57 protein-coding genes and 1 riboswitch (1 of these 58 running past the window's edge) are annotated in these 55172 nt (G+C 65.0%); of the genes, 19 read left to right on the top strand and 38 right to left on the bottom strand.

Annotated features, from left to right (window positions below; genetic code table 11):
- Window positions 1-120: 120 nt before the first annotated feature.
- The 3 genes from rpsI to P4826_RS16075 form a co-directional block, all read right to left on the bottom strand.
- Entirely contained in the window at window positions 121-513 is a 393-nt protein-coding gene (rpsI, locus tag P4826_RS16085; RefSeq protein ID WP_317701369.1) for a 30S ribosomal protein S9, read from the bottom strand.
- Between the two features lie 9 nt (window positions 514-522).
- Window positions 523-951: a 50S ribosomal protein L13 gene (gene rplM, locus P4826_RS16080; protein WP_317701368.1), complete on the bottom strand. Its 429-nt coding sequence runs from the start codon at window positions 949-951 to the stop codon at window positions 523-525.
- A gap of 154 nt (window positions 952-1105) precedes the next feature.
- Complete coding sequence (locus P4826_RS16075; protein WP_317701367.1) at window positions 1106-2728, bottom strand: serine/threonine protein kinase; 1623 nt, start codon at window positions 2726-2728, stop codon at window positions 1106-1108.
- A gap of 165 nt (window positions 2729-2893) precedes the next feature.
- Between P4826_RS16075 and P4826_RS16070 the strand changes: the two genes are divergently transcribed.
- Entirely contained in the window at window positions 2894-3784 is an 891-nt protein-coding gene (locus P4826_RS16070; RefSeq protein WP_317701366.1) for a 23S rRNA (adenine(2030)-N(6))-methyltransferase RlmJ, read from the top strand.
- A gap of 15 nt (window positions 3785-3799) precedes the next feature.
- Here the strand turns inward: P4826_RS16070 and P4826_RS16065 are convergent, their stop codons facing one another.
- The 4 genes from P4826_RS16065 to ahcY all read right to left on the bottom strand — a co-directional run bounded on the left by P4826_RS16065 (window position 3800) and on the right by ahcY (window position 7941).
- Entirely contained in the window at window positions 3800-4393 is a 594-nt protein-coding gene (locus tag P4826_RS16065; RefSeq protein ID WP_317701365.1) for a septal ring lytic transglycosylase RlpA family protein, read from the bottom strand.
- Window positions 4394-4497: 104 nt separating this feature from the next.
- The gene (gene metF / locus P4826_RS16060; protein WP_317701364.1) at window positions 4498-5325 is read right to left on the bottom strand and encodes a methylenetetrahydrofolate reductase [NAD(P)H]; all 828 of its coding nucleotides are present in this window, start codon (window positions 5323-5325) and stop codon (window positions 4498-4500) included.
- On the bottom strand, window positions 5322-6323 hold the full coding sequence (locus P4826_RS16055) for a TlyA family RNA methyltransferase (protein ID WP_317701363.1): 1002 nt from the start codon (window positions 6321-6323) through the stop codon (window positions 5322-5324). Before P4826_RS16055 ends, metF begins: the two co-directional genes overlap by 4 nt.
- 187 nt (window positions 6324-6510) lie before the next feature.
- Complete coding sequence (gene ahcY / locus P4826_RS16050; protein WP_317701362.1) at window positions 6511-7941, bottom strand: adenosylhomocysteinase; 1431 nt, start codon at window positions 7939-7941, stop codon at window positions 6511-6513.
- A 75-nt stretch (window positions 7942-8016) separates the two neighbouring features.
- Window positions 8017-8109: riboswitch (S-adenosyl-L-homocysteine riboswitch) on the bottom strand.
- 76 nt (window positions 8110-8185) lie between these two features.
- Here ahcY and P4826_RS16045 point away from each other — a divergent pair.
- The 10 genes from P4826_RS16045 to P4826_RS16000 all read left to right on the top strand — a co-directional run bounded on the left by P4826_RS16045 (window position 8186) and on the right by P4826_RS16000 (window position 16639).
- The gene (locus P4826_RS16045; protein ID WP_317701361.1) at window positions 8186-8458 is read left to right on the top strand and encodes a type II toxin-antitoxin system ParD family antitoxin; all 273 of its coding nucleotides are present in this window, start codon (window positions 8186-8188) and stop codon (window positions 8456-8458) included.
- The gene (locus P4826_RS16040; protein ID WP_317701360.1) at window positions 8455-8769 is read left to right on the top strand and encodes a type II toxin-antitoxin system RelE/ParE family toxin; all 315 of its coding nucleotides are present in this window, start codon (window positions 8455-8457) and stop codon (window positions 8767-8769) included. The genes P4826_RS16045 and P4826_RS16040 overlap by 4 nt, the downstream gene beginning before the upstream one ends.
- A gap of 10 nt (window positions 8770-8779) precedes the next feature.
- On the top strand, window positions 8780-10405 hold the full coding sequence (locus P4826_RS16035) for a peptide chain release factor 3 (RefSeq protein WP_317701359.1): 1626 nt from the start codon (window positions 8780-8782) through the stop codon (window positions 10403-10405).
- Complete coding sequence (locus P4826_RS16030; RefSeq protein ID WP_317701358.1) at window positions 10402-11880, top strand: DUF2142 domain-containing protein; 1479 nt, start codon at window positions 10402-10404, stop codon at window positions 11878-11880. The genes P4826_RS16035 and P4826_RS16030 overlap by 4 nt, the downstream gene beginning before the upstream one ends.
- Window positions 11881-11918: 38 nt before the next feature.
- On the top strand, window positions 11919-12266 hold the full coding sequence (locus P4826_RS16025) for an EamA family transporter (RefSeq protein ID WP_345785525.1): 348 nt from the start codon (window positions 11919-11921) through the stop codon (window positions 12264-12266).
- A 13-nt stretch (window positions 12267-12279) separates the two neighbouring features.
- The gene (locus P4826_RS16020; protein ID WP_317701356.1) at window positions 12280-13266 is read left to right on the top strand and encodes a glycosyltransferase family 2 protein; all 987 of its coding nucleotides are present in this window, start codon (window positions 12280-12282) and stop codon (window positions 13264-13266) included.
- A 40-nt stretch (window positions 13267-13306) separates the two neighbouring features.
- Complete coding sequence (locus P4826_RS16015) at window positions 13307-14134, top strand: HAD-IIB family hydrolase (protein ID WP_317701355.1); 828 nt, start codon at window positions 13307-13309, stop codon at window positions 14132-14134.
- 66 nt (window positions 14135-14200) lie between these two features.
- Window positions 14201-15244: an ornithine cyclodeaminase gene (locus P4826_RS16010; protein ID WP_317701354.1), complete on the top strand. Its 1044-nt coding sequence runs from the start codon at window positions 14201-14203 to the stop codon at window positions 15242-15244.
- 268 nt (window positions 15245-15512) lie between these two features.
- Window positions 15513-15887, top strand: coding sequence for a hypothetical protein (locus P4826_RS16005; RefSeq protein ID WP_317701353.1), 375 nt, complete (start codon window positions 15513-15515; stop codon window positions 15885-15887).
- Window positions 15797-16639 carry a porin gene (locus P4826_RS16000; RefSeq protein WP_317701352.1) on the top strand — a complete coding sequence of 281 codons (843 nt, stop codon included), beginning with the start codon at window positions 15797-15799 and terminating at the stop codon, window positions 16637-16639. The genes P4826_RS16005 and P4826_RS16000 overlap by 91 nt, the downstream gene beginning before the upstream one ends.
- 129 nt (window positions 16640-16768) lie before the next feature.
- On the opposite strand, the gene P4826_RS15995 is transcribed toward P4826_RS16000, so the two are convergent.
- From P4826_RS15995 to P4826_RS15975, 5 genes are all read right to left on the bottom strand, one after another.
- Entirely contained in the window at window positions 16769-17506 is a 738-nt protein-coding gene (locus tag P4826_RS15995; protein WP_317701351.1) for an amino acid ABC transporter ATP-binding protein, read from the bottom strand.
- 170 nt (window positions 17507-17676) lie between these two features.
- Window positions 17677-18348: an amino acid ABC transporter permease gene (locus tag P4826_RS15990; RefSeq protein WP_317701350.1), complete on the bottom strand. Its 672-nt coding sequence runs from the start codon at window positions 18346-18348 to the stop codon at window positions 17677-17679.
- A gap of 1 nt (window position 18349) precedes the next feature.
- A complete protein-coding gene (locus P4826_RS15985; RefSeq protein ID WP_317701349.1) occupies window positions 18350-19102 on the bottom strand; it encodes an amino acid ABC transporter permease in 753 nt (250 codons plus the stop codon).
- 114 nt (window positions 19103-19216) lie between these two features.
- Complete coding sequence (locus P4826_RS15980) at window positions 19217-20116, bottom strand: transporter substrate-binding domain-containing protein (RefSeq protein WP_317701348.1); 900 nt, start codon at window positions 20114-20116, stop codon at window positions 19217-19219.
- A gap of 195 nt (window positions 20117-20311) precedes the next feature.
- Window positions 20312-21250 (bottom strand): LysR family transcriptional regulator, encoded by a 939-nt coding sequence (locus P4826_RS15975; protein ID WP_317701347.1) that lies wholly within the window; start codon window positions 21248-21250, stop codon window positions 20312-20314.
- Window positions 21251-21371: 121 nt separating this feature from the next.
- Here P4826_RS15975 and P4826_RS15970 point away from each other — a divergent pair, with 121 nt between their 5' ends.
- Both P4826_RS15970 and P4826_RS15965 read left to right on the top strand, forming a co-directional pair.
- The gene (locus P4826_RS15970) at window positions 21372-21920 is read left to right on the top strand and encodes a TRAP transporter small permease (RefSeq protein WP_317701346.1); all 549 of its coding nucleotides are present in this window, start codon (window positions 21372-21374) and stop codon (window positions 21918-21920) included.
- A complete protein-coding gene (locus tag P4826_RS15965; RefSeq protein WP_317701345.1) occupies window positions 21917-23215 on the top strand; it encodes a TRAP transporter large permease in 1299 nt (432 codons plus the stop codon). The genes P4826_RS15970 and P4826_RS15965 overlap by 4 nt, the downstream gene beginning before the upstream one ends.
- Here P4826_RS15965 and P4826_RS15960 read toward each other — a convergent pair.
- From P4826_RS15960 to P4826_RS15950, 3 genes are read right to left on the bottom strand one after another with little or no spacing between them, the layout of a single operon-like run.
- A complete protein-coding gene (locus tag P4826_RS15960) occupies window positions 23209-24564 on the bottom strand; it encodes a UDP-glucose dehydrogenase family protein (protein WP_317701344.1) in 1356 nt (451 codons plus the stop codon). The genes P4826_RS15965 and P4826_RS15960 overlap by 7 nt on opposite strands.
- The gene (locus P4826_RS15955) at window positions 24561-25571 is read right to left on the bottom strand and encodes an NAD-dependent epimerase (protein WP_317701343.1); all 1011 of its coding nucleotides are present in this window, start codon (window positions 25569-25571) and stop codon (window positions 24561-24563) included. Before P4826_RS15955 ends, P4826_RS15960 begins: the two co-directional genes overlap by 4 nt.
- Window positions 25568-27127 (bottom strand): ArnT family glycosyltransferase, encoded by a 1560-nt coding sequence (locus tag P4826_RS15950; RefSeq protein ID WP_317701342.1) that lies wholly within the window; start codon window positions 27125-27127, stop codon window positions 25568-25570. Before P4826_RS15950 ends, P4826_RS15955 begins: the two co-directional genes overlap by 4 nt.
- Window positions 27128-27278: 151 nt before the next feature.
- On the opposite strand from P4826_RS15950, the gene P4826_RS15945 reads away from it, so the two are divergent.
- The 3 genes from P4826_RS15945 (at window position 27279) to P4826_RS15935 (ending at window position 30407) form a co-directional block, all read left to right on the top strand.
- Entirely contained in the window at window positions 27279-28292 is a 1014-nt protein-coding gene (locus P4826_RS15945) for a glycosyltransferase family 2 protein (protein ID WP_317701341.1), read from the top strand.
- On the top strand, window positions 28289-29227 hold the full coding sequence (locus tag P4826_RS15940) for a lysylphosphatidylglycerol synthase transmembrane domain-containing protein (protein ID WP_317701340.1): 939 nt from the start codon (window positions 28289-28291) through the stop codon (window positions 29225-29227). Before P4826_RS15945 ends, P4826_RS15940 begins: the two co-directional genes overlap by 4 nt.
- A 142-nt stretch (window positions 29228-29369) precedes the next feature.
- Entirely contained in the window at window positions 29370-30407 is a 1038-nt protein-coding gene (locus P4826_RS15935; RefSeq protein ID WP_317701339.1) for a DctP family TRAP transporter solute-binding subunit, read from the top strand.
- Between the two features lie 166 nt (window positions 30408-30573).
- Here P4826_RS15935 and P4826_RS15930 read toward each other — a convergent pair whose 3' ends face one another.
- From P4826_RS15930 to P4826_RS15920, 3 genes are all read right to left on the bottom strand, one after another.
- Window positions 30574-30912, bottom strand: a complete 339-nt coding sequence (locus P4826_RS15930; protein ID WP_317703775.1) for a nucleotide pyrophosphohydrolase — start codon at window positions 30910-30912, stop codon at window positions 30574-30576.
- A 71-nt stretch (window positions 30913-30983) separates the two neighbouring features.
- Complete coding sequence (locus P4826_RS15925) at window positions 30984-31916, bottom strand: 2-hydroxyacid dehydrogenase (protein WP_317701338.1); 933 nt, start codon at window positions 31914-31916, stop codon at window positions 30984-30986.
- A 190-nt stretch (window positions 31917-32106) separates the two neighbouring features.
- Entirely contained in the window at window positions 32107-33948 is a 1842-nt protein-coding gene (locus P4826_RS15920; protein ID WP_317701337.1) for an ABCB family ABC transporter ATP-binding protein/permease, read from the bottom strand.
- Window positions 33949-33991: 43 nt separating this feature from the next.
- On the opposite strand from P4826_RS15920, the gene P4826_RS15915 reads away from it, so the two are divergent.
- Window positions 33992-34414 carry an acyl-CoA thioesterase gene (locus P4826_RS15915; RefSeq protein ID WP_317701336.1) on the top strand — a complete coding sequence of 141 codons (423 nt, stop codon included), beginning with the start codon at window positions 33992-33994 and terminating at the stop codon, window positions 34412-34414.
- Window positions 34415-34490: 76 nt separating this feature from the next.
- Window positions 34491-34637: a hypothetical protein gene (locus tag P4826_RS15910; protein ID WP_317701335.1), complete on the top strand. Its 147-nt coding sequence runs from the start codon at window positions 34491-34493 to the stop codon at window positions 34635-34637.
- Between the two features lie 26 nt (window positions 34638-34663).
- Here P4826_RS15910 and P4826_RS15905 read toward each other — a convergent pair whose 3' ends face one another.
- The 17 genes from P4826_RS15905 to P4826_RS15825 all read right to left on the bottom strand — a co-directional run bounded on the left by P4826_RS15905 (window position 34664) and on the right by P4826_RS15825 (window position 52863).
- Window positions 34664-35248 carry a bactofilin family protein gene (locus tag P4826_RS15905; protein ID WP_317701334.1) on the bottom strand — a complete coding sequence of 195 codons (585 nt, stop codon included), beginning with the start codon at window positions 35246-35248 and terminating at the stop codon, window positions 34664-34666.
- Window positions 35249-35445: 197 nt separating this feature from the next.
- The gene (locus P4826_RS15900) at window positions 35446-36237 is read right to left on the bottom strand and encodes an enoyl-CoA hydratase (RefSeq protein WP_317701333.1); all 792 of its coding nucleotides are present in this window, start codon (window positions 36235-36237) and stop codon (window positions 35446-35448) included.
- Between the two features lie 5 nt (window positions 36238-36242).
- A complete protein-coding gene (locus tag P4826_RS15895; RefSeq protein ID WP_317701332.1) occupies window positions 36243-37070 on the bottom strand; it encodes an acyl-CoA thioesterase in 828 nt (275 codons plus the stop codon).
- 57 nt (window positions 37071-37127) lie between these two features.
- Window positions 37128-38321, bottom strand: coding sequence for an acetyl-CoA C-acyltransferase (locus P4826_RS15890; RefSeq protein WP_317701331.1), 1194 nt, complete (start codon window positions 38319-38321; stop codon window positions 37128-37130).
- A gap of 84 nt (window positions 38322-38405) precedes the next feature.
- Window positions 38406-40808 carry a 3-hydroxyacyl-CoA dehydrogenase/enoyl-CoA hydratase family protein gene (locus tag P4826_RS15885; protein WP_317701330.1) on the bottom strand — a complete coding sequence of 801 codons (2403 nt, stop codon included), beginning with the start codon at window positions 40806-40808 and terminating at the stop codon, window positions 38406-38408.
- A gap of 15 nt (window positions 40809-40823) precedes the next feature.
- A complete protein-coding gene (locus tag P4826_RS15880) occupies window positions 40824-41252 on the bottom strand; it encodes a DUF2147 domain-containing protein (RefSeq protein ID WP_317701329.1) in 429 nt (142 codons plus the stop codon).
- A gap of 154 nt (window positions 41253-41406) precedes the next feature.
- Window positions 41407-43203 carry an acyl-CoA dehydrogenase C-terminal domain-containing protein gene (locus tag P4826_RS15875; RefSeq protein WP_317701328.1) on the bottom strand — a complete coding sequence of 599 codons (1797 nt, stop codon included), beginning with the start codon at window positions 43201-43203 and terminating at the stop codon, window positions 41407-41409.
- Window positions 43204-43265: 62 nt separating this feature from the next.
- Window positions 43266-43913 (bottom strand): TetR/AcrR family transcriptional regulator, encoded by a 648-nt coding sequence (locus P4826_RS15870; protein WP_317701327.1) that lies wholly within the window; start codon window positions 43911-43913, stop codon window positions 43266-43268.
- 244 nt (window positions 43914-44157) lie between these two features.
- Window positions 44158-44796: a nucleoid occlusion factor SlmA gene (gene slmA / locus P4826_RS15865; protein WP_317701326.1), complete on the bottom strand. Its 639-nt coding sequence runs from the start codon at window positions 44794-44796 to the stop codon at window positions 44158-44160.
- A 248-nt stretch (window positions 44797-45044) separates the two neighbouring features.
- Window positions 45045-45935: an acetylglutamate kinase gene (gene argB, locus P4826_RS15860; protein ID WP_317701325.1), complete on the bottom strand. Its 891-nt coding sequence runs from the start codon at window positions 45933-45935 to the stop codon at window positions 45045-45047.
- Window positions 45936-45987: 52 nt separating this feature from the next.
- Window positions 45988-47088, bottom strand: coding sequence for a glycosyltransferase family 4 protein (locus P4826_RS15855; RefSeq protein WP_317701324.1), 1101 nt, complete (start codon window positions 47086-47088; stop codon window positions 45988-45990).
- A gap of 24 nt (window positions 47089-47112) precedes the next feature.
- Window positions 47113-47706 carry a lytic transglycosylase domain-containing protein gene (locus P4826_RS15850; RefSeq protein WP_317701323.1) on the bottom strand — a complete coding sequence of 198 codons (594 nt, stop codon included), beginning with the start codon at window positions 47704-47706 and terminating at the stop codon, window positions 47113-47115.
- Window positions 47707-47773: 67 nt separating this feature from the next.
- A complete protein-coding gene (locus tag P4826_RS15845; protein WP_317701322.1) occupies window positions 47774-48775 on the bottom strand; it encodes a class I SAM-dependent methyltransferase in 1002 nt (333 codons plus the stop codon).
- Window positions 48768-49682 (bottom strand): LpxL/LpxP family acyltransferase, encoded by a 915-nt coding sequence (locus P4826_RS15840; RefSeq protein WP_317701321.1) that lies wholly within the window; start codon window positions 49680-49682, stop codon window positions 48768-48770. The genes P4826_RS15845 and P4826_RS15840 overlap by 8 nt, the downstream gene beginning before the upstream one ends.
- Window positions 49664-50887, bottom strand: coding sequence for an ABC transporter ATP-binding protein (locus P4826_RS15835; protein WP_317701320.1), 1224 nt, complete (start codon window positions 50885-50887; stop codon window positions 49664-49666). The genes P4826_RS15840 and P4826_RS15835 overlap by 19 nt, the downstream gene beginning before the upstream one ends.
- The gene (locus P4826_RS15830) at window positions 50887-51696 is read right to left on the bottom strand and encodes an ABC transporter permease (protein ID WP_317701319.1); all 810 of its coding nucleotides are present in this window, start codon (window positions 51694-51696) and stop codon (window positions 50887-50889) included. The genes P4826_RS15835 and P4826_RS15830 overlap by 1 nt, the downstream gene beginning before the upstream one ends.
- Window positions 51697-51729: 33 nt before the next feature.
- Complete coding sequence (locus P4826_RS15825; RefSeq protein ID WP_317701318.1) at window positions 51730-52863, bottom strand: glycosyltransferase family 4 protein; 1134 nt, start codon at window positions 52861-52863, stop codon at window positions 51730-51732.
- Between the two features lie 37 nt (window positions 52864-52900).
- Between P4826_RS15825 and P4826_RS15820 the strand changes: the two genes are divergently transcribed.
- A complete protein-coding gene (locus tag P4826_RS15820; protein ID WP_317701317.1) occupies window positions 52901-53083 on the top strand; it encodes a hypothetical protein in 183 nt (60 codons plus the stop codon).
- Here P4826_RS15820 and P4826_RS15815 read toward each other — a convergent pair.
- The 3 genes in view from P4826_RS15815 to P4826_RS15805 are tightly spaced (at most 40 nt apart) and all read right to left on the bottom strand, a layout consistent with a single transcriptional unit that may run on beyond the window.
- Window positions 53080-54003 (bottom strand): glycosyltransferase family 2 protein, encoded by a 924-nt coding sequence (locus tag P4826_RS15815; RefSeq protein WP_317701316.1) that lies wholly within the window; start codon window positions 54001-54003, stop codon window positions 53080-53082. The two genes, P4826_RS15820 and P4826_RS15815, sit on opposite strands and share 4 nt — an antisense overlap.
- 40 nt (window positions 54004-54043) lie before the next feature.
- Entirely contained in the window at window positions 54044-54721 is a 678-nt protein-coding gene (locus P4826_RS15810) for a methyltransferase domain-containing protein (RefSeq protein ID WP_317701315.1), read from the bottom strand.
- Between the two features lie 24 nt (window positions 54722-54745).
- Window positions 54746-55172: the 3' portion of a peptidyl-prolyl cis-trans isomerase gene (locus tag P4826_RS15805; RefSeq protein ID WP_317701314.1), read on the bottom strand. 455 nt of this gene lie beyond the right edge of the window; the window shows 427 of its 882 coding nt (coding positions 456-882); its start codon lies beyond the right edge, outside the window; it ends in the stop codon at window positions 54746-54748.

Below are 55172 nucleotides of genomic sequence, written 5' to 3'. Positions count from 1 at the left end.
ATGCGGCCAACTCCGGTTCATGGCGACTTGCTGCCAAAACCCCTGGGGCTTTTGCCTGACCGTAAAAAGCACAAAGCCACCCGAAGGTGGCCTTGATGCGGTTGCAGAAAACCGTGCGGATTAACGCTTGGAGAACTGCTTGGCGCGGCGTGCGGAGTGCAGGCCGACCTTCTTGCGCTCGACTTCACGGGCGTCGCGCGTGACGAAGCCGGCGGCGCTCAGCTGGGGCTTGAGCGCTGCGTCGTAGTCGATCAGGGCGCGGGTGATGCCATGGCGGGCGGCGCCGGCCTGGCCGGACTCACCACCACCGTGAACGTTGATCTGGATGTCGAAGGCTTCGACATTGCCAGTCAGCACCAGCGGCTGCTTGGTAATCATGATCGAGGTTTCGCGGCCGAAATACTGTGCAATGTCCTTGCCATTCACAGTGATCTTGCCGGAGCCCTTCTTCAGAAACACGCGGGCGACGCTGGACTTGCGACGGCCGGTGCCATTGTTCCATTCACCAATCATGTCGGCTCCTTAGATTTCCAGGGGCTTGGGCTGCTGGGCGCTGTGCGGATGCTCCGCGCCACCGTAGACCTTGAGCTTCTTGATCATGGCGTAGCCCAGGGGGCCCTTGGGCAGCATGCCCTTGACGGCCTTCTCCAGCGCTCGGCCGGGGTGCTTGGCCTGCAGATCGCGGAAGTTGGTGGCCGTGATGCCGCCGGGATAGCCCGAGTGACGGTAGTACACCTTGTCGGTGGACTTGGTGCCGGTGACCTTGAGCTTGGAGGCGTTGACGATGACGATGAAGTCACCGGTATCGACGTGAGGCGTGTAAATGGCTTTGTGCTTGCCGCGCAGACGGTGGGCCACTTCGCTGGCGACCCGGCCGAGCACCTTATCGGTGGCGTCAATCACAAACCACTCGTGCACGACCTCAGCGGGCTTGGCGCTGAAAGTGGACATGAGTTTCTCTTTGCAAGAGGGGGTTTGACGGTCCTTTTCCACGGTCGGTGCTCCTCGTGACTGGGAGCCTCTTAGGTGGGTGCATGAAGAATTTCATGCCTCGCCGCGGGACCAAAATTCGCTGCGAAGCCCGTCATTATACAAAAATGCCGGCCTACTGCCCATACAGCTGACGCTGGCGCTCCTGTGCCTCGCGACGCACGCGTTCGTCCACGCAAACCGGGTGGTTGGCGATGCCGTCTTCCTGGCAGGCCCGGTGGATGCACATGCTGCGCGCCCAGAAGCCGGCGCTGGCACAGCTGTCCAGCGGATTGCCCGCGCGCAGGTACGCCTGCGGCGGGGCGGGCATGGCCGCCTCCAGCACCACCAGCCCGGGCTGGGGCACCGGCTCCAGGGTCGATGCAGGCAGCTCTGGCGCTGGCGCAGGATGCGCCTGGCGCATGCCGCCATCCATGGCCTGGAGCGCTGGCTGCACCATGGGCGCCAGTGGCCGGGGCTCCTCGGTCTCGGCCAGCTCGGTGATGATTTCACTCTCGGGCGTCTGGCGCGGCGCGCGCGGTTTCTGCTCCCACCACAGGCCGGCTGCCATGACAAGCACCGCGGCCGAGCCGGCCATGGCCCATAGCGTCCGGCGCACCTGCGGGCTACGGTGAGGGCGCAGGCGGCGCCGACGCTGCGAGTGTGTGGGCAAGGTTGCTGCAGGCTGTTGTGGCGCGCTGGCCTGCGTCTGGATCTGGGTGTTGACCACCGGCACAGCCACGCCCTCGGCATGCCTGTCCTGCGGCTCGACCCAGCTGGCGCCAAGCTGCGCCCGAAAATCAAACGACTCCAGCCCCGGCGGGGCGCTGTCCATCTCCATGGCCAGCAGGAGCTCAGCGACGGACTGCGGCCTGTCCTGCGGCTGCAGCGCCAGACATTGCGCCATTGCATCCACGAGCGCCGATGAATACTCGATGCCGAACTGCTTGCGCACCTGGCGTGCCACGCGTGCCATGGGCAGCATGCGGTCACGCTGCGCGCGCTGCGTGGCCGGCTGGGGGGCGCCGTGGCGCAGGCAGCCATGCACCGTCGCGCCCAGGGCATACAGATCGCTCCAGGGCCCTTGCTGCATATCGGCCGGGGCATCGGTGTACTGCTCCAGGGGCGCGTAGTTCACCTTCAGCACCGCCGGCTGCCTGCGGTTGCTGATGGCGTGGCGCGCCGCCCCCAGATCCAGCAGCACCGGCGGGCCGTGGTTCTGCAAAAAGATGTTGTCCGGGGAGATGTCGCGGTGCAGGGTCTGCCCATCGTGCAGCACGCGCAGGGCGCTGGTGACCGACCACAGCAGCGTGCGCAGCCAGGCCTCGGGCGGCGGCGTGCGCATGTGCGCGCGCGCCTGCTTGAGCGTCATGCCGCAGTACAACGGCATGACCATGTAGGCGGTGTGATTGGCCTCCCAGAAGCGCAGCACCTTCACCAGGCTGGGGTGCTCAAAGCGCGCCAGCAGGCGCGCCTCGTCCACGAACGAGGCCAGGCCGGCCTGGAACGACTGCTCGTCCGACGACGAGCGCACCCACAGCGAATGCCCGTCGGCGCGCCCGGCGAGCGCTGCCGGCATGTACTCCTTGATGGCCACGAAACGCTGCAACAGGTGATCGAACGCCTGATAGACCATGCCAAAGCCGCCCACCCCCAGCAGCGACACCACCTCGAACTCGCCCAGCCGCGTTCCCGGCGGCAGGGCTTGAGACTGCTGCGCCACACCGGCCGGCGTGGCGCGATGGTTAGCTACGGACATGGGAAGGGGCAGAACGGGTGCGGGTTGCTGGCGCAAGAGAAGGGTGATCATGGCCCAGGGCCCGCCCCGACAAGCAACAAAGCGCATCCATGTCGGCCCATGGCAACACCCCACCAAACGGGTCGCGTGCTTGCGGCGCGCTTGCGGGCCGCTACCATTGCGCGCATGTTCAGTTATCGCCACGCCTTCCATGCAGGCAACCACGCCGACGTGCTCAAACACACGGTGCTGATTGCCACCCTGCAACACCTTCTACAAAAAGACGCGGCTTTGACCGTACTGGATACACATGCAGGGGCGGGTCTGTACCGGCTGGACGGCGACTATGCGACCACCAGCGCCGAATCCGCCGACGGCATTCTGCGCCTGGTGGCGCCCGCCACGCCGCCGGCGCTGACGCCCGCGCTGCAGGACTATGTGGACATGGTGCGCGCCTTCAACCAGGGCGCGGTCACGCGCGTCTATCCCGGCTCGCCCTTCATTGCCCAGCGCCTGCTGCGCGATCAGGACAAGCTGAAACTGTTCGAGCTGCACCCCACCGACGCACGCGCCCTGGCCGGCAACGTGGCCCAGCTGGAGGCCGGCCGCCAGGTGGCCGTGCTGCCCGAGGACGGTTTTGAGGGTGTCAAGAAATTTTTGCCTCCACCGGCCCGCCGCGCGCTTGTATTGTGCGACCCTAGCTATGAAATAAAGAGCGACTACGGGCGTGTGCTGGACCTGGTGCAGGACAGCCTGAAGCGCTTTGCCACCGGCGTGTACGCCGTCTGGTACCCCATCATCCCCAGGCCCGAGGCACATGACCTGCCGCGCCGCCTGAAGACCATGGCCAACAAGGCCGGCAAGCCCTGGCTGCACGCCACGCTGACGGTGAAATCCAGCAAGCTGGCCGCCCCTGCCAGCGAAAACCAGCGCCGCCCCGGCCTGCCGGCCAGCGGCATGTTCCTGATCAACCCGCCGTTCACGCTGCAGGCCGCGCTGCGCGAGGCCCTGCCGCAGATGGCCGAGCTGCTGGCCCAGGACCGGCATGCGACCCATGGGCTGGAGGTCGGCGGCTGATCCTGGACATCAGGGTCACCGGCGCTTGCGCGCTGCGGGGGCCTTGCGCGGCGCGGGTCGCTGCAAGGCGCGCGCGGCCACCCCTTCGTCCAGCCCCAGGCCCGAGCCCTGGGCTGCCTGCTCCAGGCTTTCGGGGCAGGCCTCGTCCTCGGCGGCCAGCTGCCACAGCTCGACCGGCTTGATGCCCAGGCCCATCATGCCGAGCTCCTCGGCCGCGGCGCGGCTCAGGTCGATGATGCGCCCGGGCGTGAACGGTCCGCGGTCGTTCACACGCACGATGACCGTGCGGCCGTTGACCAGGCTGCGCACGCACAGGCGCGCGCCAAAGGGCAGGCTGCGGTGCGCGGCCGTCAACTCCTCGCGGTCGTAGCGCTCACCGTTGGCGGTGCGCCGCCCGTGCAGGCTGTCGGCATAGAACGAGGCCTGGCCGCTGGCCAGCAACAGCGGCGGCTCGACCTCCGGCGCACGCAGGGCCGGTGCGCCCGCGCCTTCACCGGGGGGTCGCTGGGGCTTGATGCGCAGCGCGGTGGCGGGTCGCTCCTGCGGCGGCGCCGGCACCGCGGCGCTGGACTGCGGCGCCGCAACAACGGGCGCTGCGGTGGTGGTCACAGGTGCGGGTGGCTGTGGCGCGGCACAGCCCGCCAGCCAGGCCGCCACCAAAACCGCTGGCAGCCCAGGCTGGCGGCGCAACCTGGGGCTGCCACCGCTTCGCATCAACGCCCCAGCCGCTGGCAGATGGCCAGCGTGGCCGTGCTCTGGTTCATGGTGTAGAAGTGCAGGCCCGGTGCGCCGGCGGCGACGAGCTGCTCGCACAGGCGCGAGACCACGTCCAGCCCGAAGGCGCGGATGCTGGCGCTGTCATCGCCAAAGCCCGAGAGGCGCAGGCGTATCCAGCGCGGAATCTCGGCGCCGCAGGCATCGGAGAAGCGCATCAGCTGGGTCGAGCCGGTGATCGGCATGATGCCGGGGACGATGGGGATGTTCAGGCCCAGGCGGCGCGTCTCATCGACAAAGCGGCTGTAGGCGTCGGCGTTGAAGAAGTACTGCGTGATGGCCGAGTCGGCCCCGGCGCACACCTTGGCGGCGAAGGCCTGCAGATCGGCCTCGGGCGAGCGCGCCTGCGGGTGCATCTCGGGGTAGGCGGCCACCTCGATATGAAAGTCATCGCCCGTCTCGGCGCGGATGAAGGCCACCAGGTCGCTGGCGTAGTGGAATTCGCCGCCCAGGCCGTAGCCGCTGGGCAGGTCGCCGCGCAGCGCCACCAGGCGCTTCACGCCCATGGCCTTCAGTTCGGCGAGCTGCGCGCGCACGCTGTCTTTGGTGGCGCCTATGCAGGAGAAATGCGAGGCAGCCTGCACCCCCTCGGCCAGAATCTCGCGCACCGCGGCGAAGGTGCCGGCCTGGGTGGAGCCGCCAGCGCCATAGGTGACCGAGCAGAACTGCGGCGCGCGCGCATACAGCTGCTGACGCACGGTGCGCAACTTGTCTGCCCCTTCGGGCGTCTTGGCGGGAAAGAACTCGAAACTCAGCGGCAGGCTCATACGGCCCTCCTTGCATCAACAAAAAATTCGCGATTGCCATCGCCGCCAGCGATGGGGCTGTCATGCCAGCCGATCACCTGCAGGCCAATGTCTGCGCAGCAGGCGCGGATGCGCTGCTCCACCTCGGCGTACAGGCTGGCGTCGCGCACGATGCCGCCCTTGCCCACCTGGCCGGGCTGCAGCTCGAACTGCGGCTTGACCAGCATCAGCAGACGGCCTTCAGGCTTGAGCAGTGGCACCAGGGCCGCCAGCACCAGCGTCAGCGAGATGAAGGACAGGTCGCCCACGACGAGGTCGAAGGCGGGCGTGATGTCGTCCTTCTCGCGCCCGGGCAGGCGCTTGCGCACCGTTGCCAGCCGGCCTTCGGCGCGGTCCTTGGCCTTGGTGGCGCGCTCGGCCTTGAAGGCTTCGATCTCGTGCTCCTTGGCGTCTGCGCTGTCGTCGTATTCGTCGTCAACCATGCCACCGTTGCGCATCCAGGCGTAGGGCGCCTCGGGCTGGGTGTCGTTGTCGTCGGGGTCGGCCTCGGTGCGCACGCTGAGCGCTTCTTCGCAACCCTCCTGCAGCGCCTGGGGCGTGAGGTGGCGTGCGTTCAGGCCTTCGACGGCGATGACGCGCGGATCGGCACGCAGGCGCTCGTGCAGCTGGCCCTGGCCCACGTCCACGCCAATCACCTGCGCGGCGCCGGCCTGCAGCAGGCAGTCGGTGAAGCCGCCGGTGCTCTGGCCCACGTCCAGGCAGCGCAGGCCATGCACGTCGAGACTGGTGGCCTGCAAAGCACCTTCCAGCTTGAGCCCGCCGCGCGAGAGATATTTGGCCTCGGCCGCGTCGAGCAACTGCAGCTCGGCCCCGACCGGAATGTCGTCGCCATTCTTGGCCACCTTGTTCCACGGCAGCGTAGCCGCCAGGCGCCACTGCACGCCGGCGGCGATCAGGCGCTGGGCCTGCGAGCGGGTGCTGGCATGGCCGCCCTCCACCAGAAATACGTCTGCGCGCATGGCGCGGGTCCTTTATGAATCAAATAGGGCTGTAACGCTTTACTGGAAAGCGTGGACAGCTATGGTTTTACTCCCTCTCCCGCTGGCGGGAGAGGGTGGGGCGAGGGTGTGCTGGTAGCCAGCACTGCGCCTGTACTCCCCCTCACCCCTGCCCTCTCCCCCACGGGGGAGAGGGAGTTGGACGCCATCAATAGCGGTAGGTATCGGGCTTGTACGGGCCGTTCTTGCTCACGCCGATGTAGGCAGCCTGCGCGTCGGAGAGTTCCGTCAGCTGCGCGCCTACCTTCTTCAGGTGCAGGCGTGCCACCTTTTCATCCAAAATCTTGGGCAGCACATAGACCTTGCCCACTTCGTACGCATCCGGGCGCGTGAACAGCTCGATCTGGGCCAGCGTCTGGTTGGCGAACGAGTTGCTCATGACAAAGCTGGGGTGGCCGGTGGCGCAGCCCAGGTTCACCAGGCGGCCCTTGGCCAGCAGGATGATCTTCTTGCCGTCGGGGAAGATGACGTGGTCCACCTGGGGCTTGATCTCGTCCCACTGGCAATGCTCTTCGAGCTTGGCGACTTCGATCTCGTTGTCGAAGTGGCCGATGTTGCAGACGATGGCCTCGTTCTTCATGGCCTGCATGTGCTCGAAGGTGATGACGTCGCAGTTGCCGGTGGTCGTCACGAAGATGTCGCACTTGTCGGCGGCGTACTCCATGGTCACCACGCGGTAGCCTTCCATGGCCGCCTGCAGGGCGTTGATGGGGTCGATCTCGGTCACCCAGACCTGGGCGCTCAAAGCGCGCAGCGCCTGGGCGCTGCCCTTGCCCACGTCGCCATAGCCGGCCACACAGGCCACCTTGCCGGCGATCATCACGTCGGTGGCGCGCTTGATGCCGTCCACCAGCGATTCGCGGCAGCCGTAGAGGTTGTCGAACTTGGATTTCGTCACCGAGTCGTTGACGTTGATGGCGCGGAACTTGAGCAGGCCCTTGGCCGACATCTCGTTCAGGCGGTGCACGCCGGTAGTCGTCTCCTCGGTCACGCCCATGATCTGCGCGCTCTTGCGGCTGTACCAGGTAGGGTCCACGGCCAGCTTGGCGCGGATGGCGGCGAAAACGATCTTCTCTTCTTCGGAGCCAGGATTGGCCAGCACCGACAAATCCTTCTCAGCGCGCTGGCCCAGGTGCATCAGCATGGTGGCGTCGCCGCCGTCGTCCAGGATCATGTTCGGGCCTTCGTCCTTGGCACCGGCGGGGCCAAATTCAAAGATGCTGTGCGTGTAGTCCCAATAGTCTTTCAGCGACTCGCCCTTGATGGCAAACACCGGCACGCCGGTGGCGGCAATCGCGGCGGCGGCGTGGTCTTGCGTCGAGAAGATGTTGCACGAGGCCCAGCGCACGTCGGCGCCCAGGGCCGTCAGGGTTTCGATCAGCACGGCGGTCTGGATCGTCATGTGCAGGCTGCCGGTGATGCGCGCGCCCTTGAGCGGCTGGCTGGCGGCGAACTCTTCGCGCACCGCCATCAGGCCGGGCATCTCGGTCTCGGCAATCTTGATTTCCTTGCGGCCCCAGGCGGCCAGGGTGATGTCGGCAATGGCCGAGTCAGCGGGAGATTTGAGAACTGCGCTCATGGTGTGTTCCTTCACGAATGGGAAAAAACCACGCGCCTGGGGAAAGCATGAAAACCGTTCACCGCACAGGCCTGGCGTGGGTGAGCGTCGTTGCAAGAATGGGTTCCGAGCCTCACGCCCCGCGCGACCTGTTGCCAGGTGGGGGGCGCTGCAACGCTCCTCGGAAAGGGGCGATTATACCGGGGTGCTGGTTTCTACCTACGGTTTTTGGCAATCCTTGCCAAGGCTCGTAAAATCACACCCCATGAGCACGGTCACCATGAACATCTCGCTGAGCGACGAGCTGAAGGCCTTTGTCGATGCCCGCGTGCAGGCGCGCGGCTACAGCAGCACCAGCGAGTACATGCGCGACCTGGTGCGCCGCGACGAGGAGCGCGCCGCAGAGGAGCGCTTCGCGGCGCTGATCCAGGAGGGCGTGGAGTCGGGCCCGGCCACGCGCAGCTGGGACGAGCAGCGCAACGACTGGACGGCGCGCATCGCCGCCGCACGCGCCGCCAAGAACACGGCCCCTCGGTGAATGCCATTGTTCTGAGCGCACGGGCGCAGGACGACCTGGAGCAGGCTTTTGCCTACTACTTTGACGTCTCGAACCTGACCCTGGCCGAGCGCTTTCGCGATGCCGCAGACGCCGCGCTGCAACACATCGCCCAGCACCCTGGCACGGGTTCAGTGCGCTACGCGCACACCCGGGAGATGCCCGGGCTGCGCTTTTGGACTTTGAACCACTTTCCTTACGCTGTTTTTTATCTCGCCGGGCCGCAGCACATCGACGTTGTGCGTGTGCTGCACCAGGCGAGTGATCTTTCGCAGCATTTGTTTTCGCAATAACGTTTTCATCGTGTCCTACGCATCCGAAACCCGGCGCCGCCGCACCTTCGCCATCATCTCCCACCCCGACGCCGGCAAGACCACGCTGACGGAAAAGCTGCTGCTGTTCTCCGGCGCCATCCAGATTGCCGGCGCCGTCAAGGGCCGCAAGGCATCGCGCCACGCTACATCTGACTGGATGGAGATCGAGAAGCAGCGCGGCATCTCGGTGGCGTCTTCGGTGATGCAGATGAGCTACCGCGATCACGTCATCAACCTGCTGGACACACCCGGCCACAAGGACTTCAGTGAGGACACCTACCGCGTGCTCACCGCGGTTGACTCGGCGCTGATGGTGATCGACGCCGCCAACGGCGTGGAGGCGCAGACGCGCCGCCTGATCGAGGTCTGCCGCCAGAGGGACACGCCCATCATCACCTTCGTCAACAAGATGGACCGCGAGGTACGCGACCCGCTCGACATCCTCGACGAGGTCGAGCGCGAGCTGGGCATGCCCTGCTGCCCCATGACCTGGCCGGTGGGCCAGGGCAAGAGCTTCGGCGGCATCATCGACCTGCGCACGCAGAGCATGACGGTGTTCCAGGCCGGCAGCGAGAAGCGCCCGGAGGACTTCGAGGTCATCCCCCTGAGCGACGTCGCCACGCTGCGCGCGCGCTTTGGCAAGGCCTACGACGATGCCATCGAAAGCATGGAGCTGGCCGTCGGCGCGTCCATCGCCTGGGATCACCAGGAATTTCTGGCCGCGCGCCTGACGCCCGTGTTCTTCGGCTCTGGCGTGAACAACTTCGGCGTGCAGGAGGTGCTCAATGCCGTCGTGGACATGTCGCCGCCGCCGGGCGAGCGCATCGCCTACGTCGAGGTCAATCGCCAGCGCGAGCAGGTCACCGTACACCCGGCGGACAAAGGCTTTAGCGGCGTGGTCTTCAAGGTGCAGGCCAACATGGACGCCAACCACCGCGACCGCATCGCCTTCGTGCGCGTGGCCAGCGGCAAATACCAGCCGGGCATGAAAATGAAGGTGCAGCGCACCGGCAAGGAGCTGCGCCCGACCAGCGTCGTCACCTTCATGAGCCAGCGCCGCGAGGCGGTCGACGAGGCCTATGCCGGCGACATCATCGGCTTCACCATCCACGGCGGCGTGCAGCTGGGCGACAGCATCACCGACGGGCCGAATTTACAGTTCACCGGCCTGCCCTTCTTCGCGCCCGAGCTGTTCATGACCGTGGTGCTGAAGAACCCGCTGCGCACCAAGCAGCTGCAGCAGGGCCTGATGCAGCTGGGCGAGGAAGGCGCGATCCAGGTCTTCAAGCCGGATGCGGGCGGCAACATGCTGCTGGGCGCCGTCGGCCAGCTGCAGTTTGAAGTGGTGCAGCACCGCCTGAAAACCGAGTACGACTGCGACGTGCGCCTGGAAGGCTGCCAGTACACCGGCGCGCGCTGGATCACCGCCGACACGCCGGCTGAGCTGCGCGAATTTGAAGCCGCCTACCCGCTGCGCATGGCGCACGATGCTGCCGACACCCTGGCCTATCTGTGCACCAGCCCATATGACGTGCGGCTGGCGCAGGAGCGGTTTCCGAAGATCCATTTCCATCCGTTGCGGGAGCATGCGGGGTTGGAATTGCAGGCAAGTTGACTGCCCTGGCCACATCGCCCGACCACCTCAAACCGGCCAACGGGCAGTGCTTCGGATTTGCGTTCACCCATTTATTGATATCCAGAAATTTCAAGATGACAGTGCCGAGAAAAATAATACATGCTGGAATATTCTTCCTCTTCACTCTGTTGATCGTCTTCTGGATAGGCCGACACATACCGCCATTTCAATCACCGGACGAAAATGCCCACCTTCTACGCGCCGACATGATTGCCCATGGGCAATGGCTGCTGCAATCAAAAAACCATGACAATGGCAGAGAAGGCGGCATGGCCGACGCCAGTTTCATCTCTTTTGTGCGATCACTGCTGAATATCTCAGGCGTTGAAGGTGACAAAACATTAACGCCAGACCTGCTGGATAAGGCGGAAAATATGAGATGGTCGAATGAGGATTCATTTCAGAATACCGCAGGCACCGGCTATTACCTGCCAATCATCTACACCCCTCATGCAATTGGACTCTTCATTTCCAGGCACCTCAATCTATCCATGCTCGGCAGTTATGAACTGACCCGCGCATTGGTCGTTGCAACCGCATTGGGAATATTCACATTGGCCTTCAGCATCCGTACACCCAATGCGCTTACGCTTGTTTTACTGCTTACGCCGATGTCCCTGTTCCAACTCGCATCGCCAACGATTGATGGAATATCTTTTGCATTAACGATGTTACTGATAAGCCTGTGGCTTTCACTTTCATCACCAGAAAATGAAAAAAATGATAAATCCCGGCTCCAACAAGAATTTTGGCTATACATTTGTATTTTTGTATTATGCACCGCACGCACCAACATGCTGTCAACCTTGTTGATTCCGTTGGTCATTTTAAAACAACAGTACTCCAGAAAACGCGCCTACTCTATCGCCCTCCTTTATGCAGTCACGCTGGGGTGGATTACATTTGCAACATTGACAACGTATGATGCCAGAGTTGTAAGAAGCATGAGTTCTCTGCAGATCATGGTCAATTACATAACAAATCCACAGGAATTTTTCACACTGCTTCAGAACACCCTGCGAAACACTGAAATAAAAAAATTTTATCAAGAGTCATACATCGGGATACTGGGGTGGCTTGATACACCAATACCCAAGAATTCCGTCAGCATTCTGAGTGCGGCGATCATATTAATTCTAATTTTTACCGCGCTCACCACGCGCTGGCGCGAAGCCCTTCCAACAAGAATCACCGCTTTCTCCGTTGGCGGCATCAGTGCTATTTTGATATTTTTCGCCTTGGCAGTTACATGGAATTTATATCCCGCCGCAAAAATCGACGGGGTTCAAGGGCGTTATTTTATAATTCCAACCCTGTTTCTTGCCGCCGCCTTTGGCCATATAAAATCGCAAGCAGTCAAATACAAACCGCTCGAAATAATTGCAGTCACAGCCTTTGGCATATACTCCATACACGCACTGCTTACCACCCTCAGCGCACAGTATAAAATGTAAAACAAAGCCAGTTCGCATTTTTAAAAGTGCCGAAGAAAATGAATCCAATCCTTCTTCTTCAGACCCTGGCCTGCGTGGTCTGCATCGCGATCGGACAGCTTCTATTCAAGAAGGCAGCCGCTGCGCTCCCCCCTGAGCCCGCTGCCATGGACTGGATCACCAACGGCTGGCTCATTGCGTCGCTGGCCCTATATGGCATCACCACTCTCGCGTGGGTCTGGGTACTGCGTCATGCGCCGCTGCACCTGGCTTATCCGTTCATGGGGCTGGCCTTCTTGATCGTGCCCACACTGGCCTGGCTGTTCCTCGGTGAATCGCTGCACTGGCGCACGCTGGCGGGTGGCGCTCTCATCATGGCCGGCGTGGCGCTGGCGTCCACAAATTAAGGATTGACACCCGATGCGCATCGCCGTCGCCATTCCTTGCTACAAAGTCACCCGGCATGTCCTGGAAGTGATCCAAGCGATAGGTTCTGAGGCGGAGGCCATTTACGCGGTGGACGATGCCTGTCCGGACGGCAGCGGCCGGTTCATCGAGGAACACAACCGCGACCCACGCGTGCGGGTGTTGTTCAACCCCGAGAACCGTGGCGTGGGCGGCGCCATCGTCACCGCCTACCAGGCCGCCATGGCCGATGGCATGGATATCGTGGTGAAGATCGATGGTGATGGGCAGATGGACCCCGCGCTGCTGCCCAGCTTCGTGCGCCCGTTGCTGCAGGGACGGGCCGACTACACCAAGGGCAATCGCTTCTTCCGCCCTGAATCGGTGCAAGGCATGCCGCCGGTGCGACTGTTTGGCAATGCCATGCTGTCCTTCCTGACCAAGCTCAGCTGTGGCTACTGGAACGTGATGGATCCCACCAACGGCTATACGGCCGTGCGCACCAGCGTGTTGGCCGAGCTGCCGCTGGACAAGCTGGAGCGGCGCTATTTCTTCGAGACCGACATGCTGTTCCGTCTGAACACACTGCGTGCCGTGGTGAAGGATATTCCCATGGACTCGGTCTACGCCGACGAGGAATCCAATCTCAAGGTCGGGCGCGTGCTGCCTGAGTTCCTGAAAAAGCACATGTCTCGTTTGTGGCGCCGCTATGTCTATAGCTACTTGGTGCGCGACTTCAACGTGGGCACGCTGTACAGTCTGAGCGGCGTGCTATTGGTGCTGGCCGGCACGGCGTTTGGCACTTGGCACTGGGTCTCGGGCAACTTCAATAGCCACCCCGCCACCAGCGGCACGGTCATGCTGGCGGCGCTGCCGGTGCTGATCGGCATTCAAAGCCTGATTGCCTTCCTGCACTATGACGTGAGCAACGTACCGACCGAGCCGCTTTGCCTGTCCCTGGATCATTCGGCGCTCCCCTCGCACGACTCCACCATCTCGTGATACGCCGGCTGCGCCGCACTACACCACCCATCTTTTTTGCATGCAACCCCTTGCCCTGTGGCCTGGCCCGACACGCCAACGCATCTTCGGCGTGCTCACCGACATCGACGACACCCTGACCACCGACGGCGCCATCACACCCGAAGCGCTGGCGGCGCTGGCCGACCTGAAAGCCGCCGGCCTGCATGTGATCGCCATCACTGGCCGGCCCGTGGGCTGGAGCGAGCCGTTTGCCGCCAGCTGGCCGGTGGACAGCATCGTGGCCGAGAACGGGGCCGTGGCGTTGCTGCCAAAAAATATAGACAAAAATAGCCTTCAGCGCTTTCCATTAAAGCGCGAGCAGCTATCAAAAATATACCAACAGGACGCCACCACACGCGCCGCCAACTACGCCCGCATGCAGCAGGTGCTGGCCGACATCGAGGCGCGCGTGCCCGGTGCGCGCCGCGCCACCGACTCGGCCGGGCGCGAGACCGACATCGCCATCGACCACAGCGAGTTCACGCACCTGCCGCCATCAGCCATCGCCGAATGCGTGGCCATCATGCGCGCTGCCGGCATGAACGCCACCGTCAGCAGCATCCACATCAATGGCTGGTATGGCGCGCACAACAAACTGGAAGGCGCGCGCTGGATAGTGCGCGAGCTGCTGGGGCGCGATCTGGATGCCGAGCTCTCGCACTGGGTCTATGTGGGCGACTCGACCAATGACCAGCTGATGTTCGAACATTTCGAGAACAGCGTGGGCGTGGCCAACATCGCGCGCTTCGTGCCGCAGCTCACGCACCTGCCGCGCTACGTGACCCAGGGCGAGCGCGGCGCGGGCTTTGCCGAGCTGGCGCGCGCGATCCTGGCCGCCAGGCCGTAGGCGGTTTGCCCGGCGGCGTGGGGCCGTCCACAATGGCGGCATCCCGGCTCGCCACAGGATCGCCCCATGACCCGACTCGTCGATCTTCCGACCCTGGCCGCCCTGGTGCGGGGCATGGGCCCAGAACGCTTCCTCTGCGAGCTGGCCGACGAGATCCAGGCCAGCTTCCTGCGTTGGGACGACTACGACAAATCGGCACGCCTGGCCAGCCACAGCCCGACTGGCGTGATCGAGCTCATGCCCGTGGCGGACGAGCGGCTCTACAGCTTCAAGTATGTCAACGGCCACCCCGGCAACCCGGCGTTGGGCCTGCCCACGGTGATGGCCTTCGGCATGCTGGCCGAGGTGGCCACGGGCCTGCCGCTGCTGCTGTCCGAGCTGACCCTGGCCACGGCCCTGCGCACCGCCGCCACCTCGGCCCTGGCGGCTCGGGCCCTGGCGCGGCCGGGCAGCCGCAGCATGGCGCTGATCGGCAACGGCGCGCAGGCCGAGTTCCAGGCCCTGGCCTTTCACGCGCTGCTGGGCATCGACGAACTGCGCGTGTTCGACATCGCCCCGGCGGCCAGTGAGCGGCTGCAGCGCAACCTGGCAACGGTGCCCGGGCTGACGCTGCGGCGCGCCGCATCGGTGATCCAGGCCGTGCGCGGCGCCGACATCGTGACCACGGCCACGGCCAGCAAGAGCCACGCCTGCATCGTCACGCCCGCCATGCTGGAGCCCGGCATGCACCTGAATGCCGTGGGCGGCGACTGCCCGGGCAAGACCGAGCTGCACCCGGATGTACTGCGAGCAGCGCGCATCGTTGTCGAATACCCGCCGCAAACCCGCGTAGAGGGCGAGATCCAGCAGCTGCCCGCCGACCACCCGGTCGCCGAGCTGTGGCGGGTGCTCGCAGGCCAGGCGCCAGGACGCGAGCACGAGGGGCAGGTGACGCTGTTTGACTCGGTCGGCTTTGCGCTGGAGGACCATGCCACCCTGCGCCTCATCCATCGGCTGGCCGAGGCGCACCACCTGGGCATGGACTTGGAGCTGGTGCCCGGCCAGGGCGACCCCAAGGACTTGTTTGGCCGTGTGCGCACAACAGGCCAGCAGTCGCCCACCCCCTCTTGAAGCACCACGCCATACCAGCGCGCGATACACCGGCTTGCGCCCTGATATGACGCCCAGGGCCTGGCCCGGACTGCGCCAGCCTTGGCTGGCCGTGGGACAGCCTGCTCCGTTTCTGAACTCGTATGCCAATGTTCGGAGCATATGTCTCGGTACAGCAAGCCATTGCGGCAGTGCAAATGACAGGCACGGTACTTGCGTCAGCAACGCCGCCGGATCACCAGTGACCGGCCGATCACGTACCTCGTCATTTATCACCACGGAGACATAGATGGACAGAAAACTCATTGCAGCCGCTGCACTCGCAGCCTTCGCCCTCCCCGCAGCCCAGGCCGTTGACATCCAGGCCGGCGACTGGACTGTGTCCATCGGCGGCAACGTCAATGCCTTCTACACCCAGACCGATTGCAAGCAACCCGCGGGCACCGTGACTGGCACCGCCCTGGGTGATGCCGGCCTGGCCTGCGCCGGCAAGGAAAAGACCACCGTGATCGGCAACGGCCTGCTGCCGTCCTACCTCTCCGTCGGGCCCAGTCCAGGCAGGGCGGCTTTGATGTGTCCGCCAACGTGGGCATCGGCGTCTCCGTCGCCACCGGCAGTTCCATCGCGCAGAACAATGACGTGGACGTTCGCCAGGCCTACCTGAGCTTTGGCAATGACGGCATGGGCACGGTCAAGCTGGGGCGCGACTACGGGCTGTTCGGTTTTCATTCCATCATCAGCGACATGACCCTCATCGGTGTCGGTGCGGCCACCAACGCAACGCAAAATGGCCGCGTCTCGCTGGGCCATATCGGCTCCGGCTACACCTTCCCCGGCATGTACGGGCAAGCCGTTTACACCACCCCGAACATGGGTGGTTTCAGTGTGGATCTGGGCCTGATGAGCCCGACCAACAACCTGAGCACGGCGAAGAAGGACAACCTGCAGTTCCAGGCCCGGGCCACCTACGCTGGCCAGGGGTTCAAGGCCTGGGTGGGCGCCAAGACCCAGAAATATGACGGCGTGGGCGGCTTCACCATGAACGCCGGCGAAGTCGGCGGATCCGTCAACGCCGGCGCGTTCGGCCTGCTGGCCAACTACCAGGGCGGCAAGGGCATCGGCATTCTGGCCGACGGCGACCAGGGCGGCGTGAAGGGCAACAACCTTCTGCTGCAAGGAACCATGCAGGCCGCCCAGAACGTGAAGCTGGGCCTGGGTTACGGCAGGAGCAAGAACGACAGCGCCTTCACCGGCTCTGATCTGCGCTCGAATGAAAACCTGACCGCTGGCGTCTACTACAACCTGACCAAGAGCGTGACCCTGGTGGGTGAAATCGGTCAGACCCGATCCAAGGGCTTCAGCGGCGCCAGCGCCAAGCAGAACAGCGTCGCTATCGGCGGCATCCTCTTCTTCTGATCGACACGCAACGGTTTTTTGTTCTTCAGGGTTGGCGACCGGCTGCTGCGGGGACGGTCGGTCGCCTTTTTTTCGCCCCGGCACAGCCTCGCGTCCCTGCCCCGGCAGGCCTGCGAGCCACCAGGCCCATCAATGCTGCAGGATCTTGTTCAGGAAGTCCTTGGTGCGCGGCTGGCGCGCGTCGGGGTTGCCAAAGAACTCTTCCTTGCTGCAGTCTTCCAGTATCTTGCCGCCCACGTCCATGAAGATCACGCGGTCGCTGACCTTCTTGGCAAAACCCATCTCGTGCGTCACGCACATCATGGTCATGCCCTCGTGGGCCAGGCCCATCATCACGTCCAGCACCTCGCCCACCATCTCGGGGTCGAGCGCGCTGGTGGGCTCATCGAACAGCATGACGATGGGGTCCATGGACAGCGCGCGCGCAATCGCCACGCGCTGCTGCTGGCCGCCCGAGAGCTGGCCCGGGAACTTGTCCTTGTGCGCCATCAGGCCGACACGGTCGAGCATCTTCAGGCCGCGCTTCTTGGCGTCGTCGGGGCTGCGCCCCAGCACCTTGATTTGCGCGATGGTCAGGTTCTCGGTCACCGAGAGGTGGGGGAACAGCTCGAAGTGCTGGAACACCATGCCCACGCGCGAGCGCAGCTTGGGCAGATTGGTCTTGGGGTCGTGGATGGGCGTGCCGTCCACATAAATCTCGCCCTTTTGAATGGGCTCGAGCGCGTTGATGGTCTTGATCAGCGTGGATTTGCCCGATCCCGAGGGGCCGCAGACCACCACCACCTCACCCTTCTGGATGTTGGTGGAGCAGTCATTGAGCACCTGGAAGCTGCCGTACCACTTGGAAACGTTCTTCAGTTCAATCATTTTTCACTCCAATCTCTTATGCCCCGCTACGCGTGCAAGAAGCGCGGCCCAGGCCAGGGCCACCGCGCAAGGGCCGCCCCGCCGCGCTGGTGGCGTCCCCCTTCCCGCGGCGCGCAGCGCCGCGAGAGAAGGGGGAAGGCGCGCAGCGCCTCAGGGGGTTGTGCTGCATATCAGCGGATGATGGCGATCTTCTTGTGCAGGCGCTTGACGCTCCACGACAGCGCGTAGCAAATGATGAAATAGACCACGGCCGCCGCCATGTAGGCTTCGATCGGGCGGCCATAGTTCTTGCCGGCGATCTCGAAGCCCTTGAGCATGTCATAGGCGCCAATGGCATAGACCAGCGAGGTGTCCTGGAACAGGATGATGGTCTGCGTGAGCAGCACCGGCAGCATGTTGCGAAACGCCTGCGGCAGCACCACCAGCTTCATGTTCTGCCCATAGGTCATGCCCATGGCCTGGCCGGCAAACACCTGGCCCCGGGGTATGGACTGGATGCCGGCGCGCATGATCTCGCTGAAGTAGGCCGCCTCGAAGGCCACGAAGGTGATGATGGCCGAGACCTCGGCACCTATGGGCCGCCCGATGATCAGCGGCACCAACAGGAAGAACCACAGGATCACCATCACCAGCGGGATGGAGCGCATGCCGTTGACGTAGATGGTGGCTGGAAGGTCCAGCCACTTCTTGCCTGACAGCCGCATCAGCGCCAGCACCGTACCCAGGGCAATGCCGCCAGCCGTGGCCACCACGGTCAGAAACAGGCTGAAGTACAGCCCCTTGAGCACGAAGTTGGTGAACAGATCCCAGGTGAAGAAGGACCAATCGATATTCAGGTTCATATCAATGCCCTCCCCCGCCCGCAGCAATCATGCCGGGCACGCGCGAGCGCTTCTCGACGAAGGCCATGATGCGGTTGATGACCAAGGCCGAGATCACGTACAGCCCGGTCACCGCCAGATAGACCTCGATGCCGCGCGAGGTTTCCTCCTGCGCCTGCATGGCGAACATGGTCAGCTCGGCCACCGACACGGCAAAGGCCACCGAGGAGTTCTTGAAAATGTTCATGGTCTCGCTGGTCAGCGGCGGGATGATGATGCGAAACGCCATCGGCAGCAGCACATAGCGGTAGTACTGGAAGGTGGTGAAACCCATCGCCATGCCGGCGTAGCGCTGGCCGCGCGGCAGTGCCAGAATGCCCGAGCGCAGCTGCTCGGCAATGCGCGCCGAGGTGAAGAAGCCCAGGGCAAACACCACCAGCACAAAGCCGGGCAGCGACTTCATGGCCGGGAAGATCGACGGGATCACGTGGTACCACAGAAAAATGTGTACCAGCAGCGGAATATTGCGGAAGAACTCGACCCAGGCATTGCCCAGGCGCACGATCCACGGACTATCGGGCAGGGTGCGCAAGGTACCGATCACCGATCCCACGACCAACGCCACGATCAAAGACAGCAGAGACACCGACACGGTCCAGCCCCAGGCCGACAGCATCCAGTCCAGATAGGTGATGTCACCACCCTGGCCGAAGCAGCTCGCGCCCACCTCCTGGGTAATGGTGTCCTGGCAGAACACCTGCCAATCCCAACTCATAAGAACACCTCTTTGTTTGTTAACTCGGACATGCGCGGCCCGCATCGCGGTGCGCAACAAAAAGGCCCCTTCCGTCCATCAGGTCAGAAGGGGCCGGCCTATGTGCAGCGCCGCTTACTTGACTTCGTAGGACTCCATGGGCTTGTCGTTCGGGTTAGCCCAGGCTTCCTTGGTGGCCTCGGACAGCGGCAGGCCGACCTTCACGTTGTTCGGCGGGATGGGCTGCATGAACCAGCGGTCGTAGAGCTTGGCCAGCGAGCCGTCCTTGATCTGGCGCACGATGGAGTCGTCCACGGCCTTCTTGAAGGCCGGATCATCCTTGCGCAGCATGCAGGCGATGGGCTCGACCGACAGCACCTCGCCGACGACCTTGTAGTCGGCCGGGTTCTTGGACTTGGAGATGTTGGCCGCCAGGATGGAGCCGTCCATGATGAAGGCGTCGGCGCGGCCCGTCTCCAGCATCAGGAAGCTGTCGGCGTGGTCCTTGCCCATGACCTCCTTGAAGGTCAGGCCATCGGCGCGCTTGTTCTTGCGTAGCGTCTGCACAGAGGTCGTGCCGGTGGTGGTGACGATGGTCTTGCCATTCAGATCCTTGATGCCGGTGATGCCCGACTTGGCATTCACCGCGATGCGCACCTCTTCCACATAGGTGGTGTAGGCAAAGGCCACGTCCTTCTGGCGCGCCATATTATTGGTGGTGGAGCCGCACTCGATGTCCACGGTGCCGTTGACCACCAGCGGGATGCGGTTCTGCGAGGTCACGGGCTGGTACTTGATCTCCATCTTGGCCAGGCCCAGCTGCTTCTGGATGTCGGCCAGGATGCGCTCACCCATCTCGGTGTGAAAACCCACGTACTTGCCACTGCCCAGCGTGTAGCCCAGGCCCGATGATTCGCGCACGCCCAGGGTGACGGCGCCAGACGATTTGATCTTCGCCAGGGTGTCGTTGGCCTGCGCCAGGGCGCTGCCTGCAGCCAGAACGGTGATCGCGGCGGCCAGCAAATGTTTCTTCATGTGGGATCTCCTTGTGGGTGAAACGATGATTGGGCTGTGGTTCATGGGTTGCATGGCGGCGCAGATCGCCAATGGCGCGTGCCCCAAGTGCAACCCGCTCCCGAACGGGGAGCACAGGCCTCGTATTGTGCGTGCTCGACCGCCTCCCGGGGCGCAAGATTCCTAGGGTATTTCCAGAACAGCGCCCAAGTTCAATCAGATGGGGTTTTGCCCGCCCTGGGCCTGCAGATAGGCCCACAGCGCCTGAGCCAGGCCCTTGGCCGACTCCTTGCGCGAAGGTTTTTCACGGTAGGCGCGCACTTCCATGATCATCTGCCAATCTTCCACGCCAGGCGGGGCGGCGCTCACCAGCTTGTGCGCGCGCAGCTCCTTCTTCACGGCGCTGTAGGGCAGAAAGGCCACGCCATGGCCTTCGAGCGCCATGGCCTTCAGGCCTTCGGCCATGTCGGTCTCGTACACCCGCTCCAGGTGGATGGTGGTGCCCGACTGCTTGAGGATCAGCTCCGTGACACGGCCCAGATAGGCGCCCGGCGCGTAGCCCAGATAGGGCAGCGGCTCGCCCACGCTCCCGGGCAGGCAGAACAGCGGCTGGCCATCGGGGCCGGCCTTGGAGTACGGCGCCAGCACCTCCTGGCCCAGGGTCACCATGTCGTAGCGCTCGGGGTCGAGCTGCAGCGGCTGCGACGGGTGGTGGTAGGAGATCAGCAGGTCGCACCCGCCCTCCACCAGGCGCATCACGGCGTCGTGCACGTTGAGCGCGATCAATCGGCTCTTGAGCGGCCCGAAGTCCGCGCGCACCGCCGACACCCAGGCCGGGAAGAAGGTGAAGGCCAGCGTGTGCGGCACGGCGAACTCGATCATGTCGGAGCTGCTGCTGGAATGCCCGCGCAGCATGGCGCGCGTGTTCTGCAGCGCCTGCAGCACCTCCAGCGCCTGGTCGTACAGCGTGGTGCCGGCGGCGGTGAGCCGCGTGGGGTAGGAGCTGCGATCCACCAGATCCGTGCCCGCCCAGGCCTCCAGCGCCTGGATGCGGCGCGAGAACGCCGGCTGCGTGACATGGCGCAGCTGTGCCGAGCGGCTGAAGCTGCGGGTTTCAGCCAGGCTGACGAAGTCTTCAAGCCATTTGGTTTCCATGGCGCGGCATTATCCGCCCGCGCGGGCATGGGCTGCGCAAAACACATAGTTTTCATAGCAGCGCGCATAATCGCCCGGCCGTGCGGCGCCCAGCCGTCTGTCCTGCCTCTGCCCAGCGTTCATGGATTCCACCACTTCTGCCCCAGCCACGCCCCCCGTCCCCAGCCCGGAGGAGCCGCGCAGCCTGCGCCTGGAGGACTGGCTCACCGTCCTCATCATGGCTCTGCTTGCGCTGATCACCTTTGCCAACGTGATCGTGCGCTACTTCACCGATTCGTCCTTCGCCTGGACCGAGGAAATCTCGGTGTTCCTGATGATCGCCCTGGCCCTGGTGGCGGGCTCGGCCGCCGTGGCGCGCGACCAGCACATCCGCATCGAGTTCTTTTGCCAAAGCGGCACGGCGCTGCGCCGCCGGCGCCTGGCGCAGCTGGGCGCCCTCAGCGTCGCCCTGCTGTTCGGGCTCATTGCCGTGCTCAGCGTGCGTGTGGTGTGGGACGACTACCGCTTTGGCGAAACCTCGCCGGGCATCGGCGTGCCCCAGTGGTGGTATTCGATCTGGCTGCCCGTCCTGTCCACGCTGATTGCGGCACGCGCCCTGGGCGTGCTGGTGCGGCGCACGCGCGAGACGCCCGGCGAAGCCGCATCGCCCGCCGGGGGCCACCAGCCATGATCGCCACGCTGCTGTTTGTGGCCTTTCTGGGCCTGATGTTTCTGGGCGTTCCGATTGGCGCTGCGCTGGGCCTGGCGGGCGCCGCCGCGATCGCACTGGCCAACGCCGACAGCCAGTGGTTCGGCCTGCTGGCCGTGCCCCAGAACTTCTATGCAGGCCTGGGCAAATACCCGCTCCTGGCCATCCCCATGTTCGTCCTGGTGGGCTCTATCTTTGACCGCTCGGGCGTGGCGCTGCGGCTGGTGAACTTTGCCGTGTCAATGGTCGGGCGCGGGCCGGGCATGCTGCCGCTGGTGGCGATTGCGGTGGCCATGTTCCTCGGGGGCATCTCGGGCTCGGGCCCGGCCAACGCCGCTGCCGTGGGTGGGGTGATGATTGCCGCAATGGCACGGGCCGGGTACCCGCCCTCCTTCTCAGCCAGTGTGGTGGGGGCCGCGGCCGCCACCGACATCCTCATTCCGCCGTCCGTCGCGTTCATCATCTACTCGGTGCTGGTGCCCGGTGCCTCGGTGCCGGCACTGTTTGCCGCGGGCATGGTGCCCGGCGTGCTGGCCGGCATCGCGCTGATCGTGCCGGCCGTGTGGATGGCGCGCAAGCACAAGATGGGCGCGCTCGAAGCGACCATGCCACGCCCACCGTTCTGGAAGAGCCTGCGCGAAGCGAGCTGGGGCCTGGCCGCGCCGGTGCTGATTCTGGGCGGCATGCGCGCGGGCTGGTTCACGCCCACCGAAGCGGCCGTGGTCGCGGTGTTCTACGGCCTGTTCGTGGGCATGGTGGTGTACCGCACCATTTCCGTGCGCGACCTCTTTCCCATCCTGCGCGAATCGGGCGAGCTGTCGGCGGTGATCCTGCTGGTTGTATCGCTCGCAGGCATCTTTGCGTATTCGCTGTCCACCCTGGGCGTGATCGACCCGGTGGCCAAGGCCATCGTGAACTCGGGCCTGGGCGAGTACGGCGTGCTGGCGCTGCTGATCCTGCTACTGGTCACCGTGGGCATGTTCCTGGACGGCATCTCGATCTTCCTGATCTTTGTGCCGCTGCTGCTGCCCATCATGAACCACTACCAGTGGGACCCCGTCTGGTTCGGCGTGATCCTGACCCTGAAGGTGGCCCTGGGCCAGTTCACCCCGCCGCTGGCCGTGAACCTCATGGTGTCCTGCCGGATCGCCGGGGTGCGCATGGAATCCACTGTGCGCTGGGTCGGCTGGATGCTGTTGGCCATGTTCCTCGTCATGGTGCTGGTGATTGCATTCCCCCAGCTGGCCCTGTGGCTGCCCGCAAGGCTGGGTTACTGACCTGAGGCCTGCCCCTGCGCCGCAGCGGCAGGCCGCCCGATCGACACATAGTGCAGCCCGTGGCGCGCGGGCAGCTCAGGCGGGTAGAGGTTGCGGCCGTCAAACACGGCGCGGTCGCGCAGGAGCGCCGCCATGCGCGCAAAGTCCGGCACGCGAAAGGCCTTCCATTCCGTCACGATGGCCAGCGCATCCGCGCCCTCCAGCGCCTGCAGCGGGCTGGCGCACAGGCGCAGGTCGGGCCGCTGGCCGTACAGCCGGCGGGCTTCCTCCATGGCCACCGGGTCATGCGCCTGCACGCTGGCGCCCGCAGCCCACAGCGCTTCCATCAGGGTGCGGCTGGGCGCTGCACGCATGTCGTCCGTGTTGGGCTTGAAGGCCAGGCCCCACAGCGCAATCACCTTGCCCTGCAGTTGCCCCTGGTAGTGGGCAAGGATGCGTTCGAACAGCACGCGCTGCTGCGCGGCGTTGCGCTGCTCGACCGCCTCCAGCACCATGGGGCGCAGGCCCACGCTGTGGGCGGTGTGGATCAGCGCCTGCACATCCTTGGGAAAGCAGCTGCCGCCATAGCCGACGCCCGGGTAGATGAAGTGGTAGCCGATGCGCGGGTCGCTGCCAATGCCCTGGCGCACTGCTTCAATGTCGGCACCCAGCTGTTCGGCCAGGTTGGCCATTTCGTTCATGAAGCTGATCTTGGTCGCCAGCATGGCGTTGGCCGCGTATTTGGTGAGCTCGGCGCTGCGCACGTCCATCACCAGGAGCTTGTCGTGGTTGCGGTTGAATGGCGCATAGAGCTCGCGCAGCTGGCGCTCGGCACGGGCGCTGTCGGTGCCGATGACGATTCGGTCCGGCCGCTGGCAGTCGGCCACGGCCGCGCCTTCCTTGAGGAATTCGGGGTTGGAGACAACGTCGAATTCCAGCGCCAGCCCCCGCGCCGCCAGCCCTTCGCGCACGGTGGCGGCCACGCGGTCGGCGGTGCCCACGGGCACCGTGGATTTGTTGACGATGCACAGCGGCTCGTCCATGTACTGCGCGACGGTGCGGGCCACCGCCAGCACGTGCCGCAGGTCGGCGCTGCCATCTTCGCCCGGTGGCGTGCCCACGGCCAGGAACAGCACCTCGGCATGGCGCACGCCCTCGGCAGCATCGGTGGTGAAGCGCAGACGCCCCAGGGCGGCGTTGTCGGCCACCAGCGGCTGCAGCCCGGGTTCATAGATGGGAATGCGCCCGGCGCGCAAACCTTGCACCTTGGCTTCGTCCACGTCCACGCACAGTACCTCGTGGCCCACATCGGCCAGCACGGCCCCCTGCACCAGGCCCACATAGCCTGTGCCAAATACGGTGACTTTCATGCTGCGTAAAACTCCTTGAACCACTGAACAAAGCGGGCCACCCCTTCGCTGACCGGGGTGCCGGGCGCGAAACCCACCCATTCGGCCAGCGCCCGGGTGTCGGCGGCGGTGGCAGTCATGTCGCCGGGCTGCACGGGCAGCAGGCGCTTGCTGGCCTGCACGCCCAGTGCTGCCTCGATGGCGGCGATGTAGTCCATCAGCACCGTGGGCTGGTTGTTGCCGATGTTGAACACCCGGTAGGGTGCCTGGCCGCGGCCGGGGTGTGGTGCCTGCGGATCGAACGCCGGATCGGGCGTGGCGGGCTTGTCCAGCACGCGCAGCACGCCCTCGACGATGTCGTCGATGTAGGTGAAATCGCGCACCAGCTGGCCCTGGCCATAGACGTCAATGGTCTGCCCCGCCAGGATGGCCTGGGTGAACTGGAACAGCGCCATGTCGGGCCGCCCCCAGGGGCCATACACCGTGAAGAAACGCAGCCCGGTGGTGGGCAGCTGGAACAGGTGGCTGTAGGTATGCGCCATCAGCTCGTTGGACTTTTTGGTGGCCGCGTACAGGCTGATGGGGTGGTCCACCGCGTCGGCCTCGCTGAAGGGCAGCCGGGTATTGCCGCCGTATACGCTGGAGCTGCTGGCATACACCAGGTGCTCCACCGGCCAGGCCCGGCAGGCCTCCAGCAGGTTCACAAAGCCCGCCAGGTTGGCATCTACGTAGGCGTGCGGCTGGTCGATGGAATAACGCACCCCCGCCTGGGCCGCCAGGTGCAGCACGCGGGTGGGGCGCACCCGCGCAAACAGCTCGGGCAGGGCCGGCCGGTCGGCGATGTCCAGCCGCTCAAAGCGGAAGTTCGGGTGCGGCAGCAGGCGCGCCAGCCGCGCTTCCTTCAGCGCCGGGTCGTAGTAGGTGTTGAGGTTGTCGATGCCGACCACGGTGTCGCCGCGCGCCAGCAGGCGGGCGCAGGCGTGCATTCCGATGAATCCGGCAGCGCCAGTGACAAGCACAGTGTTCATGGCGAAGACGATGGGTGTAGGGGCGAGGGTGTGGCCGCCGCAGCCGCAGCCGCTGCCGGGGCTGGCCGCCAGAGAAACTGGTAACGCATGGGGGTCTGGCCCGCTTTGGCGTGGAGATAGGGAAACTCGAGCGTGACCGGCACATCAGGCAGCGCAGACGCGTGCCACCAGCCAGGCGGCGGCGGTGGTGCGCCGCGCGCCACCTGCAGCCATGGCTGGCCTGCCCGGCCGCGCAGCACCTGCACTGCGCATGTGCCTGCGGGCGGCTCGGTGGGGGGCATGGCCTGCGGGGCGGGCACCCTGCATACGGACACCGGCGCCTGCACAAACTGCAGCCGCAACTGCCCGGCCAGCACGGGATCGCCAGCCACGATGGGGCTGCGGCCGTCATAACCGGCAGCGCGCAGGGCGCCCGCCAGTGCGGCCACCGGCTCGTTCAGCTCGTCGGGTGCGCCCCGCTGGCCGTTGGCCCAGACCCGCAGGCTCAGCGCCAGCCACACCAGCACCGCCATGCCCAGCAGCATCCCGCCAAACACCTTGCCCCCCCTATGCACCGCCAGCCCGGGCCGCCAGGCAAACGCCATCAGCGGCACCGCACACAGCAGCGGGTAGAGCCAGCGGCCCTTGATATGCGTGACGCCGCCCACAACCACCAGCCCTGCAAGCACCAGCGCCAGCAGCAGCAGATAGCGGCCAAACAACGGCAAGACCGCGTCGGCCCGTGAGTGCCCCGGGCTGGCATCGCCTGTGGCCGCCGAGGGCCTGGCCCGCCACCACCCGCTGCGAAACGCCAGCAGCGCCAGAAGTGCAAACAGCAGCAGGTTGGACAGCACCGCCTTGACCAGGCTCCACATGCCTCGCACCACCGGGTGCTGGGCGCCGGCGGACTGCAGCTTGCCCATGGTGGGACCGCTGGCGGCCTGCCAGTGCTCCAGCAGCCACAGGCCGTGGGGCAGCACCACGAGCAGTGCCACCACCGGCAGCCACCAGGCTCCGCGGGTGCGCAGCAGCGCCCGGCCTGCCGGCAGCGACAACAGTGCGCCGCCCAGCACCGCGGCAAACAGCGCGAAACTGTATTTGGACAGCATGCCCAGCCCCAGCAGCAACCCCAGCAGCGCGAACCCCGACGGGTGCGGCTGGCGCAGCTGGCGCAACAGGGCCCACCAGATGGCAGCGACCAGGCAGGTGAGCAGCACCGAGTGCGTCAGATCACGCAGCGATTCCCACCCCATGGCGGGGATGAGCAGCAGGCTTGCCGCCGCCCACAGCGCCGCGCGCTCGGGCATCAGTGGCAGGGCCGTGCGCCACACCAGCACCAGCGTGAGGCCCAGCAGCATGAACTTCAGGCTCGACAGGGCCAGCACGCCCGGCCCCAGCAGGGCAAACCAGCCCGCCTGCAGCCACGTGTACAACGGCGGCTGGCTGCCATAGCCCCACGCGAGCGTCTGGCTCCACAGCGCCTGCTCGGCTTCATCCAGTTCCAGCGCTGGCGACACCACCACGCGCGAAGCCACATGGGCCAGCATCCAGAGCAGGCACCACGCAAGCGGGTGCATCCAAGGGGACCAACGGGGCGACGGAGCGAAAGTCAAGGGAGGCAACCAGAAAATAAAGCCGCAGTGGCACAGAGAGCAAGGCGGGCAGCGGCTTGGCGGGCCTTTGCCTTGGCACAATACCAAGTCCAATGACCACCACCTGAGCCCACCCATGCGCGATTCACGCACCATACCGCCCGAAGTCTCGATTGTGGTGCCCATTTATAACGAACTCGAGAACCTTCCCGACTTGGTCGAGCGCATACACGGGGCAATGGCCACCCAGCCCCTGAGCTTCGAGCTGATTGCGGTAGACGACGGCTCCAGCGACGGCAGTGCTGCCCGCCTGCGCGAGCTTGCCGCGGGCCGGCCCTGGCTGCGCGCGGTGTGCCTGGTGCGCAACTACGGCCAGTCGGCCGCCCTGCAGGCGGGTTTTGACCGCGTCCGCGGCCGCTACGTGGTCACGCTCGACGCCGACCTGCAAAACGAACCCCAGGACATCCCCTTGCTGCTGCAGCGCCTGGAGACCGACCCCGAGGTGGACATGGTCTCGGGCTGGCGCCACCAGCGGCAGGACAAGGCCCTGTCGCGCCGCCTGCCCTCCATGCTGGCCAACCGGCTCATCTCGCGCAGCACCGGCGTGCACCTGCACGACTACGGCTGCGCGCTCAAGGCCTACCGCCGCCCCATCATCGACCGCATCCGCCTGTATGGCGAGCTGCACCGGTTCATCCCCTCGCTGGCCAAAGAAGCCGGTGCGCGCATTACCGAGGTGCCGGTGCGCCACCATGCCCGCACGCGGGGCGTGTCCAAATACGGCATCGACCGCACCTTCCGCGTGATCCTGGACCTGATGCTGATCGTGTTCTTCATGCGCTACCGGCACCGTCCGCTGCACGCCTTTGGCGGCATGGGCCTGTGGCTGGCCACGCCGGGCCTGCTGATGCTGGCCTGGCTCGCCGGGCTCAAGCTGCTGGGGCACGATGTGGGCGGGCGGCCGCTGCTCATCACAGGCGTGATGCTGCTGCTGATGGGGCTGCAGCTCATCGTGGCCGGTCTGGTGGGCGAGATGCTGATCCGCATCTACCACGAAGGCCGGGGCCAGCCCCAGTTTTACGCACACGAGCACGACCCCCTGGCCGAAACAGCCCCCTCGACCACACCACCCCCCGCCCCGCTCGCATGAGCCGCACCCACAAGGCCCTGCTGCGCGGGCTGCTGGGTCTGGGCCTTCTCCTGGGCGTGATGGCACTGGCCGATCTGCCCCAGCTGTGGCTGCGGCTGCGGCAGGCGCAGCCCCTGTGGCTGCTGGCGGGGCTGGCGCTGGCGCTGGCATCCAACATCGTGTCGGCCCTGCGCTGGCGCGCCCTGGTGCAGTGGCTGGGGGCCGATATGCCGGGCCGGTCTGCGCTGCGCTGGTACTTTCAGGCCATGGGCCTGAACGCCCTGCTGCCCGGCGCCGTTGTGGGCGGCGACGTGTACCGCGCGGTGGCCTTGCGACAAAGCGGCGCAAATGCCGTGGCGGCCAGTGCCTCGGTGCTGCTCGACCGGCTCAGCGGGTTGTGGATGTTGTGCGTGCTCGGCGCCCTGGGCGCGCTGGCATCGGCCCCGGTGCTGGCTCCCTGGGCGGGGGTGCCTGCCTGGGCCCTGGCCGGCCTGGCAGGCTTGGCAGCCGTTCTGGGGCTGGTGCTGCCCTGGGCCGGCATGCGGCACTTGCGCCGCCGCGCAGCGCCTGCGCACCGCTGGCTCGCAGCACTGCACACGCTGGCCAACCAGCCCGATACAGGGCCGCGGCTGCTGCACCAGGCGCTGGCGTCCATGGCCGTGCAGGTGCTGTCGGCGGCCGCACTGGCAGCGGGCGCGTGGGCCCTGGGGGTGCAGGCGGCCTGGCCCGCCTGGGCCTTTGCCATGGCCCCCATCTTTTTGCTGGCTGCGCTGCCGGTCAGCGTGGGGGGCTGGGGCACGCGCGAGGCCGCCGCCGTGCTGGCACTCGCGCCGTTTGGTGTGGATGCCGCCGGCGCCGTGGGGGCGGCCCTGGTGTATGGCCTGTACGGGCTGGCGCAGGGCGGCGCGGGTGCGCTGGCGTTCGGCCTTGGCGCAGCGCGGGACAAAAATGCGTAGCGCCGCACAATGGACACCGCTGGCATGCAGAGCCGGACGTGCTGGCCAGCCGCCAGCAACGCCCCTCTTTGATGGTAAAAAGTGGCCCCAACGCTTGCCCAAAAAGCGCCACCAGCTATTCATTTCATAGTAAGGAGACCCCATGAAACTGCGCACCTTTCTCACCACCGCCCTGGCCACTGCCGCCGCCCTCGCCTTCACGGCCCCTGCGGCCCTGGCCCAGACGGCCTACAAGAGCGAGTACCGCATGTCGCTGGTGCTGGGCCCCGCGTTCCCCTGGGGCAAGGGCGGCGAGCTGTGGGCCAACAAGGTGCGCGAGCGCACCAATGGCCGCATCAACATCAAGCTCTACCCCGGCGTGTCGCTGATCCAGGGCGACCAGACACGCGAGTTCAGCGCGCTCCGCCAGGGCGTGATCGACATGGCCGTGGGCTCCACCATCAACTGGTCGCCCCAGGTCAAGCAGCTCAACCTGTTCTCGCTGCCCTTCCTGTTCCCTGACTACGCGGCCGTGGATGCCGTGACGCAGGGCGACGTGGGCAAGAGCATCTTCGCCACGCTGGACAAGGCCGGTGTGGTGCCCCTGGCCTGGGGGGAAAACGGCTACCGCGAAATCTCCAACTCCAAGCTGGCCATCAAGAGCCCCGCCGACCTCAAGGGCCTGAAGATCCGCGTGGTGGGCTCGCCCCTGTTCCTCGATACCTTCACCGCCCTGGGCGCCAACCCCACGCAGATGAGCTGGGCCGACGCCCAGCCCGCCTTTGCCAGCGGCGCCGTGGACGGGCAGGAAAACCCGCTTTCCATCTTCACCGCCGCCAAGCTGCACAGCGTGGCGCAAAAGCACATCACGCTGTGGGGCTACGTGAATGATCCGCTGATCTTTGTGGTCAACAAGGAAGTGTGGAACAGCTGGACACCGGCCGACCGCGAGATCGTCAAACAGGCCGCCATCGAGGCGGGCAAGGAAGAAATCGCCATTGCCCGCAAGGGCGTGATCGAGGCCGACAAGCCGCTGCTCAAGGACATCGGCGCCCTGGGCGTCACGGTCACCCAGCTCACCCCGGCCGAGCGCGAGGCCTTCGTGAAAGCCACGCGCCCCGTGTACGACAAGTGGAAGAGCCAGATCGGCACCGACCTGGTGAACATGGCAGAAAAGGCGATAGCGGCGCGCAAGCAGTAAGAGCCAGCGCAGGCGGGCGTACCGCCCTGCTCGAGAGCCCCGCGCAAGCGGGGCTTTTTTTGCGGTGCATTGCGGCAAACGCTACTGGCTATTGCTTCACTAGGCTATTGCTTCACTATCGATAGCTACTCGCGCAATCCAGACAAGCGCCAGAGGTATTTTTTGCTCACATTGCAGACCCGGTGCCTGGCGCGGGGTACTTGAGCGCGTTCTTCGCCAGCTTGTGCTCCACCGCTGCCGCCAGGTCCACGCCCGCGTGGTCGGCCAGTTGCAGCAGGTAGAGCAGCACATCGGCCACTTCGTCAGCAATGGGTTCCCTGAGCGCCGGATCGCCGCGCACTGCCAGCGATTGCTCGGGGGTCATCCACTGGAAGATCTCGGCCAGTTCGGCCGCCTCCACCATCAGCGCCGTCGAAAGATTCTTGGGCGTATGAAACGGCTGCCACTGGCGCTCGGCGGCAAATGCCCGCAACCGCGCCTGCAAGGCGTCCACATCCAGCGGCATGGCAGTTACTCCTTTTTTCATAGCTGTCAGCGCTTACCCAGAAAGCGCCAGAGGCCTTTTTTATTGAAACTTCAAAGGGGCGACACCGGCACCTCACCCGCCAGATGGCGGCGGGCGTTTTCCATGAAGCGGTCCACCGAGTTCTGCACGGCTTCGGGCGACCAGCCCGCCACATGGGGCGTGAGCACCACGTTGTCCAGGTCCAGCAGCTCGGCGGGGGGTGCGGGCTCGCTCTCGTACACATCCAGGCCGGCTGCCGCAATGCGGCCTTCGCGCAGCGCGGCAGCCAGCGCGGCGGTGTCGATCACGCTGCCGCGGGCGATGTTGACCACCACGCCGCGTGGGCCCAGCGCCTTCAGCACCTCCGCGTTGACCAGGTGTTGTGTGCCCGCGCCGCCGGGCGTGGCGATGACGAGGAAGTCCGCCCACGCGGCCAGCGCTGCCACATCGGCAAAGTAGCGGTAAGGCACATCGGTGCGGGCGCTGCGGTTGTGGTAGCCCACCTCGATCTCGAAGCCCAGGGCGCGCTGCGCAATCTTCTTGCCGATGGTGCCCAGGCCGATGATGCCCAGCCGCTTGTGCGACACGTTGGGTGGCAGCGGCAGGGCCGTGCGCCAGATGCCGGCACGCGTGGCCTTGTCCAGCGGCAGGATGCGGCGCTGCGCCGCAATCAGCAGGCCCCAGGTGTGGTCGGCCACGCAGTCGTCGTTGGTTCCGGCACCGGTGGCCACCACGATGCCGCGCGCCTTCGCATGCTGAACGGCCACGTTCTCGTAGCCCGCGCCGAGCACGCAGATCAGCGTGAGCGCGGGCAGCGCGTCGATCTGCGCGGGCGACAAGCCCGTGGCCCCGATGGTCAGCACCACACGCACGCGGCTGCCGTGCTGCGCAATGGCCGCAGCGGCCTGCGCGGCGTCGGGGGCGTAGAGGACTTCGAAGGCCTGCGCCATCTGGGCGCGGTGTTCTTCAGACAGGAACGACAGGGCAAGCAGGACGGGTTTCATGGGATCAGGTTTCGTACGACAGGTTGTTCAGACGGGGCGTTTGCGGCACGCCACGACAGCCACGCATTTCATTGCCCCTTGGCCCAGACCGCTCGGCTGAACCCGTTGAAGCGTTGTGCGGCGCTTCGGCAGGCTCAGCGTGAACGGATGGGGGTCGGTGCAGGATGACTTCACACAGGCAAGGCGCTACTCAAGCGGACGGGTCGCTTTGTTGCAGCGCCCACATGCTGGCGTATCGGCCCCCTTGGGCCAGCAGCTGCGCGTGCGTGCCGCGTTCGATGATGCGGCCCGCGTCCATGACCAGGATCTCGTGCGCGTCCACCACCGTGGACAGGCGGTGCGCGATCACCAGCGTGGTCTTGTTCTGCGCCACGCCCTGCAGTTCGGCCTGGATGGCGCGTTCGTTGGCCGAGTCGAGCGCGCTGGTGGCCTCGTCAAAGATCAGAATGGGCGGGTTCTTGAGCAACGTGCGCGCAATCGCCACGCGCTGCTTTTCACCGCCCGAGAGCTTGAGCCCGCGCTCGCCGACCATGGTGGCGTAGCCTTTGGGCGTGGACGCAATGAAGTCGTGGATGCGCGCGGCGCGGGCCGCGGATTCGATCTCTTCCTGCGTGGCGCCCGGGCGGCCGTAGGCAATGTTGTAGGCCACGGTGTCATTGAACAGTACCGTGTCCTGCGGCACGATGCCGATCGCCTGGCGCACGCTGGCCTGGGTCACGCTGCGGATCTCCTGCCCCGCGATGGTGATGCGGCCCTGCTGGATGTCGTAGAAGCGGAACAGCAAGCGCGCCAGCGTGGATTTTCCCGAGCCCGAAGGGCCCACCACCGCCACTGTCTTGCCCGCGGGGATCTCGAAGCTGATGCCCTGGAGGATGGGGCGGCCCGTACTCAGGTCGTTGCCCTTGCGGGTTTCGTACGAAAAATGCACGTCTTCAAAACGCACCGCGGGCTGGCTGAGGCCCGTCAGCGGCTGGGCGCCGGGGGCATCGGCCACCTCGCGCTCCTTGTCCATCAGGGTGAACATCTTGTCCAGGTCCGTGAGGCTCTGCTTGATCTCGCGGTAGATCACGCCCAGGAAGTTGAGCGGGATGTAGAGCTGGATCATGAACGCGTTGACCATGACCAGATCGCCCAGCGTCATGCGGCCATCGACCACGCCCTGCGTGGCGCGCCAGAGCATGGCCACCAGGCCCACGGCAATGATGAGCTGCTGGCCGGTGTTGAGCATGGACAGCGTGGTCTGGCTTTTCAGGCGGGCGCGGCGCAGGCGCTCCAGGCTCTCGTCGTAGCGCTGCGCCTCGAAGCCTTCGTTGTTGAAGTACTTGACGGTTTCGTAGTTGAGCAGCGAATCCACGGCCTTGGTGTGCGCGGCCGAGTCAAATTCGTTGGCCTCGCGGCGGAACTTGGTGCGCCACTCGGTCACCAGCACGGTGTAGATGATGTACAGCACCATGGCCGCCAGCGTGATCCAGGCAAACCAGGCATCGAACTTGACGGCCAGCACGCTGAGCACCAGCACCACCTCGATGAGCGTGGCAAACACGTTGAACAGCGAGAAGGAGATCAGCGACTCGATGCCGCGCACGCCGCGCTCGATGTCGCGCGTCATGCCGCCGGTCTGACGCTCGAGGTGAAAGCGCAGACTGAGCGCATGCAGGTGCTGGAAGGTCTGCAGCGCAATCGAGCGCGCCGCACCCTGCGTGGCCTTGGCAAACACCAGCTCGCGCAGTTCGGTGAACAGCGAATTGGTGAAGCGCAGCGCCCCATAGGCCAGCAGCAGGCCCACGGGCACGACCAGCAGCGCCGCCGGCGCCCCTGGCGCGATGGTCATGGCGTCCACCAGCTGCTTGAGCAGCAGCGGCACGCCCACATTGGCCATTTTTGCGCCCAGCATCAAGGCAATGGCCGCGGCCACGCGCCATTTGTATTCCCACAGGTAGGGCAGCAGCCGCGCCAGCGTAGCGGCGTCGGCTCGGGTTTTGGGCTCTGCGGCCGCGGACATGGGGGGCGAGGAATCGCCGTGGCGGCGCATGGAGGACAATCAAAGGAGTCAAAACAAGCCCGAGATTGTGCCCATGTCCCAGGATCGCCTCAGCGCCGCCACGCAACTGCCCACCGACAAGGAGCTGGTGCTCAAGGTCATACCCATGCCGGCGGACACCAACGGCAACGGCGACATCTTCGGCGGTTGGGTGATGGCGCAGGTCGATCTGGCCGGCTCGGTGCTGCCGGCGCGCCTGATCCAGGGGCGCATGGCCACCGTGGCGGTGAACGAGTTCATCTTCAAACAGCCGGTGCGCGTGGGCGACCTGCTGTCGTTCTTCTCCAGCGTGACCCGCCTGGGGAACACCTCGATCACGGTGCAGGTGGAGGTGTACGCCGAGCATATTCGCGCCCAGGGCCAGCATGTGAAGGTGACCGAGGCGCGCCTGACCTATGTGGCCATTGACGACCAGGGCCGGCCGCGCCCGATAGCGCCCGCGCAGCTGCCCGCATGATGCTCTGGGCCCTGCTGCTGCTGGGCGCCGGGGTTGGTGCCTGCACCTGGAGCGGCAGGCGCTGCACAGCGGCGAGGTGCGCCAGCCGCGCGGCTGGCGTACTTTTGAACGCGACGATGAGCCGCTGAGGTACTGGTTCAGCGTGGCGCTGTACCTGGTGTGCGCCGCCCTGGGGCTGGGCTACGGCGGCGTGGCCGTGTACGCGCTGCTGCTGCGCACCTGATAGCCAAGCCGATCGCCGGTGGCAGGTCAGGCCGCCGCCAGGGTGGACGAGGATGCCGCGCTGCTGGTGCTGCTGGTCACAGCAGAGGTGGATGCCGCTGGCGCGCGGGCGCCGCCCACGCCGACCGAAATCTCGCCCGACAACTGGCCGCCCTCCTCGATCACCACCTTGCCGTAGCGGATCTTGCCCGTCACCTTGCCGGTGCTGAAGATCACCAGCTTCTCGCGCACGGTGAGCGAGCCGTCGAACTCGCCATGGATCTCGGCAATGTCGATCTCGGCCGTGCCGCGAAACGCGCCCTGCTCGGTGATCTGGATCACGCGCGAGTCCATGGTCGCCTCCACCGTGCCCTCCACCACCAGGGTGTCGCAATCGGTGATCTCCACGCCCTTGAGCTTGATGTTGGGGCCCACGGTGAGCTTGCTGCCGCCGCTCTCGGTGGTGCTGGACGCTGCGGGCTTGCTGGTGTTCATGCTGCTGGCGGTGCTGGGGTTGGTGGTGCTGGTGCTGGTCTGACCGGTCACGTTGCTGCCGCCGAGCACGGGCGAGGGTTGACGGGCCTGGAACGCATCGTTGTCACGTTTGCCAAAGAAGGGGTTTTGCACGGCCATGGGTTCGGATCTCCTGATAAAAACACCACGGATCGTAGAAGTTGCAGCGCAGCAAAACCGCCCTGATTGCGCAAGAACGGTAACCAAACCGCTCGTTCGTTGCATGCGCTTTCATGGCTTGCAGCATCACACAGCAAGCGCTGCGAATGCTACAAATTTTGCATCACCCGCAGCCGGCACCTGCAGCGGCAAGGGCCTCAGCAACTGCTGAAGTCCGGCTTGCGTTTCTGCATGAAGGCGGTGAAGGCCTCCTTGGCGGCGGGGCCGGCCATCAGGCGGGCAAAGCTCGCGCCCTCTTCCTGCATGCGCGCCTGCACCTCGCTGGCCTGGCCGGCCTTCATCAGGCGCTTGGTCTCGATCAGCGCGGACAGGGGCTTGGCCGCCAGCTTGCGCGCCTGGGCCTGGGCCAGGGCGTTGCATTCACTGGGGGGCACGACGCGGTTCACCAGGCCCACCTCGAGCGCCGCCTCGGCCATGAAGGGCTCGCCCAGGAGCAGGGCCTCGGCTGCCCGGTGGTAGCCCAGCATCTGCGGCAACAGCAGGCTGGAGGCCGCCTCGGGGCACAGGCCCAGGTTCACGAAGGGCAGCGAGAACGCGGCGTTGTCGCCCGCGTAGACCAGGTCGCAATGCAGCAGCAGCGTGGTGCCAATGCCCACGGCCGGGCCGCAGACGGCCGCCACCAGCGGCTTGGGGAAGCCCGCCAGCAGGCGCAGAAAGCGCCACACCGGGCGCTCGCCCGCAAGCTCGGGCGCGGCGCCTTTCGAGGACTGCTGCAGAAAGTCGGCAATGTCGTTGCCGGCGCTGAAGATGGCCAGGTCGCCCTGGAACACGACGCAGCGCACGGCGGCGTCCTGCGCGGCCTGCTCCAGCGCATCGGCCATGGCGGCGTACATGGCCTCGGTGATGGAGTTTTTCTTGTCGGCGCGGTTGAAGGTCAGCGTGGTCACACCAGCCTCGGTGTGCACCAGCATGTCTTGCGTGCTGCTCATGGCGTTCATTCCTTGTAGTAAACGATCTGGTGGCTGGTGGCCAGCAGGCTGCCGGCCTGGTTCCACAGCTGGGCCGACTGGTCGAAGAAGCCGTTGCGAAACTCCTGCGCACGCGCCTGGGCCAGCAGATAGCCGTCGCCGGTCTGGGCCAGCAGCGCACTGCCGGCATGAAAGTACACGGTGATCGACACCGTGCCCGCCGGCACATGGCGCGCGCGGCGCAGCCAGACGCGCGGGTAGAACACGTCGCACATGGCGGCCAGCGCCGCAAAGTCCAGCGCGCGCTCAGGCGCGTCGCGCAGCCACAGCTGCGTCAGGCTGGTGTGGCCGCTGTCGTCCCACTGCGTGGGCAGCTCGCCCGTGACGGGGCGCATTTCATAGCGGTTCAGCCATTCCACGCGGAACATCGGCGGTGTGCGCTGGCATTGCGCGGGGGCGGGCACGGCGGGCATGGGCTGGTCGCTCACGCCCCAGGTCTCGCGCCGTGCGGCGGTGACCACGGTGGCGGTGGTGGTCACCATCTGCTCGCCGCCGGCATTGGCCTGCTGCACCGTCACCATCCAGTGCTGGGTGGAGCGGTTGGTGCGCACCGGCGTGGCCTGCACGGTAAATGGCCCCTCGGCCACGGCGGCGGCGTAGTTCACGGTGAGCGACAGCGGCTCGCCCAGCAGCAGCGGGTGGCGCAGCACCGCCTGCAGCAGCGTGGCCGCTGTGATGCCGCCATAGGGCCCGACCATGTTCCAGTAGCCGGGCGTGGTGCGGCCGCTGAAATGGTCGGGCACGCCGGGGTCAAGGGCCAGCGCGTCGTCGAAAGGATGTGTGGCGTGAGTCATGGCACCCAAGTGTGCACGGTTTGGGGCGGGGCCCGCGTCATGCGGGCGACCCTGGCCTCAAAGGCTTTCGAAGATGCCGGCCGCGCCCTGGCCCGTGCCCACGCACATGGTCACCATGCCGTACTTCAGCTTGTGGCGGCGCAGCGCATGCACCACGGTGGCGGCGCGTATCGCCCCGGTGGCGCCCAGCGGGTGGCCCAGGGCGATGGCGCCGCCCATGGGGTTGACCTTGGCCGGATCCAGCCCCAGCGTGTTCATCACGGCGAGGGACTGGGCAGCGAAGGCCTCATTGAGCTCGTACCAGCCAATGTCCGAGGACTGCAGGCCGGCGTAGCGCAGCGCGGCGGGAATGGCCTCGATGGGGCCGATGCCCATGATCTCGGGCGGCACGCCACGCGCGGCGTAGCTGACAAAGCGCGCCAGGGGCGTCAGGCCAAACTGCTTCACCGCCTTTTCGCTCGCCAGGATCAGCGCGCCGGCGCCGTCGCTGGTCTGGCTGCTGTTGCCCGCCGTGACCGAGCCGCGCGCGGCGAACACGGTCTTGAGCTTGGCCAGGCCTTCCAGCGAGGTGTCGGGGCGCGGGCCCTCGTCCAGGTTCACCGTGCGCGTCTTGGTCACGACCTCGCCGGTGGCAAGGTTGGGGCTGCGCTCAACGATCTCGAAGGGCGTGATCTCGTCCGCAAACTCGCCCGCCTGCTGGGCGCGGATGGCGCGCAGGTGCGATTCCAGCGCAAAAGCGTCCTGCGCCTCGCGCGAGACCTTCCACTGCTGCGCCACCTTCTCGGCGGTCAGGCCCATGCCGTAGGCAATGCCCACGTTCTCGTCTTTGGCAAACACCTCCGGGTTGAAGGATGGCTTGTTGCCGCCCATAGGCACCATGCTCATGGACTCGGCGCCGCCGGCAATCAGCACGTCTGCCTCGCCCACGCGGATGCGGTCGGCCGCCATCTGTATGGCGGTCACGCCGGAGGCGCAAAAGCGGTTCACCGTGACGCCACCCACCGGGTGGTTAAAGGCCAGGCCCATGGCGATGCGCGCCATGTTCATGCCCTGCTCACCCTCGGGGAAGGAGCAGCCGATGATGCTGTCCTCGATGGCCTTCGGGTCCAGCGTGGGCACCTGCGCCATGGCGCCGCGGATGGCGGCGACCAGCAGGTCGTCCGGGCGCGTGTTCTTGAAGTAACCGCGGCCCGAACGCCCGATGGGCGTGCGCGTGGCGGCGACGATGTAGGCGTCTTGTACTTGTTTCATGACAGATGTCCTTATGGTTTCACTCCCTCTCCCGCTGGCGGGAGAGGGTGGGGGTGAGGGTGACTCAGTGCCATGGCTGATACATCAATTGCGCACCGGCTTACCCGTATTCAGCATGCCCAGGATGCGCTCGTGCGTCTTGGGCTGGCCGATCAGGTGGCAGAACACCTTGCGCTCTAGCTGCATCAGGTATTCCTCGCTCACCAGGCTGCCCGCGTCCACGTCGCCGCCGCACACCACCTCGGCAATCATCGCGGCGATCTTGAAGTCGTAGGCGCTGATGAAGCCGCCATCGCGCATGTTCACCAGCTGCGCCTTGATGGTGGCGATGGCGCTGCGCCCGGCCACCGGGAACAGGCGCTTCAAGGGCGCGCGCCAGCCACCCGCGGCCATCGCCTTGGCCTCGTTGATGGCGACGAACAGCAGCTCGTCCTTGTGCGGCACGATGATGTCGCTATCGAGCAGGTAGCCCAGCTTCTTCGACTCCAGCGCGCTCATGCCCACCTTGGCCATGGCGGCGGCGGTGAAGCCCTCGCTCAGGAAGGGCAGGATGTCCTTGCCGGTGCTGGCGGCGGCGTTCTCGGCCGCGCGGCGGGCGATGTAGGTCAGGCCGCCGGCGCCGGGCACCAGGCCCACGCCCACTTCCACCAGGCCCATATAGCTTTCCATGTGGGCCACGCGGCGCGCGCTGTACACCGACAGCTCGCAGCCCCCGCCCAGCGCCATGCCATGGATGGCGGCCACCACCGGCACCTGGGCGTAGCGCAGGCGCAGCATCAGGTTTTGCAGCTCATGCTCGATGCTGTCGATGGCATCCGCCCCGCCGACGACGAAGGCCGGCATGGTGGCTTCCAGATCCGCACCGACCGAGAACGGCGCATCACCCGACCAGATCACCATGCCCTGGTACTCGGCCTCGGCCAGATCCACGGCCTCCATCAGGCCCTCCATGACCTCGGGGCTGATGGCGTGCATCTTGTTCTTGATGCTGGCGATCAAGACCTGGCCATCGAGCGTCCAGGTGCGCAGCGCCTTGGATTCCGACAGGGTGGTGCCGGCCGTCTGCCAGTCGGGCAGACTGGCCTCGCCCAGCAATTTTTCAGGGAAAAGCTGTCTTTCGTAGACGGGCAGTACGCGGCGCGCTACAAACTTTTTCAGTGCCGGGCTCCACGATCCATCGGCCGTATGCACGCCGCCGGCCTGGGCCACCGGGCCTTCGAAGACCCATTTCGGCAGCGGCGCGCTGCACAGCGCCTTGCCGGCATCGATGTCCTCCTGCACCATCCTGGCCACCTCCAGCCAGCCGGCCTCCTGCCACAGCTCGAACGGGCCCTGCTTCATGCCAAAGCCCCAGCGCATGGCCTGATCCAGGTCGCGCGCGGACTCGGCAATGTGCTCCAGGTGGATGGCCGCGTAGTGAAAGCCGTTGCGCAAAATGGCCCACAAAAACTGGCCCGGCGCGCCCTCGGCATTGCGCAGCAGTTTCAGGCGCTCGGCGGCGGGTTTTTTCAGCATGCGGGCGTAGACCTCGTCGGCCTTCTGGCCGGCGGGCACATAGTCCTCGCTGTCGAGCTCGAAGCGCAGGATGTCACGCCCCTGCTTCTTGAAGAAGCCGGCCTTGGACTTCTGCCCCAGGTTGCCCATTGCTATGAGCTTGCTGAGCACGGCCGGCGTGCCAAAGCTGCCGTAGAAGGGGTCGGTGTCCAGGCTCAGGTTGTCCTGCAGCGTCTTGATGACATGGGCCATGGTGTCCAGGCCCACCACGTCGGCGGTGCGGAACGTGCCGCTGCTGGCGCGGCCCAGCTTCTTGCCCGTGAGGTCGTCCACCACGTCAAACGTCAGGCCAAAGTTGTCCGCCTCCTGCATCGTGGACAGCATGCCGGCGATGCCGATGCGGTTGGCGATGAAGTTGGGCGTGTCTTTGGCCCGCACCACACCCTTGCCCAGGCCGCTGGTGACAAAGGCCTCCAGCTGGTCGATCACGCGCGCCTCGGTGGTGGGCGTGGCGATCAGCTCCACCAGCGGCATGTAGCGCGGCGGGTTGAAGAAGTGGATGCCGCAGAAGCGGTGGCGCAGGGCCTCGGGCAGCGCCTCGCTCAGTTTGGTGATGGACAGGCCCGAGGTGTTGGACGCCAGCAGCGCGTGCCTGGCCACATGGGGGGCGATCTTCGTGTACAGGTCCAGCTTCCAGTCCATGCGCTCGGCAATGGCCTCGATCACCAGGTCGCAGTCCTTGAGCAGCTTCAGATGCTCTTCGTAGTTGGCGGGCTGGATCAGCTCGGCATCATCGGCCACACCCAGGGGCGAGGGCTTGAGCTTCTTCAGGTTGGCGATGGCCTTTTCGGCGATGGCGCTCTTGCTGCCCTCCTTGGCGGGAAGGTCGAACAGCACCACCGGCACCTTCACGTTGACGAGGTGGGCGGCAATCTGCGCGCCCATCACGCCCGCGCCGAGCACGGCGACTTTTTTCACATTGAATCGGGTCATGGTTTTCTTTCCAATTTATTCCACGCGCTGCCAGGTCTGGGTGCGCCAGAACGGGCCCAGGTAGCCGCGCACCTCCAGCTTCTTGCCGCCGTCCACGGGCGTGAGGCTGGCGCGGTAGTCCTTGCCGTTCTCGGGGTCGAGAATCTTGCCGCCCTCCCAGACATCCTTGCCCTCGGCCTGCTTGCCGCCGCGGATGATCTCCAGGCCGACGATGGGCTGGCCCTTGCGGTCGTCCTGGCATTCGGTGCAGGTGGGCTTGGCGTCCTTGCGCAGGGTCTTTTCTATGCGCCCGCTCAGGGCGCCGGCGTTGTCCGTGACGCGGATCTCGGCCTTGGGCTCACCGGTCTTGTCGTCAATGCTGCGCCACAGGCCCAGCGGGCTTATCTGGGCCAGGGCGGGGGCGGCGATTGCCATTAAAACGATAGCTGTTAACGCTTGTTTCATAAGGACTCCGTGGCAATAGATAGCTAATTCGAGTATTTACCCCCTCACCCCTGCCCTCTCCCCCAAGGGGGAGAGGGAGCACCCAAATTCGGCACCGCGGTTTGGCTCCCTCTCCCGCAAGGGGGGAGAGGGCTGGGGTGAGGGTGGGAGACCTTTAGGCCAGCGCCGCGTCCGTGTCCATCAACACCTTGCTACCCGCGCGCGCCGTGCGCATCAGCATCACGGTCTCGGGGAACAGCTTGGCGAAGTAGAAGCGTGCCGTTTGCAGCTTGGCGACGTAGAACGGGTCGGCATTGCCCGCGGCAATCGCACGCAGCGCCACCTGTGCCATGCGCGCGAACATGTAGCCAAACACCAGGTGGCCGGCCACGCGCAGGTAGTCCACGGCGGCGGCGCCCACCTCGTCGGGGTTTTGCATGCCCTTGAAGCCGATCTCGGTGGTGAACTTCGTCATCTGCTCGCCCAGCATGGCGATGGGGTTGATGAACTCGGCCATCTTCTCGTTCACACCTTCTTCAGCCACCAACGCGGCGACCAGCTTGCCGAATTTTTTCAGCGTCGCGCCCTGGTTGCCCAGCACCTTGCGGCCCAGCAGATCCAGCGACTGCACGGTGTTCGTGCCCTCGTAGATCATGTTGATGCGGTTGTCGCGCACGTGCTGCTCCATGCCCCATTCCTTGATGAAGCCATGGCCGCCGAAGACCTGCATGCAGGCGTTGGTGGCGGTGTGGCCGTTATCGGTGATAAAGGCCTTCACGATGGGAGTCAGCAGCGCCACCAGCTCGTCGCTGTCCTTGCGCACTTTTTCGTCGGGGTGGTGGTGCGACTGGTCCAGCAGCAGCGTGCAGTAGATCTGCAGGGCGCGCGCACCTTCGGCGTAGGCCTTGGCGGTGAGCAGCATCTTGCGCACGTCGGGGTGCACGATGATGGGGTCGGCCTCCTTGTCCTTGGCCTTGGTGCCAGACAGGCTGCGCATCTGCAGGCGATCCTTGGCGTAGGCCAGCGCGTTCTGGTAGGCCACCTCGGTCAGCCCCAGCGACTGGTTGCCCACGCCAAGGCGGGCGGCGTTCATCATCACGAACATCGCCGCCAGGCCCTTGTGCGGCTCGCCCACCAGGGTGCCCACCGCGCCATCCAGGCTGATCTGCGCCGTGGCGTTGCCGTGTATGCCCATCTTGTGCTCCAGCCCCGTGCAGAACACCGGGTTGCGCGCGCCCAGGCTGCCATCGGCGTTGACGTGGTACTTGGGCACCACAAACAGGCTGATGCCCTTGCTGCCCTTGGGCGCATCCGGCAGGCGGGCCAGGACCAGGTGCACGATGTTGGCCGCCATGTCGTGCTCGCCAGCGCTGATGAAGATCTTGGCGCCGGTGATCTTGTACGTTCCGTCCGCCTGCGGCTCGGCCTTGGTGCGCAGCAGGCCCAGATCGGTGCCGCAGTGCGGCTCGGTCAGGCACATGGTGCCGGTCCATTCGCCGCTGACTAATTTTGGCAGGTAGGTCTGCTTTTGCTCGGGCGTGCCGTGGGCCAGCAGGGCTTCGTAGGCGCCGTGCGACAGGCCGGGGTACATGGTCCAGGCCTGGTTGGCACTGTTGAGCATCTCGTACAGGCACTGGTTCATCACATGCGGCAGGCCCTGGCCGCCAAACTCGGGCTCGCACGACAGCGCCGCCCAGCCGCCCTCCACATACTGCTGGTAGGCCTGCTTGAAGCCCTGGGGGGTGGTCACCTCATGGGTGTCGCGGTTGAGCGTGCAGCCCTCCTCGTCGCCGCTGATGTTCAGCGGAAACGTCACGCCGGAGGCGAACTTGCCGGCCTCCTCCAGGATGGCGTTGACGGTGTCCACGTCCACCTCCGCGTGGCGCGGCATGGCCTTGAAGGCGTCGGTGACCTGGAAGACTTCGTGCAGCACGAATTGCATGTCGCGCAGCGGCGGGTTGTAGATGGGCATGGTTGGCTCCTGGGGTGGTAAGTGGTGAGTGGTGAGTGGTAAGTGGTGAGTGGGCGACGGCATCAGGCGGCGTAGCGCGCCAGGATATTGTCGAAGCCCTTGTTGGCGCGGTCTATCGAGCCGGGGGTGTGCAGAAAGCGCGCCTCGTAGTGCAGCGCCAGGATCAGGCCATGGATCTCGAACAGCATCTGGTCTTCCGCCACGTCCCGGCGGATCTCGCCGCTGTCCTTGCACTGCATGATGGCGCGCTTCATGGCGGCCTGCCAGGTCAGCACCGAATGGGCCAGCGCATCGCGCACCGGGCCGTCGCGGTCGTCAAACTCCACGGCGCCGCTGATGTAGATGCAGCCCGAATCGATCTCTATCGAGGTGCGCTGCATCCAGTTGTCGAACATGGCGCGCAGTCGGCCAATGCCACGCGGTGCGTCCATGGCTGGAAAGAACACCTCTTGCTCAAAACGCTGGTGGTATTCGCGGATCACCGAGATCTGCAGCTCCTCGCGCGAGCCGAAATGGGCAAACACGCCCGACTTGCTCATGCCCGTCACATCGGCCAGCGCGCCTATGGACAACCCCTCCAGCCCGATATGCGTGGCCAGGCCCAGCGCGGCATCAACGATGGCCGCCTTGGTCTGCTGGCCTTTGTGCATGGCCCGCCCTTCGCGCCTGGGCGCGGCGGCAGTCTTGCGTGGGGTGATGGGTAGGGTCATGGGAAAAATAAAACGAACGATCGTTCTATTTTGCACAAAACTGCGGACTTGTGCCAGTCCTCGGTTGGTTGAGCAGTGTATTTACGGGTAAACCACTAGTCACCCGCGAGGTGCGAGGGCTGCCGGTTGCCCCGACATTACCCCCTCTGCCTCTGGGAGAGGGTGGGGGTGAGGGCTTGCGGCCCAGCCAGAGACCGCACGCTATCTAGTCGATATGGCCAGCCAGGCGGGAATATGCAAGTCCCTACAGCAACAGCGCCAATGTAGCGTCCAACTGCTCGCTCGGCAGTCGGCGAAAGCCCGTACGCGCGTAACGTTGCAGCCGCCCGCGGATCAGGTCGCACAGCGCCGCTGCGCGCACCTGCGCCTGCAGCGTGGGCGCGGCCACGGCCTCTCCGGCCGGGCGCAGGCACTGGCGCAGCTGGGCCTCGATCTTGTCGAAGAACAGGTTCATGCGCTGCTGCAGGCGCTCGTTCTCGAACACCAGTGCATCGCCCACCATGACGCGCACCATGCCCGGGTTGTGCTCGCCAAACTGCAGCACCATGGCCGCGATGCGCGCGGCGCGCAAGGCCCCATTGGCCTGGTCACCCTGCTCCTCGATCTGGCGCACCAGGGTGAATACGCTGTGCTCTATGAAGTCGATCAGCCCTTCGAACATCTGCGCCTTGCTGGCGAAATGGCGGTACAGCGCCGCCTCGCTCACCCCCAGCTGGCGCGCCAGGGCGGCCGTGGTGACACGCTCGGCCCCCGGCTGCTGCAGCATGGCCGCCAGGGCCTGCAAAATCTGCTCGCGCCTCTCACCGGGCTGCAGGCGACGGCGCGTGACGCGCGCCTCGTCGGGCTTGGAGGACTCGGGATAGGTAGGCGTGAATTCAGACATATCGAAACAAATGTGTGCAATTGATTCTCGCACAGCCCGTCGAAATGCCCATGGGTGGATATGCGTACGTGGCTAAGTTGCAACTTTTGTTCCAAATCTGCAACCTTCACCATCTGCACAATACTGATCTGACAGCAGCCGATGCCATCTGTGCGTAGGAGCGGCTTCAGCCGCGAATGGCGCCATTCGCGGCTGAAGCCGCTCCTACAAAGCCAATAACCAAGCCGGATCAACCGCTGGCAGCCCTATCAGCTGCTGCGGATCATCGTGCCGTAGGCCTGGTCGGTCAGAATTTCGAGCAGCATGGAGTGCGGCACACGCCCATCCACCACATGCACCGCGTTCACGCCGGCCTTGGCGGCGTCAATGGCGCCGGCCAGCTTGGGCAGCATGCCGCCGGAGATGGTGCCGTCGGCAATCAGCGCGTCGATCTGCTGCGGTGTCAGCTCCGGCAGCAGCTGGCCAGCCTTGTCCAGTACACCAGGGATGTTGGTCAGCATCACCAGCTTCTCGGCCTGCAGCACCGTTGCCAGCCGGCTGGCAACCACGTCGGCGTTGATGTTGTAGCTCTCGTTGTTCTCGCCAAAGCCGATCGGGCTGATGACCGGAATGAAGGCATCGTCCTGCAGCGCCTTCACCACGCTGGGGTCAATGGCCACGATGTCGCCCACCTGGCCCACGTCGTGCTCGATGCTCGGATCCTTGTGGTCCAGCATCTTCAGCTTCCTGGCGCGTATCAGCCCGCCGTCGCGCCCCGTCAGGCCCACGGCCTTGCCGCCGGCGTGGTGTATCAGGCCCACGATGTCCTGCTGCACCTCGCCGGCCAGCACCCATTCGACCACCTCCATGGTCTCGGCATCGGTCACGCGCATGCCCTGGATGAACTGGCCCTTCTTGCCCAGGCGGTTCAGCGCCTGCTCGATCTGCGGCCCGCCGCCATGCACCACCACCGGGTTGATGCCCACCAGCTTGAGCAGCACCACGTCCTCGGCAAAGTCCTGCTGCAGCTCCGGGTCGGTCATGGCGTTGCCGCCATATTTGATGACCATGGTCTTGCCATGGAACTTGCGGATATAGGGTAGCGCCTGGGCCAGGATTTCGGCCTTGTCGCGCGGGGCGATGGTGGAGAGATCGGTCATGGCAATGGATCAAGCAATAAAACAGGTGTGAGAATTGTGCCGCACCGAACCATCACGGCTGCAGCCAGCCCGGCACCTTGAAGCGGATGATGGCAAGGTACGCCACGACGTAGGACACCATGAATAACAGGCAGAACGCGATCAATACCGGCGTATAGCTCCAGAACAACACAGCCGGCACCACCGTCAGCAGCGTGAACGCCCACAAATAGGGGGATGTACGGTTGTTGCGTTTGAGCATGCGCCGGGCTGCATCACCGTGCAATACACGGCGCACGATGCGCCGGTAAATCAGCTGATGGAAATGCAGGGCATCGGCCATGCCAGGCGACACCCCGCGCACCAGCTTGCGGTACATGGAAAACACCGTCTCCCAGACCGGGTAGATCAGCAGCAGCATGGGAAACCAGGGCGAGACCTGAGGGTTGCGCTGCACCAGGGCGAGGCTGCCCAGTGCAATCACCACTCCCCAGATATAGGCCCCGCCATCACCAGCAAACAACATGCCGCGCGGGTAATTCCAAACCAAAAACCCCCCCGTCGCTGCCGCCGTGGACACCAGCACCGCCGCCAGCCCCCGGTCGCCCACCTGCAGCGCCACATGTGCCAGCGCCAAGCAGACGATGATGGCCACCATGCCAGCCAGCCCGTTATAGCCATCAATGATGTTGAACGCATGGGGTAGCCCCGTCACCGCCAGCAGCGCGATGAATACCCCCAACCAGGGCGCTGCCGCCAGCAGCCCATCCAGCCAGGGCAAATCCAGCCGCGGCAGCTGCAGGCCCAGCAAACCCACCGCCATCAGCGCCGTCAGTGCGGACAGCAGCAGTCTATAGCGTGGCGCCAGGCGCTGGGTCACGTCCTCCACCATGCCGCCCACCACGGCCGGGAGCAGTGCCAACAGCCACCAAAGCACCCACGGGCCCATATGCAGCGACGACGGATCACCCAGCCCACTCGTCAGGCGCCCCAACCCCCAGCTCAGCGCAATGCCCACCAACATGGCCAGCCCGCCCAGGCGCGGCACATCACCGTGATGAAAACGCTGCGGCATCCCGTGTCCATAGTTGCCGGCATGATCCTGCGCCCAGCGCAATACGCCAGCAGCGGTCAGCAGCGAGCCCAGAAAAGCGACAACGGAAAGCCAGATCATGAAAGCCCGATCGGAGTACTGTAGCTACCGCATCAAGGTGCGGTACAGGCGCATGACCTTGTCCACATACTGCTGCGTCTCCGGATAGGGCGGGATGCGCCGGCCGTACTTGACGACCGCGCCCTCTCCAGCGTTGTAGGCAGCCAGGGCCAACTCCTTGTCGCCGTCGAACATGCGCAGCAAGTCAGCCAGGTAGCGGCTGCCGACCTGCACATTGACCTTGGGATCCATCACCGCGTGCGATCCGCCCGTAGCGGAGCGCCCCGCCACACCATAGCGCTCCGCTGTGGCCGGCATGATTTGCATCAAGCCCAGGGCCCCTTTGCGTGATACCGCATCGGCGTTAAAACCCGACTCCGCTGCCGCCACGGCGATGACCAACTCGGGCTCCAGGGCCTGTGCGCGCGCTGCTTCCTCAAGCAGCGGCTGCGCGGCCGCATAGCCGGGTAGTTTGGCGGCATTCGTGCTACCCGTCCCGGATCGACCCGCAGGCGCGGCAGAGCCCACACCTTCGAGCCAGATCACGCCACGCGACGCCGACGGCGGCACATTGCCCATGTGCGTGACGCCATCACGATCCACGAACTGCCAAACGGCCTGCGCCTGCGCTGTGGGCATCCATGCCCCCGCCAGCAACATCGGCATGCAGAGCGCGCGCACCACCCACCTAAGCCCTTGCATCATCTCAAAAACCCAACCGCCGAGCCAGGCGCTCGAGCCAAGGACGATTGGTCATGGCGGCACGCTCCAGAGCCAAGGTTTCTTGAGCGTTCTGGCAGGACTGGGCCAGCGCTGCCTTGTCCGCTTCCAGTTGCTGTACCTGCTGATTCAGCGAGTCCCGCTTTTGCTCAAATTCTGCGATCAGCTGCCTGGCCTCGGAAAAAGCCTTTTGGTGCTCCAGCAACGAGGCATGTTCCGCCGCGTGCGTCACTTGCAGCGCCTGTAGCTGTGCGCGCAGCTGACTGACCTCGGTGCGCACTCGCACCGCCTCCCAGTCGCGCGAATCGCGGGCGGGTGCTGCCACCACCATCCACTGGTACACATCGAAATCCACCCAGCCCGTCAGCAGATGCTGGCGCCAGGCATCGGGAATAGCCTCGAAGTACCTGGCAAATTCGCTGTGCGCCACGGGCACACGGTTGGCCTCCCAGGCCAGCGGTACCCAGCCACAGTCCATCAACAGCTGCTCAATGCTGCGCCGCGTGAAAAAACGCACATGGGTGCGATCCAGCAGCCCCTTGTCCGCGTATTCGAACAAGCCGGCGCGCAGCGCCGCCACCACGCCGGCGTAGGCAATATTCGGCAGCGAGATGACCAGGCTGCCCATGGGCTCCAGCTGTCCGGCCAGCATCTTCAGCACCTGCTCCGGCTGGCGCAGATGCTCCAGCACGTCGCAGGCCAGGATGGCGCCAAAACGCTGGCCCTGCAGGGCGTCCAGCCAGGCCGCACCATCCAGGTCGGCCTGCACGACCTCTACCCCCAGCGCCTGCAGCGCCTGCAGCGCCGCCGGGTCGTTCTCCACCACCGTGACCGCCTGCCCGCGTGCGCGCAGCACCTGCGTCATGGCGCCCGGGCCGGGACCCAGTTCCAGCACCGAGGCGCCATGCGGCACACGGCGCAACAGGCGCGCAGCCCAGGCATCCCCCTCGGGATCGAAGGCGTAGTCGTAGCGCTCTATGTCAGACATTGCTCCCCGTCACCTTTCCAGTGGCAGGTTGCCACATCTGCTCCCACATCCCCCAGTGCCACCAGGCCCAGGGACGCTCGCGTACATCACTGTCCAGACGCTGAATCACGCTGTCGATGGCCATCTCAGGGTCACTTGGCAAAGCCTCCACCAGCACAGCCAGCCTGTCCGGCGCCAGGCTGCGCGTGCGCCCATGCAGCAAGGCCGCGCCGGTCGAACGTGCCAGGCGCTCAATGCCCGTCGGCAGGCTCAGGTATCCGCCCAGGAAAGCATGTCTGCGCATACGTGCGAAGTCTGGGCTCCAGGCATCGGCCAAAATCACCCATGCCTGCCCCTTGCGCAACCCCTCGTGCAACGGCCGCAAAGATTCATTGGATAGGCGCCATTGCCCCCCCGTGATTTTCGTAAGGGCCGCAATTTTTCTCAGAATGAAATCGCGCTGCGCCGTTGTGAGGCCCGGATTGTCCACCACAGGCATGGTCATGATGTGCAGCTTCAAGCCCCTGAGCGCCAGAGCAATCGCCGCCGCAAGCAAGCGATCATAGTGATTGAGCACGAGAATGAACCCCTGCCCCGTTTGCTGCAAGGCCTGCACATGCTCCCAGCCAGTCAACTCGATCCGTGGGCCGCCAGGCCTGCCCATCCGGTGCAAGGCTGCCGCATCCAGCATTTCGGTCGCCAGCATGTCCAGGTGCGCCCGCGCCCACTGCCGGTGTTGCACGGGCGTTGCCCTGGGGAAAACTTGACCAAAGCGCCGCTGCAAAAACCCCTCGGTCTCGCGCCGCACGACAGGAGCGTCACGGCCCAGCCAGCGCACCAGCCTCCAGGGTAATGTCGTGGGAAGACGACCCAAGGCAGGAAAGGCCCAATCCAGGCGCCAATCGCCGTTCATTCGATGTGCAGCCATTCATGCTCCAGCCAGACCAAGCCAACCTCACGGTGCTTCTGATTGAGCACCGTGAAAGGCTGGATCAACTCAGCCATGTCCAGCACCTGCAGGCCGGTATCGTCCAGCGTATATACGTTCCACAGGTATTGCCCCGACAGCAGCGGCAGGCGCGGGAACTTTACTCGCAGCAGGTGCTGCCCGAGGCCACGCATGGCCTGCCTGGAGGGCAGAAAATGCGTGCTCGTGCCAAACACATTGTCCTTGTCCGGCCGGACGATGGAAAACCCCACGTGGAAGGGCGTATCGCCATAGGACTCCAGCTCAATCTCCAAGGTCAGATCCTGAAAGGAATCCACCTGCGCCGGGTTGATGCCATCTGCCGTTTCGGTGCCCACGCGCATGATCTTCACCGGCACCGAGGTGTGAGCGGTCGGGGCGGGAGCCACCGACTGGGTATTCGACAACTCAGCCGGCGGCGCATCGGTGCGCAGATGGGCATAGCGCCTGCGCTCATGCGCCTCGTAGGCCGTGACGACGTCCTCGGTGCTGCCGATGGCCGCTATGCGTCCGCCATGGATCCAGGCTGCGCGCTGGCACAGGCTGCGCACCTGGTACAGGTTGTGCGAGCAAAACAGCACCGTTGCACCACGCTCGCGCAGTTCCAGAATGCGGTTCAGGCTCTTCTTCTGGAAATGCAGGTCGCCCACCGACAACGCCTCGTCCACGATCAGCACCTCAGGGTCTATGGCCGTGGCCGCCGCGAACGCCAGGCGCATGAACATGCCCGAGGAATAGGTCTTCACGGGCCGCTGCAACGTTTCTTCCGACAGCTCGGAAAACGCCGTCGCCCGCGCCGCAAAGTCCTCCAGAGCCGCCCCCTCCAGACCATGCAGCGCCGCCATGAAGCGGATATTGTCCTGGCCCGACTCCTCGGGATGAAAGCCCGCGCCCAGTTCCAGCAACGCCGCCACCCGCCCCTGGCGCGTGACCTCGCCGCACGTGGGGCGTATGGTGCCAGCCGCAATCTTCAGCAGCGTGCTCTTGCCCGCACCGTTCTCGCCGATCAGGCCAAAAGTCTCGCCCGAGCGCACCTCAAAACTTATGCCCGAAAGCGCCACATGCACACGGTGGCGCTGGCGCCCGGACACCCACTCCCACAGCCGATCCTGCGGGCGGGCATAGACCGCGTAATGCTTTTCGATGTTCTTGAATGCAATGGCCATTAGAGCGCCTCACCCAGGGCCGGTTTCATGGTGCGGAAGAACCACCAGCCGCCGCCGCCCAGCAGCAGCACCCAGGCCAGCAGCGCCCACAGCGTGCCCACCGGCATGGCCATGCCCAACACCGCCCACTGCACGGCCAACACCAGACAGGCCACTGGGTTAAGCAGGTACCAGGCATGAAAGCGCTCGGGCACCTGGGCCAGCGGATAGACCACCGGCGTCAGATAAAACCATAGCTGCAACGCAAAACCCACCATCGATCCCACGTCGCGCCACAGAAAATGCGCCATGCTGAGCATCAGCGTGAGGCCGAGGGTCAGCGCCAGCTGCGCCAGCAGCAACACCGGCAACCAGGCCCAGGTCAGGCGCAGCGGCGCCCCCTGCGTCAGGCTCAGCACCAACAGCAAGCCATAGCCGATTGCCATCACCAGCAGGCTACCACCCACAGCCACCGCAGGCAAAATTTCGGCCGGCATCGGCTGCTTGCGCAGAAAATCCTCGTACGCCGTCAGGCAAGCCACGCCGCGACCAATGGCGTCGGTAAACGGTAGCCACACCGCCAGACCCGCCAACAGATGCAACAGATATCCGTTGGCCAAATCCAGCCCCGGCACGCGCACGGCCAGCACCAGGCCGAACAGCACATAGAAGATCGCCAGCGACGCCAGCGGCTGCACGAAGGCCCAGGCCAGGCCCAGCACCGAGCCGGCGTAGCGCGTCTTGAACTCGCGCAGCATCCAGTAGCGCCACAGCACCCAGGCATGCTGCATGCCCCCCGAGGCCCCGGGCTGATTGCGACTCACATCCATTGCCACCCCGCTTGCGCAGACACGCTGTGCACCTCAAGCCCCTGGGGCCACATCCGCTGTCGCCGGGCCAAGCACCCTGCGCGCCTCCAGCAAGCCCTGCTCGAAGGCCTGGGCCGAATCATGCCAATGCTGCCGGCGCGCAAAGGCCTGCGCCCGTTGGCACATGGCCTGTCGCGCTGGCTCGTCCTGCAGCACGCGGCACAGCGCGTCCGTCAGCGCCTCCAGCGTGGGGTCGGTCAGCAGCGCCAGGTCATCGTTGAGCAGCCATTCCACGCATTCGCCTCGGTTAGACACCACGGCACAGCCCGCGGCCATCACCTCCAGTGGCATCAGCGACAAATTCGTCAGCGACAGCACCAGGGCCGCGTCGCACTGGCTGAACACATCGGCCAGCTCGCCGGGCGAGATCACGCCCGCCGCCAAATGCGGAAATGGAATGTGATAGTCGCTCACATCCCACCCAGCCAGAATGAACTGCACCTGCGGCAGGCGGCGAGACACAGCCTCCAGCACCAACAGGCCGAACTCGAAGGCGCGCCGGGGCGTGGGTGGGCGAGCATAGAAGAACACGCGCTGGATATGCGGCTCGCGGCGCGGGCGCTGGCAATACAGCTCGTGATCCACGCCAAAACTGATGGGGTGCGTCTGCATGCCGTATTCGGCCTTGAGCTTGCGTGCCAGCCAGCCACCGGCGGTGATGCCAAAGAAACCGAAGTGATAGGTATTGTCCGCCAGGATAGACTCGGTTCCCGTGGGGTAGAAGCTGGGTTCGAAATCCTGCACGAAGTACAGCTTCTTCACCGGCCCGGTCACCGCACGCACCGGATAGGCCGTCTGCCAGCCAGTCGCGATGACGAACTCACTGTTCGGCAGGTGATCGAAACCGATGAAAACCTTGGCCTGCAAGGCAAAGAAATGCGTACAGATATCGTGGCGCGCAAGCTCCGCCGTGGCATGTTCCGTGGGACTCACGATGACGATGTTCGACTCCCAACCCATGCGCTCCAGGTGCCAGATGGTGCGAAAAATAGTCTGGTGCCCGCCCGAACCGATATTGAAGTCCGGAATGAACCACAGCAGCGTACCAGGCCGGGCTGCGCCCGGCGCCAGCGCTATGCGATCCGTGCGCACGAAATCGTAGTGCGTGAAAACGTTACGGCTCTTCATCGGCGCACCAGGCCCATGCTTGAGCCGCTGCCTGACCATGGACAAGGTGCGCCGCACGCCGTGGCGCCGCGTCAAATCCAACACCCTGCGCACCCGCAGCCTGATTGATCCCAGCATAAAAACCTCAAAAAAATTGACTGGTTGCACGCCTGAAGAGCACCGCAGGCCCCTGAGAGCGCGGCATGCGGTGCATGTCAAGCCAAAACCAAGAAAAACCTAAGCCGCACGGCCCCGCTGCAGCGACTGGTCGCGCGAAATCACGCCCACCAGCCAGAGTGGCAACTGCCGGTGCCTGGTGCCCAGAAACTGCCCCAGGGTGCGCGCCAACTCGATGCCGCCCATATAAACACAATGTTTCAGCCACGAGGCACCGCGATCTCCCGCCTGGCGCATCCAGCGCGCATCGCGTCGCGCCAACAGCACGGAGCTGGCCAGCGCGCGCGCCAGGCTGGGCTGCACCCGATAGCCAAAGTCGCGCTGGAACGAGCTAGCCTCGTCGAAATTGCGCTGCAACGTCTCCCAGACGCCAAAGTCGTGCGAGTGGTACACCGCCGCCTCGGGCACGAAGGCCTTGGCGTGACCGGCCTTGATGGCGGCCAACATCCAGGTCTGATCCTCGGCAAACATCACGTCAGGAAACGGCAACTTCTCCCACACCGTGCGGCGCAGGCAGGAATTGTTGTTCGAAAAGAAATGCAGCCACTGGCGGTAGCCGGGCTCGCGCTCGAAACGATCGGCATCCTCCATGCGCACACGCGAGAGTTCGCCGCCAAAGCCGGCGAAATGCTCTGCCAGCTCGCGCTGCGTGACCAGCCTGGCGCCGGGGTGGGCGCGGTGCGGGCCGAACGCGCCGGCCACATCGGGGGCGCTATCACAGCCCTCAACCAGACGGCGCAACCAATGCGCGTCGGCCGGCCTCGCATCTTGCGTGATAAACACCAGAAACTCGCCGCTAGACAGACTCGCCAAATAATTGCGCGTACGGCCATGGCCAAAATCGGCGGGCGCAATGCTCAGCGTGCGCACGCCTTTGCCCTGAGCCAGCGCTACAGAACCGTCACTCGAACCGGAATCCACCACCAAAACCTCGAACGGCCAAGGCGCCTGCTGGGCCAGCACGGCGTCCAGTACCTGTGCCAACAACGCACCTCCGTTTTTTACCGGTATCAACACCGACGCCTTAGGTTGCATTATTTGCCTTTTGGACTTCCAGCTGATGTATTCTCTGGAGATCCTCTGGAAATTCCTCAAAATTCATGAATTCAAGGTGTTCTATGGTTTTGGCGTTATAGAAATCCGTAATACCCTGGGTGATGCGCGTCGGGAACTTCCCCACATATTCCCGCCCCTTGAGAAAAATGGAAACGCAATCGCTCCACACCGCTTCATTCTGTTTTCTGATATATGTCTCCAGCAGGCAAACATCTACCTTGTTATGCAGCCCCCAGTTGACCAGGGCCGCACCACTATCGGGGAAAAAGCGCCAGCAATCGACCGGGTAGCGATGGAATGTGCCATTCGACGGCGCATTCAAATAGAACAGCCCGGGTTTTTTCAGCACCCGGAGTATTTCAAGAAAGAGCACCCAGAAAAATTCGGAATGCTCGAAGCATGAGCTACTGACAACTACGTCAACCGAATCATCGGCGAAAGGCAGCCGATAGGGGTCTTGCAAAACCACATCCACACCCTTGGCATCCGCAAAGTCAACGCCGATATACTGCAAATGCGGTGGGCACACCTCCCGCAAAGAGCCATTCACGTCCTGCGAACCTATATCAACAACAATACCACTGTCTATTTTCGCGGCGTAGGCGTCAAAGAAAAGTCGCCCATTGTCCATTGCACTTGGATGCATCGTGAAGCTCGTCCTTGAATCGACTCAATTATGGCGCAGATCGAACATTTTCTGGATATTTTCGTCAATGATCTTCACGCCATATTTCTGAAAAAGCCTGTCGCGCAATTTATTATGTTCTTGCTGCCGGCAGTAACTCACCGCGCGGCTGTCAACAAACGTGGCCGCCTGCTCCCATGGCAGCACTGCAGAAGGCCTTTTTCCATTGATTTGGAATAGATAAACAAAATCACCTTCCGGCAATGGCCCGACAAGATCCCCGTCGTTGGCACTCGCCAGGGCCTTCAATATTCTGTTATCTCCGTCCAGCGCCACCCAACCAAGATCGCCCTGGGGGTCTATTTGATATACCTTGTCGGCTTCTTTGGCAATATCAGAAAAGTTTATTTTTCCGGCACCCAGGAGTTGAACCTTATTAAACAGCCACAAACCGGGAGCTTCATTTTCTATC

Origin of the sequence: Diaphorobacter limosus, assembly GCF_033100095.1 — a bacterium.
Taxonomy (GTDB): domain Bacteria; phylum Pseudomonadota; class Gammaproteobacteria; order Burkholderiales; family Burkholderiaceae_C; genus Alicycliphilus; species Alicycliphilus limosus.
The sequence above is the reverse complement of the archived record's forward strand: the minus strand, read 5'-3'. Positions and strand labels throughout refer to the sequence as shown.

Bases quoted from the DNA above. Each gene is read 5' to 3' on its own strand.
- rpsI (WP_317701369.1), bottom strand. From the start codon at position 513: ATGATTGGTGAATGGAACAATGGCACCGGCCGTCGCAAGTCCAGCGTC.
- rplM (WP_317701368.1), bottom strand. From the start codon at position 951: ATGTCCACTTTCAGCGCCAAGCCCGCTGAGGTCGTGCACGAGTGGTTT.
- P4826_RS16075 (WP_317701367.1), bottom strand. From the start codon at position 2,728: ATGTCCGTAGCTAACCATCGCGCCACGCCGGCCGGTGTGGCGCAGCAG.
- P4826_RS16070 (WP_317701366.1), top strand. From the start codon at position 2,894: ATGTTCAGTTATCGCCACGCCTTCCATGCAGGCAACCACGCCGACGTG.
- metF (WP_317701364.1), bottom strand. From the start codon at position 5,325: ATGAGCCTGCCGCTGAGTTTCGAGTTCTTTCCCGCCAAGACGCCCGAA.
- P4826_RS16055 (WP_317701363.1), bottom strand. From the start codon at position 6,323: ATGCGCGCAGACGTATTTCTGGTGGAGGGCGGCCATGCCAGCACCCGC.
- ahcY (WP_317701362.1), bottom strand. From the start codon at position 7,941: ATGAGCGCAGTTCTCAAATCTCCCGCTGACTCGGCCATTGCCGACATC.
- P4826_RS16045 (WP_317701361.1), top strand. From the start codon at position 8,186: ATGAGCACGGTCACCATGAACATCTCGCTGAGCGACGAGCTGAAGGCC.
- P4826_RS16025 (WP_345785525.1), top strand. From the start codon at position 11,919: ATGAATCCAATCCTTCTTCTTCAGACCCTGGCCTGCGTGGTCTGCATC.
- P4826_RS16020 (WP_317701356.1), top strand. From the start codon at position 12,280: ATGCGCATCGCCGTCGCCATTCCTTGCTACAAAGTCACCCGGCATGTC.
- P4826_RS16015 (WP_317701355.1), top strand. From the start codon at position 13,307: ATGCAACCCCTTGCCCTGTGGCCTGGCCCGACACGCCAACGCATCTTC.
- P4826_RS16010 (WP_317701354.1), top strand. From the start codon at position 14,201: ATGACCCGACTCGTCGATCTTCCGACCCTGGCCGCCCTGGTGCGGGGC.
- P4826_RS16005 (WP_317701353.1), top strand. From the start codon at position 15,513: ATGGACAGAAAACTCATTGCAGCCGCTGCACTCGCAGCCTTCGCCCTC.
- P4826_RS15995 (WP_317701351.1), bottom strand. From the start codon at position 17,506: ATGATTGAACTGAAGAACGTTTCCAAGTGGTACGGCAGCTTCCAGGTG.
- P4826_RS15990 (WP_317701350.1), bottom strand. From the start codon at position 18,348: ATGAACCTGAATATCGATTGGTCCTTCTTCACCTGGGATCTGTTCACC.
- P4826_RS15985 (WP_317701349.1), bottom strand. From the start codon at position 19,102: ATGAGTTGGGATTGGCAGGTGTTCTGCCAGGACACCATTACCCAGGAG.
- P4826_RS15980 (WP_317701348.1), bottom strand. From the start codon at position 20,116: ATGAAGAAACATTTGCTGGCCGCCGCGATCACCGTTCTGGCTGCAGGC.
- P4826_RS15975 (WP_317701347.1), bottom strand. From the start codon at position 21,250: ATGGAAACCAAATGGCTTGAAGACTTCGTCAGCCTGGCTGAAACCCGC.
- P4826_RS15970 (WP_317701346.1), top strand. From the start codon at position 21,372: ATGGATTCCACCACTTCTGCCCCAGCCACGCCCCCCGTCCCCAGCCCG.
- P4826_RS15965 (WP_317701345.1), top strand. From the start codon at position 21,917: ATGATCGCCACGCTGCTGTTTGTGGCCTTTCTGGGCCTGATGTTTCTG.
- P4826_RS15960 (WP_317701344.1), bottom strand. From the start codon at position 24,564: ATGAAAGTCACCGTATTTGGCACAGGCTATGTGGGCCTGGTGCAGGGG.
- P4826_RS15955 (WP_317701343.1), bottom strand. From the start codon at position 25,571: ATGAACACTGTGCTTGTCACTGGCGCTGCCGGATTCATCGGAATGCAC.
- P4826_RS15950 (WP_317701342.1), bottom strand. From the start codon at position 27,127: ATGCACCCGCTTGCGTGGTGCCTGCTCTGGATGCTGGCCCATGTGGCT.
- P4826_RS15945 (WP_317701341.1), top strand. From the start codon at position 27,279: ATGCGCGATTCACGCACCATACCGCCCGAAGTCTCGATTGTGGTGCCC.
- P4826_RS15940 (WP_317701340.1), top strand. From the start codon at position 28,289: ATGAGCCGCACCCACAAGGCCCTGCTGCGCGGGCTGCTGGGTCTGGGC.
- P4826_RS15935 (WP_317701339.1), top strand. From the start codon at position 29,370: ATGAAACTGCGCACCTTTCTCACCACCGCCCTGGCCACTGCCGCCGCC.
- P4826_RS15930 (WP_317703775.1), bottom strand. From the start codon at position 30,912: ATGCCGCTGGATGTGGACGCCTTGCAGGCGCGGTTGCGGGCATTTGCC.
- P4826_RS15925 (WP_317701338.1), bottom strand. From the start codon at position 31,916: ATGAAACCCGTCCTGCTTGCCCTGTCGTTCCTGTCTGAAGAACACCGC.
- P4826_RS15920 (WP_317701337.1), bottom strand. From the start codon at position 33,948: ATGCGCCGCCACGGCGATTCCTCGCCCCCCATGTCCGCGGCCGCAGAG.
- P4826_RS15915 (WP_317701336.1), top strand. From the start codon at position 33,992: ATGTCCCAGGATCGCCTCAGCGCCGCCACGCAACTGCCCACCGACAAG.
- P4826_RS15905 (WP_317701334.1), bottom strand. From the start codon at position 35,248: ATGGCCGTGCAAAACCCCTTCTTTGGCAAACGTGACAACGATGCGTTC.
- P4826_RS15900 (WP_317701333.1), bottom strand. From the start codon at position 36,237: ATGAGCAGCACGCAAGACATGCTGGTGCACACCGAGGCTGGTGTGACC.
- P4826_RS15895 (WP_317701332.1), bottom strand. From the start codon at position 37,070: ATGACTCACGCCACACATCCTTTCGACGACGCGCTGGCCCTTGACCCC.
- P4826_RS15890 (WP_317701331.1), bottom strand. From the start codon at position 38,321: ATGAAACAAGTACAAGACGCCTACATCGTCGCCGCCACGCGCACGCCC.
- P4826_RS15885 (WP_317701330.1), bottom strand. From the start codon at position 40,808: ATGACCCGATTCAATGTGAAAAAAGTCGCCGTGCTCGGCGCGGGCGTG.
- P4826_RS15880 (WP_317701329.1), bottom strand. From the start codon at position 41,252: ATGAAACAAGCGTTAACAGCTATCGTTTTAATGGCAATCGCCGCCCCC.
- P4826_RS15875 (WP_317701328.1), bottom strand. From the start codon at position 43,203: ATGCCCATCTACAACCCGCCGCTGCGCGACATGCAATTCGTGCTGCAC.
- P4826_RS15870 (WP_317701327.1), bottom strand. From the start codon at position 43,913: ATGACCCTACCCATCACCCCACGCAAGACTGCCGCCGCGCCCAGGCGC.
- slmA (WP_317701326.1), bottom strand. From the start codon at position 44,796: ATGTCTGAATTCACGCCTACCTATCCCGAGTCCTCCAAGCCCGACGAG.
- argB (WP_317701325.1), bottom strand. From the start codon at position 45,935: ATGACCGATCTCTCCACCATCGCCCCGCGCGACAAGGCCGAAATCCTG.
- P4826_RS15855 (WP_317701324.1), bottom strand. From the start codon at position 47,088: ATGATCTGGCTTTCCGTTGTCGCTTTTCTGGGCTCGCTGCTGACCGCT.
- P4826_RS15850 (WP_317701323.1), bottom strand. From the start codon at position 47,706: ATGCCCACAGCGCAGGCGCAGGCCGTTTGGCAGTTCGTGGATCGTGAT.
- P4826_RS15845 (WP_317701322.1), bottom strand. From the start codon at position 48,775: ATGTCTGACATAGAGCGCTACGACTACGCCTTCGATCCCGAGGGGGAT.
- P4826_RS15840 (WP_317701321.1), bottom strand. From the start codon at position 49,682: ATGGCTGCACATCGAATGAACGGCGATTGGCGCCTGGATTGGGCCTTT.
- P4826_RS15835 (WP_317701320.1), bottom strand. From the start codon at position 50,887: ATGGCCATTGCATTCAAGAACATCGAAAAGCATTACGCGGTCTATGCC.
- P4826_RS15830 (WP_317701319.1), bottom strand. From the start codon at position 51,696: ATGGATGTGAGTCGCAATCAGCCCGGGGCCTCGGGGGGCATGCAGCAT.
- P4826_RS15825 (WP_317701318.1), bottom strand. From the start codon at position 52,863: ATGAAGAGCCGTAACGTTTTCACGCACTACGATTTCGTGCGCACGGAT.
- P4826_RS15820 (WP_317701317.1), top strand. From the start codon at position 52,901: ATGGACAAGGTGCGCCGCACGCCGTGGCGCCGCGTCAAATCCAACACC.
- P4826_RS15810 (WP_317701315.1), bottom strand. From the start codon at position 54,721: ATGCATCCAAGTGCAATGGACAATGGGCGACTTTTCTTTGACGCCTAC.